52 protein-coding genes (1 of these 52 running past the window's edge) are annotated in these 57,671 nt (G+C 72.3%); 34 read left to right on the top strand and 18 right to left on the bottom strand.

What is annotated here, in order from left to right:
- Positions 1 to 555, bottom strand: partial view of a PadR family transcriptional regulator gene (locus tag AC507J_RS26515; protein WP_496292170.1) — the 5' portion only. Its footprint begins 24 nt before the window's first position; 555 of the gene's 579 nt are visible here — the first part of the coding sequence; the start codon lies at positions 553 to 555; the stop codon falls past the left edge of the window.
- A gap of 182 nt (positions 556 to 737) precedes the next feature.
- On the opposite strand from AC507J_RS26515, the gene AC507J_RS26510 reads away from it, so the two are divergent.
- Together AC507J_RS26510 and AC507J_RS26505 are read left to right on the top strand one after the other, a co-directional pair.
- Complete coding sequence (locus AC507J_RS26510) at positions 738 to 1,577, top strand: GNAT family N-acetyltransferase (RefSeq protein WP_496292168.1); 840 nt, start codon at positions 738 to 740, stop codon at positions 1,575 to 1,577.
- 128 nt (positions 1,578 to 1,705) lie between these two features.
- Positions 1,706 to 5,368, top strand: a complete 3,663-nt coding sequence (locus tag AC507J_RS26505) for an ATP-binding cassette domain-containing protein (RefSeq protein ID WP_496292166.1) — start codon at positions 1,706 to 1,708, stop codon at positions 5,366 to 5,368.
- A 154-nt stretch (positions 5,369 to 5,522) separates the two neighbouring features.
- Here the strand turns inward: AC507J_RS26505 and AC507J_RS26500 are convergent, their stop codons facing one another.
- The 3 genes from AC507J_RS26500 to AC507J_RS26490 all read right to left on the bottom strand — a co-directional run bounded on the left by AC507J_RS26500 (position 5,523) and on the right by AC507J_RS26490 (position 8,363).
- Positions 5,523 to 6,590, bottom strand: a complete 1,068-nt coding sequence (locus AC507J_RS26500; RefSeq protein ID WP_496292164.1) for an NADH:flavin oxidoreductase/NADH oxidase — start codon at positions 6,588 to 6,590, stop codon at positions 5,523 to 5,525.
- A 74-nt stretch (positions 6,591 to 6,664) separates the two neighbouring features.
- Positions 6,665 to 7,405: a DUF998 domain-containing protein gene (locus AC507J_RS26495; protein ID WP_496292162.1), complete on the bottom strand. Its 741-nt coding sequence runs from the start codon at positions 7,403 to 7,405 to the stop codon at positions 6,665 to 6,667.
- Positions 7,398 to 8,363, bottom strand: a complete 966-nt coding sequence (locus AC507J_RS26490; RefSeq protein ID WP_496292160.1) for a glutathione S-transferase family protein — start codon at positions 8,361 to 8,363, stop codon at positions 7,398 to 7,400. The genes AC507J_RS26495 and AC507J_RS26490 overlap by 8 nt, the downstream gene beginning before the upstream one ends.
- Positions 8,364 to 8,472: 109 nt before the next feature.
- On the opposite strand from AC507J_RS26490, the gene pcaF reads away from it, so the two are divergent.
- The 4 genes from pcaF (at position 8,473) to AC507J_RS26470 (ending at position 13,328) form a co-directional block, all read left to right on the top strand.
- Entirely contained in the window at positions 8,473 to 9,675 is a 1,203-nt protein-coding gene (gene pcaF / locus AC507J_RS26485; protein WP_496292158.1) for a 3-oxoadipyl-CoA thiolase, read from the top strand.
- Between the two features lie 115 nt (positions 9,676 to 9,790).
- A complete protein-coding gene (locus AC507J_RS26480) occupies positions 9,791 to 10,609 on the top strand; it encodes an SAM-dependent methyltransferase (RefSeq protein WP_496292156.1) in 819 nt (272 codons plus the stop codon).
- A 3-nt stretch (positions 10,610 to 10,612) separates the two neighbouring features.
- A complete protein-coding gene (locus tag AC507J_RS26475) occupies positions 10,613 to 12,748 on the top strand; it encodes a putative bifunctional diguanylate cyclase/phosphodiesterase (RefSeq protein WP_496292154.1) in 2,136 nt (711 codons plus the stop codon).
- A gap of 79 nt (positions 12,749 to 12,827) precedes the next feature.
- Positions 12,828 to 13,328: a DUF456 domain-containing protein gene (locus AC507J_RS26470; RefSeq protein WP_496292152.1), complete on the top strand. Its 501-nt coding sequence runs from the start codon at positions 12,828 to 12,830 to the stop codon at positions 13,326 to 13,328.
- Between the two features lie 319 nt (positions 13,329 to 13,647).
- Here the strand turns inward: AC507J_RS26470 and AC507J_RS26465 are convergent, their stop codons facing one another.
- Positions 13,648 to 14,601, bottom strand: a complete 954-nt coding sequence (locus AC507J_RS26465; RefSeq protein ID WP_496292150.1) for an oxidoreductase — start codon at positions 14,599 to 14,601, stop codon at positions 13,648 to 13,650.
- On the opposite strand from AC507J_RS26465, the gene AC507J_RS26460 reads away from it, so the two are divergent.
- Positions 14,581 to 14,706, top strand: a complete 126-nt coding sequence (locus AC507J_RS26460) for a hypothetical protein (protein WP_496292148.1) — start codon at positions 14,581 to 14,583, stop codon at positions 14,704 to 14,706. The genes AC507J_RS26465 and AC507J_RS26460 overlap by 21 nt on opposite strands.
- Before the next feature lie 22 nt (positions 14,707 to 14,728).
- Here the strand turns inward: AC507J_RS26460 and rox are convergent, their stop codons facing one another.
- The 4 genes from rox to AC507J_RS26440 all read right to left on the bottom strand — a co-directional run bounded on the left by rox (position 14,729) and on the right by AC507J_RS26440 (position 18,060).
- Complete coding sequence (rox, locus tag AC507J_RS26455; RefSeq protein WP_496292146.1) at positions 14,729 to 16,153, bottom strand: rifampin monooxygenase; 1,425 nt, start codon at positions 16,151 to 16,153, stop codon at positions 14,729 to 14,731.
- 237 nt (positions 16,154 to 16,390) lie between these two features.
- Entirely contained in the window at positions 16,391 to 16,990 is a 600-nt protein-coding gene (locus tag AC507J_RS26450) for a YdeI/OmpD-associated family protein (RefSeq protein WP_496292144.1), read from the bottom strand.
- Positions 16,991 to 17,101: 111 nt separating this feature from the next.
- Positions 17,102 to 17,296: a DUF397 domain-containing protein gene (locus tag AC507J_RS26445; protein WP_496292143.1), complete on the bottom strand. Its 195-nt coding sequence runs from the start codon at positions 17,294 to 17,296 to the stop codon at positions 17,102 to 17,104.
- Positions 17,293 to 18,060 (bottom strand): DUF5753 domain-containing protein, encoded by a 768-nt coding sequence (locus AC507J_RS26440; RefSeq protein WP_496292141.1) that lies wholly within the window; start codon positions 18,058 to 18,060, stop codon positions 17,293 to 17,295. The genes AC507J_RS26445 and AC507J_RS26440 overlap by 4 nt, the downstream gene beginning before the upstream one ends.
- Before the next feature lie 273 nt (positions 18,061 to 18,333).
- Here AC507J_RS26440 and AC507J_RS26435 point away from each other — a divergent pair, with 273 nt between their 5' ends.
- The 6 genes from AC507J_RS26435 to AC507J_RS26410 all read left to right on the top strand — a co-directional run bounded on the left by AC507J_RS26435 (position 18,334) and on the right by AC507J_RS26410 (position 27,801).
- The gene (locus AC507J_RS26435; RefSeq protein WP_496292139.1) at positions 18,334 to 18,588 is read left to right on the top strand and encodes a flavin reductase; all 255 of its coding nucleotides are present in this window, start codon (positions 18,334 to 18,336) and stop codon (positions 18,586 to 18,588) included.
- 83 nt (positions 18,589 to 18,671) lie between these two features.
- Positions 18,672 to 20,024 (top strand): TolB family protein, encoded by a 1,353-nt coding sequence (locus AC507J_RS26430; protein ID WP_496292137.1) that lies wholly within the window; start codon positions 18,672 to 18,674, stop codon positions 20,022 to 20,024.
- Between the two features lie 202 nt (positions 20,025 to 20,226).
- Positions 20,227 to 21,591: a glutamine synthetase family protein gene (locus tag AC507J_RS26425; protein WP_496292135.1), complete on the top strand. Its 1,365-nt coding sequence runs from the start codon at positions 20,227 to 20,229 to the stop codon at positions 21,589 to 21,591.
- 168 nt (positions 21,592 to 21,759) lie between these two features.
- Positions 21,760 to 23,190 (top strand): aldehyde dehydrogenase family protein, encoded by a 1,431-nt coding sequence (locus AC507J_RS26420; RefSeq protein ID WP_496292133.1) that lies wholly within the window; start codon positions 21,760 to 21,762, stop codon positions 23,188 to 23,190.
- Between the two features lie 2 nt (positions 23,191 to 23,192).
- On the top strand, positions 23,193 to 23,960 hold the full coding sequence (locus AC507J_RS26415) for a 3-oxoacyl-ACP reductase (protein WP_496292130.1): 768 nt from the start codon (positions 23,193 to 23,195) through the stop codon (positions 23,958 to 23,960).
- Between the two features lie 166 nt (positions 23,961 to 24,126).
- Positions 24,127 to 27,801, top strand: coding sequence for a SpoIIE family protein phosphatase (locus AC507J_RS26410; RefSeq protein ID WP_496292128.1), 3,675 nt, complete (start codon positions 24,127 to 24,129; stop codon positions 27,799 to 27,801).
- A gap of 13 nt (positions 27,802 to 27,814) precedes the next feature.
- On the opposite strand, the gene AC507J_RS26405 is transcribed toward AC507J_RS26410, so the two are convergent.
- Complete coding sequence (locus tag AC507J_RS26405; RefSeq protein ID WP_496292126.1) at positions 27,815 to 28,129, bottom strand: STAS domain-containing protein; 315 nt, start codon at positions 28,127 to 28,129, stop codon at positions 27,815 to 27,817.
- Positions 28,130 to 28,223: 94 nt separating this feature from the next.
- Between AC507J_RS26405 and map the strand changes: the two genes are divergently transcribed.
- Both map and AC507J_RS26395 read left to right on the top strand, forming a co-directional pair.
- Complete coding sequence (gene map / locus AC507J_RS26400; protein ID WP_496292124.1) at positions 28,224 to 29,081, top strand: type I methionyl aminopeptidase; 858 nt, start codon at positions 28,224 to 28,226, stop codon at positions 29,079 to 29,081.
- Positions 29,078 to 29,791, top strand: coding sequence for a VIT1/CCC1 transporter family protein (locus AC507J_RS26395; protein WP_496292122.1), 714 nt, complete (start codon positions 29,078 to 29,080; stop codon positions 29,789 to 29,791). Before map ends, AC507J_RS26395 begins: the two co-directional genes overlap by 4 nt.
- Here AC507J_RS26395 and AC507J_RS26390 read toward each other — a convergent pair.
- From AC507J_RS26390 to AC507J_RS26360, 7 genes are all read right to left on the bottom strand, one after another.
- Positions 29,788 to 30,510, bottom strand: coding sequence for a nucleotidyltransferase domain-containing protein (locus tag AC507J_RS26390; RefSeq protein WP_496292120.1), 723 nt, complete (start codon positions 30,508 to 30,510; stop codon positions 29,788 to 29,790). The two genes, AC507J_RS26395 and AC507J_RS26390, sit on opposite strands and share 4 nt — an antisense overlap.
- Before the next feature lie 136 nt (positions 30,511 to 30,646).
- On the bottom strand, positions 30,647 to 31,138 hold the full coding sequence (locus AC507J_RS26385; RefSeq protein WP_496292118.1) for a nitroreductase/quinone reductase family protein: 492 nt from the start codon (positions 31,136 to 31,138) through the stop codon (positions 30,647 to 30,649).
- A 43-nt stretch (positions 31,139 to 31,181) separates the two neighbouring features.
- Positions 31,182 to 33,896 (bottom strand): FtsX-like permease family protein, encoded by a 2,715-nt coding sequence (locus tag AC507J_RS26380; RefSeq protein WP_496292116.1) that lies wholly within the window; start codon positions 33,894 to 33,896, stop codon positions 31,182 to 31,184.
- Positions 33,893 to 34,648, bottom strand: coding sequence for an ABC transporter ATP-binding protein (locus AC507J_RS26375; protein ID WP_496292198.1), 756 nt, complete (start codon positions 34,646 to 34,648; stop codon positions 33,893 to 33,895). Before AC507J_RS26375 ends, AC507J_RS26380 begins: the two co-directional genes overlap by 4 nt.
- Before the next feature lie 44 nt (positions 34,649 to 34,692).
- Positions 34,693 to 35,274, bottom strand: a complete 582-nt coding sequence (locus AC507J_RS26370; protein ID WP_496292114.1) for a PadR family transcriptional regulator — start codon at positions 35,272 to 35,274, stop codon at positions 34,693 to 34,695.
- 57 nt (positions 35,275 to 35,331) lie between these two features.
- Entirely contained in the window at positions 35,332 to 35,775 is a 444-nt protein-coding gene (locus tag AC507J_RS26365; protein ID WP_496292112.1) for a ferritin-like domain-containing protein, read from the bottom strand.
- Positions 35,772 to 36,215: a hypothetical protein gene (locus tag AC507J_RS26360; protein WP_496292196.1), complete on the bottom strand. Its 444-nt coding sequence runs from the start codon at positions 36,213 to 36,215 to the stop codon at positions 35,772 to 35,774. The genes AC507J_RS26365 and AC507J_RS26360 overlap by 4 nt, the downstream gene beginning before the upstream one ends.
- 222 nt (positions 36,216 to 36,437) lie before the next feature.
- Between AC507J_RS26360 and rimP the strand changes: the two genes are divergently transcribed.
- From rimP to dapB, 16 genes are all read left to right on the top strand, one after another.
- On the top strand, positions 36,438 to 37,112 hold the full coding sequence (gene rimP, locus AC507J_RS26355) for a ribosome maturation factor RimP (protein WP_496292110.1): 675 nt from the start codon (positions 36,438 to 36,440) through the stop codon (positions 37,110 to 37,112).
- The gene (nusA, locus tag AC507J_RS26350; protein ID WP_496292109.1) at positions 37,109 to 38,152 is read left to right on the top strand and encodes a transcription termination factor NusA; all 1,044 of its coding nucleotides are present in this window, start codon (positions 37,109 to 37,111) and stop codon (positions 38,150 to 38,152) included. The genes rimP and nusA overlap by 4 nt, the downstream gene beginning before the upstream one ends.
- Entirely contained in the window at positions 38,073 to 38,486 is a 414-nt protein-coding gene (locus AC507J_RS26345) for a YlxR family protein (RefSeq protein ID WP_496292107.1), read from the top strand. Before nusA ends, AC507J_RS26345 begins: the two co-directional genes overlap by 80 nt.
- A 107-nt stretch (positions 38,487 to 38,593) precedes the next feature.
- Positions 38,594 to 41,575 (top strand): translation initiation factor IF-2, encoded by a 2,982-nt coding sequence (gene infB / locus AC507J_RS26340; protein ID WP_496292105.1) that lies wholly within the window; start codon positions 38,594 to 38,596, stop codon positions 41,573 to 41,575.
- A 90-nt stretch (positions 41,576 to 41,665) separates the two neighbouring features.
- Positions 41,666 to 41,959 (top strand): DUF503 domain-containing protein, encoded by a 294-nt coding sequence (locus AC507J_RS26335; RefSeq protein WP_496292104.1) that lies wholly within the window; start codon positions 41,666 to 41,668, stop codon positions 41,957 to 41,959.
- A 179-nt stretch (positions 41,960 to 42,138) separates the two neighbouring features.
- Complete coding sequence (rbfA, locus tag AC507J_RS26330; RefSeq protein ID WP_496292102.1) at positions 42,139 to 42,657, top strand: 30S ribosome-binding factor RbfA; 519 nt, start codon at positions 42,139 to 42,141, stop codon at positions 42,655 to 42,657.
- Positions 42,658 to 42,704: 47 nt separating this feature from the next.
- Positions 42,705 to 43,784 (top strand): DHH family phosphoesterase, encoded by a 1,080-nt coding sequence (locus AC507J_RS26325; RefSeq protein ID WP_496292194.1) that lies wholly within the window; start codon positions 42,705 to 42,707, stop codon positions 43,782 to 43,784.
- A gap of 64 nt (positions 43,785 to 43,848) precedes the next feature.
- Positions 43,849 to 44,256, top strand: coding sequence for a hypothetical protein (locus AC507J_RS26320; protein ID WP_496292100.1), 408 nt, complete (start codon positions 43,849 to 43,851; stop codon positions 44,254 to 44,256).
- Entirely contained in the window at positions 44,256 to 44,465 is a 210-nt protein-coding gene (locus AC507J_RS26315) for a DUF6186 family protein (RefSeq protein ID WP_181445169.1), read from the top strand. The genes AC507J_RS26320 and AC507J_RS26315 overlap by 1 nt, the downstream gene beginning before the upstream one ends.
- A 667-nt stretch (positions 44,466 to 45,132) precedes the next feature.
- Positions 45,133 to 46,485, top strand: a complete 1,353-nt coding sequence (locus AC507J_RS26310) for an MATE family efflux transporter (protein WP_496292098.1) — start codon at positions 45,133 to 45,135, stop codon at positions 46,483 to 46,485.
- 143 nt (positions 46,486 to 46,628) lie between these two features.
- A complete protein-coding gene (gene truB / locus AC507J_RS26305) occupies positions 46,629 to 47,531 on the top strand; it encodes a tRNA pseudouridine(55) synthase TruB (RefSeq protein WP_496292192.1) in 903 nt (300 codons plus the stop codon).
- Positions 47,532 to 47,576: 45 nt separating this feature from the next.
- The gene (locus AC507J_RS26300) at positions 47,577 to 48,506 is read left to right on the top strand and encodes a bifunctional riboflavin kinase/FAD synthetase (RefSeq protein ID WP_496292096.1); all 930 of its coding nucleotides are present in this window, start codon (positions 47,577 to 47,579) and stop codon (positions 48,504 to 48,506) included.
- Between the two features lie 172 nt (positions 48,507 to 48,678).
- Positions 48,679 to 48,948 (top strand): 30S ribosomal protein S15, encoded by a 270-nt coding sequence (gene rpsO / locus AC507J_RS26295; protein WP_111243763.1) that lies wholly within the window; start codon positions 48,679 to 48,681, stop codon positions 48,946 to 48,948.
- Between the two features lie 221 nt (positions 48,949 to 49,169).
- The gene (locus AC507J_RS26290; protein WP_496292094.1) at positions 49,170 to 51,536 is read left to right on the top strand and encodes a polyribonucleotide nucleotidyltransferase; all 2,367 of its coding nucleotides are present in this window, start codon (positions 49,170 to 49,172) and stop codon (positions 51,534 to 51,536) included.
- 144 nt (positions 51,537 to 51,680) lie between these two features.
- The gene (locus AC507J_RS26285; protein ID WP_496292190.1) at positions 51,681 to 53,042 is read left to right on the top strand and encodes a M16 family metallopeptidase; all 1,362 of its coding nucleotides are present in this window, start codon (positions 51,681 to 51,683) and stop codon (positions 53,040 to 53,042) included.
- Positions 53,043 to 53,061: 19 nt separating this feature from the next.
- A complete protein-coding gene (gene dapB / locus AC507J_RS26280) occupies positions 53,062 to 53,826 on the top strand; it encodes a 4-hydroxy-tetrahydrodipicolinate reductase (RefSeq protein WP_496292092.1) in 765 nt (254 codons plus the stop codon).
- Between the two features lie 25 nt (positions 53,827 to 53,851).
- On the opposite strand, the gene AC507J_RS26275 is transcribed toward dapB, so the two are convergent.
- Positions 53,852 to 54,433, bottom strand: a complete 582-nt coding sequence (locus tag AC507J_RS26275; RefSeq protein WP_496292090.1) for a GNAT family N-acetyltransferase — start codon at positions 54,431 to 54,433, stop codon at positions 53,852 to 53,854.
- A gap of 35 nt (positions 54,434 to 54,468) precedes the next feature.
- On the opposite strand from AC507J_RS26275, the gene AC507J_RS26270 reads away from it, so the two are divergent.
- The 3 genes from AC507J_RS26270 to AC507J_RS26260 form a co-directional block, all read left to right on the top strand.
- Positions 54,469 to 55,773 (top strand): glycosyltransferase family 87 protein, encoded by a 1,305-nt coding sequence (locus AC507J_RS26270; protein WP_496292088.1) that lies wholly within the window; start codon positions 54,469 to 54,471, stop codon positions 55,771 to 55,773.
- Positions 55,774 to 55,783: 10 nt separating this feature from the next.
- Positions 55,784 to 57,013 (top strand): winged helix-turn-helix domain-containing protein, encoded by a 1,230-nt coding sequence (locus AC507J_RS26265; RefSeq protein ID WP_496292086.1) that lies wholly within the window; start codon positions 55,784 to 55,786, stop codon positions 57,011 to 57,013.
- A partial coding sequence (locus AC507J_RS26260) for a DUF2752 domain-containing protein (RefSeq protein WP_496292084.1) occupies positions 57,010 to 57,671 on the top strand: 662 nt, incomplete at its 3' end. The genes AC507J_RS26265 and AC507J_RS26260, both read left to right, overlap by 4 nt.

Raw genomic sequence — 57,671 nt, 5'->3', positions numbered from 1 at the left:
GTACAGCTTGCGGCGGGTCTCGTCGAGCACCTGGGCGGCCCGCTCCCGCTGGTCGTCGGTGCCGGTCATCATCACCTGCCGCAGGGCGTTCATGGCCTGCGCGCCGGCGTGCCGGATGTCGTGCCAGCTGTTGATCGTGTCCTCGGCGACCTCTGCCCAGGGCGGCGTCTGCGCCGCCTGGTCGGCCTCGGCCCGGCCCTGCTCGGTGAGGGTGAACCGCTTCCGGCCGCCGCCGGACTCCTCGGTGGCCGCGATGACGCCCTCGTCCTCGAGCAGTTGCAGGGTGGGGTAGATCGAGCCGGGGCTGGGTCGCCAGGAGCCCCCGGTGCGGGAGTCGATCTCCTGGATCATCTCGTAACCGTGCATCGGCCGCTCGGTGAGCAGGGCCAGCACGGCGTTGCGCACGTTCGGGCGGCGTCCCCGGCCGCGCCCGCGCCGGCCGTGACCATGGCCGTGCCCGCCGGGCGGGAAGGGGGGACCGGGCGGGAACGGCGGGAACCCGAAGCCCCGCATCCGGCTCTCGTGGGGGAGGTGCCCCCGTCGGTGGAACTTCATCTCGACTCCTCCTTGGGACTATCGCTGATGCATCAACGATATATCGGCAATACAACGGCGACAAGTCGCCGGACCAGCGGCTGGGGCCTTGGGTGCTGCTTGTCCCGTCCGGTACGGCCGGGGCGTCCGAGCGCGGTCACCGTCCGCCACCACGTTCGGGGCGGATCTGGCAGGCTGTAACCGTGTTGACGGCGCCGGTGCGGCAACTGGGGGAATCGGAACGGCGCGCGGTCGAGCGGTTGCTCGACCTCGACCCGTACGCGAGTGCGCAGGTCGCGGAGCGGATCGCCGCGCGCGGTCTGGCCTGGTGGCGCGCCGAGGGGCGGGTGCTCGGGTACGGCTCCCGCCGCCAGCTCGAAGCGGTTTGCTGGCTCGGCGGCAACCTGACCCCGGTGCTGGCCGGTCCGCAGGCGGTCGCCGCCTTCGCCGACCTGCTCGCCGGTGAGGAACGGCTCTGCTCCTCGATCGTCGGGCGGGCCGACGCGGTGCTGGAGCTCTGGGACCGCCTCGCCGACACCTGGGGACCGGCCCGCGACGTACGCCCGAACCAACCGCTCCTGGTCACCGACACGCTGCCCGAGGTCGCCGTCGACCCGCAGGTGCGCCGGGTCCGCACCGGCGAACTCGACAGGCTCTTTCCGGCCGCGGTGGCGATGTACACCGAGGAGGTGGGCGTCTCGCCGCTGGCCGAGGACGGCGGGCGCGGGTACCGGCGCCGGGTCACGGACATGATCCGCTCCGGTCGCGCGTACGCCCGGTTCGTCGACGGCCGGGTGGTCTTCAAGGCCGAGCTGGCGGTTGTCACCCGGCGTACCGCCCAGGTGCAGGGGGTCTGGGTGGCGCCCGAGTGGCGGGGCCGGGGCATCGCCACCGGGGCCATGGCGGCGGTGGTCCGGGACGCGCTGACCCGGATCGCCCCGACCGTCAGCCTCTACGTCAACGACTTCAACCGGCCCGCCCGGCGGGTCTACGAGCGCTGCGGCTTCCGCCCGGTGGGCACCCTGGCGACCGTGCTCTTCTGACACCGCACCGCCCAGGCGGCCGCGAGCGACCCCGCCGGGCCGGTCTGCCGGTCGCGAAAATCCGTTGAGCCGCCGGGGCAGGCCACGCCAGGCTGGAACCTCCGCCAGGAAACCGGAGGAACCGACCCATGCGCCTGCTTCGTGATCTGTGGGTCACCTCCCCACGGCGGATGACGCTGGTGGCCGTCCTGGTCGCTGTCGGTGGCATCGGTCAGGCGGCCACCGCCGCGCTGGCCGGCCCGGTGCTGGTGCACCGTTCCGTCGGGTTCTTCGTGCTGCTCTCGGTGGCCCTGGTCGCCGCCGTCGTCAGCGACTTGGTGATCAGCCTGGTGATGGCGGGGGTGACCGCGGACTGGTCGGCCGACCTGCGTCGCCGGCTGTGCCGGGTGGCCATGGGGCAGCCGGTACCCGCCCTGGAGACCACGCCGGTCGGTGAGATGCTCGACCGGATCGACGGGGATGTCTACGACGTGGCCTCGGGGCTGCGGGGTCCCGGCGTACGGCTCGCCCAGGCGCTTGCCGTCGGCGTGGTGTCCACGCTTGTCGCGATCACCGTCTGGTGGCCCGCCGGGGTCGGTCTGCTGCTGCTCACCATCCTGCTCGTGATCACCCTGCGGCGGCCCGCCGGGCGGATCGCGCCGGCCCGGATGCACGAGGAGGCGGCCTGGTCGGACCTGGCGGCGGTGATGGAGGAGGCCATCCACGGCCAGGACGACGTACGCACCAGCCTGGCCCGCCCGTACGTGCTCCGCCTGTACGCCGCGCGGGCCGCCGAGGTGCTCCGCCGTGGCCTGGTCGTCTGGCGGATGTCGGCGCAGGTGAACACCATCGCGGCCGGCGTGACCCGGGCCGGCGTGGCGCTCGTGGTGCTCGGCGGGGTGTGGGCGCTGACCACCGGCCGGGTGGACGCTGCCCGGTTGACCGCGATCTGGCTGCTCGCGCTCTCCCTGGGCATGACCGTCGAACACATCAGCCGGATGGTGCCGGAGGTGCAGTACGCACTCGGCGCGTGGGGCCGGGTGCAGCTGCTCGCCGGGTCCCCGCAGGAGCCCACCGGCGGCGACCCGCCGACCGACGGCGATCTGGTCATCCGCGACCTGACCTACCACTATCCGGCGACCGGCCTGGACGCCGAGCGGGGTCCCGCGCTGCGCGAGGTCGACCTCTCCTTCGTCCGGGGCCGCTCGTACGCCCTGGTCGGGCGGACCGGCTCCGGCAAGTCGACCCTGGCCAAGGTGCTCACCCGGGCCGTCGACGTGCCGCCCGGCACGGTGCTGCTCGGCGGGCGTGACGTGCTCGACCTGGACGTGGAGCAGCTGCGCCGGTGGATCGCCGTGGTACCGCAGCGGACCGAGATCCTCGCCGGCACGCTCGCCGAGAACGTGGCGCTCTTCGATCCCGACCTGCTCGACGCCGCCGCACGGGCCCTGCACGAGCTGGAGCTGGCCGACTGGATCGCCGAACTTCCCGCCGGCCTGGACACCCGCCTCGGCGAGGGCGGGCACGTGCTCTCGGCCGGGCAGGAGCAGCTCGTCGCCTTCGCCCGCATCCTGGTCCGGGACCCGCACGTGGTGATCCTCGACGAGGCGACCGCCCGACTCGACCCGGTGACCGAGGTACGGGTGCAGCAGGCCACCGAGCGGCTGCTGCGCGGCCGGATCGGCATCGTCATCGCGCACCGGCTCTCGTCGGTGAGCCGCTGCGACGAGGTGGTGGTGCTGGCCGACGGCGCCGTGGTCGAGGCCGCCCCGCTGGCCGAGTCGCGGCGCTTCGCCGAACTCCTCGCCGCCGGTCAGGCCGGCGCACACGGCGGCGACGCCGGGATCGGGCTGGCCGAGCCCGGCCGGGCACACGCCGAGCCTGCCCTGGTCGGCGCCAACCCGGCGGCGAGCGTCGCGGCCGACGCCGGCATGTCAGGCGTCGCGACCGGCGCGCATACCATGTCAGGCGTCGCGACCGGCGCGCTCGCCGTTGTCGGTGATCCCGCGCCGGTGGTCGGGCCCGAGCCGGTCGAACCGGCGGAGGGGCGTGAGGTCAGCGGCCGGGAGCGGAGTGGCCCGACCGCCGCGGGTGCCCCGCCCGGCGCTGCGTCGGAGAACGACCGGCAGCCGGCGTCGCGGGCGCGGACCCTGCGGGAGATCGGCCGGCTCTGCCTCAACAACCCCCGCTACGGCCTGGCCTCGGTGGTGATGTTCGCCGTGCTGGTCATCCTCGGCCTGGACGGGCCGCTGCTGGCCTGGCTCTGGGCGGACGTGGTGGACGGCACGGGCGACCTGTGGCTGCCCGCCCTGGGTATCGCCACCGGGCTGGTCCTCGCCATCCCGGCGTACTACTGGACCCACCTGTGGTACCCGGGCTGGTGGGTACGGCAGATGCTGCGGATCAGCCTGCGCCTGGTACACGGCCAGACCGGTCCCCGTCGGGTCAGCCGGCACACCCCGGCGGAGGTGGTGGCCCAGGGCGGCGACACCGAACGGGTGGTGAATCTCGCCGACAACGTGGTGGACCAGGGGATCGGCCTGATCATGCTGGTCAGCATGACCCTGGTCACCGGCAGCATGGTGCCGGGGCTGTTCTTCCTCGGCACGATGGTGCTCTCCGGGCTGGCGGCGACGGCGTTCGGGCCCCGGCTGGAGAAGGCCGCGCGGGACACCGTGGCGGCGCGGGCGGCGTTCGCCACCGCCCTGGTTTCCAGCCTGTCGGCGGCCCGGACGGTGAAGCTCGCCGGAGCCACCCGGCCGGTGCTGGCTCATCTCGCCGCGCTTGACGTGGTGCGCAGCGAGCGGCAGCGCCGGGAGATCGCGGTGCAGGTGTGGGCCCGCTCGACCCCGTCGCTTACCAGCGGCCTGTTGCCGATCGCGGTGTGGGGCCTCTTCCTGAGCGGTGGGCTTTCCGCCGGGGCGGCACTGGTCGCGGTCTCCACCCTGGGCGCGGCACGCTGGTTCGCCTGGACCACCGCATCCCTGATCTCGCAGGTCCCGTCGGCGCGGGTGTGGACCCGGCGGACGGCGGAGATGACCGGGATCGAGGCGTACTCGGCGGCGGTACCGGGAGTGGACCTGGTGGGCGGCACGGCACCCGCACCGCCGGCGCCGCCGCGTACCCCGCTGCACCGGTTGGAGCTGGCCGGGTTCGGTGTCCGGCACACCGACGGCACCGTCGCCGTACGCGACGTCGACCTGACCGTGGAGCGTGGACAGTTGGTGCTGGTCGTCGGGCCGGTCGGCGCGGGCAAGTCCTCACTGCTGCGGGCGCTGGCCGGGATCGCCCCGCACACCGGCCGGCTGACCTGGAACGGTGCGCCGGTCACCGAACCGGAGCTGTTCCTGCGCCCGAACCAGGTCGGCTACGTGGGTCAGCTGCCCCGGGTGCTCTCCGGGACGGTGGCCGACAACATCACCCTCGGCCACCCGGTGGACGCCGGGCACGCGGTCACCACCGCCCAACTGGAGCACGACCTGGCCGCCACCGGCAGCGGGCTGGGTCTGCTCATCGGGCACAAGGGCACCCGGCTCTCCGGCGGGCAGCTACAGCGGCTGGCGCTGGCTCGGGCGCTGGCACCGCGTACCGAGTTGCTGGTCGCCGACGACGTCTCCTCCGCGCTGGACGTCACCACCGAACTGGCGCTCTGGCAGGCGTTGCGCGAGCGCGGCGTGACGGTGGTCGGCTCGACCTCCAAGCGGGCCGCGCTGGTGCGGGCCGACCACGTCGTGGTGCTCATCGGCGGCACGGCGGCGGCCCAGGGACCGTGGCGCGAGTTGGAGCAGCGCTGGGGACACCTCGCGGGCTGAGCCGGCCAAGCCACAGCCGGCGGCCGGATGGGCCGCCGGCTGCCGGGCTCACCGGGCCGTTGGGCTGCCGGGCTCACCGGGCCGTTGGGCTGCCGGGCTCACCGGGCCGTTGGGCTGCCGGACCGCCGCGTTGGCGGGTCGGCAGCCGGTGGCCTCAGACCGCCCGCAGGTACTGGTCGGGCCAGCGGGCGTCGGCACCGAGCTTCGCCGCGGCCTGCTGCGGCCAGTACGGGTTGCGCAGCAGTTCCCGGCCGAGCAGCACCAGGTCGGCCTCGCCCTCGGCGATGATCGCCTCGGCCTGCTCCGGCTCGACGATCAGGCCGACCGCGCCGGTGGCGACCCGCGCCTCGCGGCGTACCTGGGCGGCCAGCGGCACCTGGTAGCCACGACCCACCGGGACGCTGGCGTTCGGCGTCGCCCCACCCGAGGAGCAGTCGACCAGGTCCACCCCGGCGGCGGCGAGTTCGGTGGCGAGCGCGACGCTGTCCTCGACCGTCCAGCCGCCCGGCACCCAGTCGGTGGCGGAGATCCGGGCCAGCACCGGCACGTCGGCGCCGACGGCGGCGCGTACCGTGCGGGCGACCTCCAGGGTGAGCCGCATCCGGCCGGCCCGGTCCCCGCCCCAGCCGTCCTTACGGTGGTTGGTCAGCGGCGACAGGAACTCGTGCAGCAGGTAACCGTGCGCGGCGTGCACCTCCACGGCGGCGAACCCGGCGTCCACCGCCCGGCCGGCCGCCGCCCCGAACGCCTCGACGACTGCGGCGATCCCCGCCTCGTCCAGGGCGGTCGGCACCCGGTACTCCGGCACGAACGGATCGTCGGTGGGGCCGACCGGCACCCAGCCACCCTCGGCATCGGGCACGCCGCCCCGGCGCGGGTCCCACGGCCGGTACGTCGAGGCCTTGAATCCGGCGTGCGCGAGCTGCACGGTCGGCACCGCGCCGTGCGCGGCCAGGAACCGGGTCACCGGACGCCAGGCGTCGACGTGCCGGCCGGACCAGAGCCCGGTGTCCTGCGGGCTGATCCGACCCTCCGGCAGTACCGCGGTCGCCTCGGTCATCACCAGCCCGGCGCCGCCGATGGCGCGGGCGCCGAGGTGCACCAGGTGCCAGTCGGTGGGCAGGCCGTCGGGACCGGCACTGTACTGGCACATCGGTGCCAGGGCGATCCGGTTGGGCAGGGTGACCGTGCGCAGCGCCAGCGGCGTGAACAACGAACTCATTGCCACATCCTCTCCCGACCGGTACGCCACAGACGATGCCCGTAACGAGTGATATCGATGACAGTCCTTACGGGTCAGTCGGGTCGACGGCTGCGGGCCAGGGTGGCGGCGGTGACCAGACCCCAGCCGACCGCCACCGCGAGCAGCAGCCGCTCCAGCACGCCGACCAGCGAACCTCGGCCGATGAAGAGCATGGCGAGGCCGACCGTGCCGGCCAGCGGCAGGGCCACAAGCGTCGCGATCGCGGCGATCCGGCGCAGGGCGCGCCCGGCCGCCGGGGCCAGGACGATCGCGATCATGGCGAAGACTACGGCGGCCGTCGCCGCGATGCTCGCCGCACCGTGCACCAGGTCTGCCACGGTGGCCCGCTCGAACGGCGGCAGCGGGCAGCCGGCACTGCACGTCACCGCGCCGGACAGGCCGGTGGCCAGGCCACCCGCGACGAGCAACGCCGCCGCGACCCGCAACCCCGTGTCGCCGCGCCACCCGCCCCTGCCGCGCCAGACCGCCGGGCCGCGCCGGGCCGGAGTGCCGCGCCGCACCGCCGGGCCGCGCCGCACCGCAGGGCCGCGCCGGCCGCTGCTGGGGTGCAGCGCGGCGGCGAGCAGCAGCAACGCCGCAGCCAGGGCGAAGACCCCGATCCGGTACGTCCAGGCGTACCCGCTGTCGGCGACACCGGCCTCGCTGACGTACCCGGTAAGGCCCGGTCCCGGACCAGCGACCACGGCGAGCGTCACCAGAGTCGCGCCGACGAGCACACCGAGCGTCGCGCCGGCGGCGGTGACCCGCGACGCGATGGCGCTGTCGTCAGCCACGCCCGTGGGGTGTCGTCCAGCCGTGCAGGTCCGGGCCGAGCGGCACGATCCCGGTCGGGTTGATCTCGCCATGGGTGGCGTAGTAGTGCCGCTTGATGTGGTCGAAGTCGACCGTCTCGCCGAAGCCGGCGGTCTGGAACAGGTCCCGCGCGTACGCCCAGAGCACCGGCATCTCGGTCAGCTTGCTCCGGTTGCACTTGAAGTGACCGTGGTACGCCACGTCGAAGCGGACCAGGGTGGTGAAGAACCGCACGTCCGCCTCGGTGATGGTGTCGCCCATCAGGTAACGCCGGTCGGTCAGCCGCTGCGACAGGGTGTCCAACCGGGCGAAGAGCGCCGTGTACGCCTCGTCGTACGCCCGCTGCGAGGTGGCGAACCCGCACCGGTAGACGCCGTTGTTGACGTCGCGGTGGATCTCGGCCATCAGCGCGTCCAACTCCGGACGCAGCTCGACCGGGTAGAGGTCCGGGGCACCCGGGGCGTGCAGCCGCCGCCACTCGGTGGACAGGTCCAGGGTGAGCTGCGGATAGTCGTTTGTCACCACCCGCCCGGTGAGCGTGTCCACAAGCGCGGGCACGGTGACCCGGCCGGCGTAGTCGGGATCGGTGGCCAGGTACGCCTCGGAGAGGAAGCCGATGCCCAGCACCGGGTCGAAGCCGTCCGGGTCGAGGGTGAACCGCCAGCCGCGCTCGTCGCGGATCGGGTCGACGGTGCCCAACGAGATGGCGTCCTGGAGCCCGAGCAGGTTGCGGACGATAAGTGCCCGGTGCGCCCACGGGCAGGCCCGACACCAGATCAGCCGGTAGCGCCCCGGCTCCAGCGGCCAGCGGTCCTGCTCGTCCGGCCCACCGCCGGGCGGTGAGGTGGAGTGCGGGGTGACCCGCCCGGTGAACCGGTTGGGTTGCCGGACGAAGGCTCCGGCGTCGCTGGTCTCCGCGCTGAACTGGGCTCCTGCCATGCCGATAACCTATCTCCGATCTTCCGGCGATATCCTGGCCGCCGGACGTCCCCGGCTACCCGGTGGACGCGCCGTCGCCCCTGCCCTTCCCACCCCCGAAGGACTCGCGATGACCGTGGCATACCTGGTGGCCGGTGTCCGCACCCCGATCGGCCGGTACGCGGGCGCGCTCGCCGGCGTACGCCCCGACGACCTGGCCGCGCACGTCATCCGCGAGCTGGCCGCCCGCCATCCGTCCGTGGACTGGTCGCGTACCGACGACGTGATTCTCGGCTGCGCCAACCAGGCTGGCGAGGACAACCGCAACGTGGCCCGGATGGCGGCGCTGCTCGGCGGGCTGCCCGAGGAGGTCTCCGGCAGCACGGTCAACCGGCTCTGCGGCTCCGGCCTCGACGCGCTGGCCACCGCCGCCCGGGCGATCGTCGCCGGCGAGGCGGACCTGATCGTGGCCGGCGGCGTGGAGAGCATGAGCCGGGCGCCGTTCGTCCTGCCGAAGGCGACCAGCGCGTTCTCCCGGGCCGCCGAGATGTACGACACCACGATCGGCTGGCGGCTGGTCAACCCGCTGATGGAGCGCGGCTGGGGCATCGACTCGATGCCGGAGACGGCGGAGAACGTCGCAACGGAGTACGGCGTCGACCGGCTCACCCAGGACGAGTTCGCGTACCGTTCGCAGCTGCGGGCCGCCAAGGCGCAGGCCGACGGCCGGCTGGCCGAGGAGATCGTGCCGGTGACCGTGCCGGCGGGCCGGCGCGAGACGCGGCTGGTCGAGGTCGACGAACACCCCCGCCAGACCTCCCTGGAGAAGCTCGCCGCGCTGCCCACGCCGTTCCGCGACGGTGGCACGGTGACCGCCGGGAACTCCTCCGGCGTCAACGACGGCGCGGTGGCGCTGCTGGTCGCCTCGGAGGCGGCGGTCGCGGCGTACGGGCTCAGCCCACTGGCCCGGGTCAGCGGCGCGGCGACCGCCGGCGTACCGCCCCGGATCATGGGCATCGGTCCGGTGCCGGCGACCCGGCGGCTGCTCGACCGGCAGGGGCTCACGCTGGCCGACCTCGACGTGATCGAGCTGAACGAGGCGTTCGCCGCCCAGTCCGTCGCGGTGCTGCGGGAGCTGGGCCTGCCCGCCGACGCCGAGCACGTCAACCCGAACGGTGGCGCCATCGCCCTGGGGCATCCGCTCGGGGCCAGCGGTGCCCGGCTCGCGCTCACCGCCGCCCTGGAGCTGCGTCGCCGGGGTGGCCGGCGGGCGCTGGCGACCATGTGCGTCGGAGTCGGGCAGGGCATCTCGCTGCTGCTGGAGGCCGCCTGACCGGCTGGGCCGCCCGGACGAGCGGTAGAGCAGCACCTGGATCTCCCGTCGCGTGACGCACCGGCCTAGAGTGGTCAGCGTCACACGATCCGCGGCGACGACTTGGGGTGTACCAGTGCAGATGCCGGACGGGCTGCCCACCAGGATCGACCTCTCCCGGCCCAGCGCGGCCCGGGTGTACGACTACTTCCTCGGCGGTGCCCACAACTTCGAGATCGACCGGCAGTTGGCCGAGCAGATCGCGGCCATGACGCCGAACCTGCCGGCCACCATGCGGGCCGGGCGGGAGTTCCTGCGCCGGGCGGTACGGGCGCTGCTCGATGCCGGCGTCGACCAGTACCTGGACATCGGCTCGGGCATCCCCACGGTCGGCAACGTGCACGAGGTCGCCCAGGCCGCGAACCCGAAGGCCCGGGTGGTCTACGTCGACATCGACCCGGTGGCGGTGGCGCACAGCCGGGAACTGCTGGCCGGCAACGAGCTGACCGGCGTCGTCCACGCCGACCTGCGTGACCCGGAGCGGATCCTGGCCGAGGCGCGCCGGCTGGAGCTGATCGACTTCGACCGGCCGCTGGGCATCCTGCTGGCCGGTGTGGTCCACTTCGTCCCGGACGCCGATCGGCCCGGCGAGATCCTGGCGACGCTGCGGGCCGCCGCCGCGCCCGGCAGTCATCTGGTCATCTCCCACTCCACCTTCGAGGACCAGCCGCAGGAGATGCTTGACGCGCAGCGGTTGTCGGCGCGTACCGCCACCGAGATCAGCCTCCGCTCCCGCGCCGAGATCACCGGTTTCTTCGGCGACTGGACGATCCTCGAACCGGGAGTGGTGCACATGGAGCTGTGGCGTCCGGACTCGCCGTCCGAGGTCGCCGCCGACGCGCAGCGGTTCGGCGCCTTCGGCGGCGTGGCCCGCAACGACCGGCCTGCGGACTGACCGATGGCCGGGGTCGACGCCGTCGGCGGAAACGCCGTCGACCGCACCGGCGCCGAGCGTTACGCGGCCGAGTGGACCAGGGCCGTACGCCGGATCGGTTTCGTGCCGCTGAGCGCGGCCGAGACCGAGCGGTTGCTGCTGGCGCACACCCTGCGGCTGGCCGAGGCCCTGCTCACCGGCGAGGCGGTGCCGGCGGTGGCGGCAGAGGTCGGTCGGGCCCTGGTCGAGGCGAACCTGACCGAGCCGGGCGTGATCGAGTGGTCGGTACGCGCCCTCGCCGACCGCCTCCCGGCCCAGGTCCTCGGCGCCCTGTCCGGGCTCGGGGAGCGGATCGCCACCGCGCAGGGTGGTCTGGCCGCCGGCTTCGCCCGGGCCCTGCGTGACCGCACGCTCGCCCAGCAGGAGCGGATCGCCCGCTCCGCCTGGCAGGCCCGGGACGCCGTCGAACAGGCGTTGCGGGACAGCGAGGCCCGGTTCCGGGCGGTCTTCCGGGGAGCGGCGATCGGCATCGGCATCGCCGACGTCGACGGCACCATCATCGACGTCAACCAGCCCTTCGCCGACATGCTCGGCTATTCGGTCGAGGAGTTGCGGCAGCTCAACGTCGCGGCGCTGCTCCACCCCGACGACGCCCCCGGAATGGCAGAGCTGTACCGGGGGCTGATCGAGGGCAAGCACGACAGCGTACGGGTCGAGAAGCGCTACTACCGCAAGGACGGCAGCGCCGTCTGGACGGACCTGGCGGCCTCCCTGATCCGGCACGACGACGGTCGACCCCGGTTCACCGTCGCCATGGTGGAGGACATCACCGAGCGGTACGAACTCCAGCGCCGACTGCGTTTCCAGGCGCTGCACGACCCGCTCACCGACCTGCCCAACCGGACGCTCTTCTTCGAGAAGCTGAGCGGCCTGCTGGACTCGGCGGGCCGGGTCGGGCTCTGCTTCCTCGATCTCGACGGGTTCAAGGCGATCAACGACAGCCTCGGTCACGACCTCGGCGACCGGCTGCTCGTGACGATCGCCCGGCGGCTCGCCGGCTGCGTGGCGGAGCAGGGCTACCTGGTCGCCCGGATGGGCGGCGACGAGTTCGTCATCCTGGTCGACGGTGCCGCCGTTGTCGACGGCGTGATCGCGGTGGCCGAGGCGGCGCTGGCCGTGGTCTCCGCTCCGGTGTTCGTCGGCGAACAGCAGCTCATGGTCTCGGCCAGCATCGGCATCGTCGACTCCGCGGACGTCGGCACCAGCGTCGCCGAGCTGATGAAGGCCGCGGACACCACGCTGTACTGGGCCAAGGCCGAGGGTCGGGGCCGGTGGGCGGTCTACGACCCGGAGCGTACCGCCCGGGACATCGCCCGGTCGGCTCTGGTCGCCGGGCTGCCAATGGCGCTGGAGCGGGGCGAGTTCGTGCTGCACTACCAGCCGATCGTGTCGCTGTTGGACGGACGGATGCTTGCGGTCGAGGCACTGGTCCGCTGGCAACATCCGGAGCTGGGACTGCTCGGCCCGGACCGGTTCATCGGGCTGGCCGAGGAGACCGGCCTGATCGTCCGGCTGGGTGCCTGGGTGCTGCGGCAGGCCTGCCGGGACGCCCAGCGCTGGCACGCCGAGTTTCCCGACGCCCGGCTGGTGGTCAGCGTGAACCTGGCCGCCCGTCAGGCCGACGCCCCGGCGATCGTGGACACCGTGGCCGACGCCCTGGCCAGTAGCGGACTGCCGGCTGAGCTGCTGCAACTGGAGTTGACCGAGAGCGCGGTGATGGGCTCTGCCGGTGAGCCGCTGCGGACGCTTTACCGGCTCGCGTCCCTCGGCGTACGGCTGGCGATCGACGACTTCGGCACCGGCTACTCGAACCTCGCGTACCTGCGCCGGCTGCCGATCACCTGCCTGAAGCTGGCCGCGCCCTTCGTCGAGGGCATCCGGGGCGACCTGCCGGACACCGCCGACCACCGGGACGAGCGGATCGTGGACGCGCTGGTGCGGCTGGCGCACGCGTTGGAACTCTGGGTCACCGCCGAGGGGGTGGAGACCGAGGCACAGGCCGAGCGGCTGCGGGCGCTACGCTGCGACACCGCACAGGGCCGCCTATTCGGCCCGCCGGCACCCGCCAACACCATCTTCACCCGCCTGGACGGCGGGTAAGGAAGGGCCCCCTGTTAACGCCTGCGGTAGAGGAAGGGCCCCCTTTTAACAGTTCACAGCGATCGGATGGGGAGCCGACGTGAGCCTGACAGAGACCGGCGCGCTGGTGTCGGTGATCACCGCCTTGGCCATCCTCGCTGGGTTGGCCGGGGTGGTGGTGCCCGGCCTACCGGCATTGCCGTTGTGCTGGGGCGGCGTACTCGTCTGGGCGTTGTTCGGCGAGGCCGGCACCGGGCGCTGGCTGGTGCTCGCGGCGGCCACCGTGGTCGCCCTGGGTGGCACCGTGGTGAAGTACGCCTGGCCGGGCCGCAACCTGAAGCGGGCTGGGGTGCCCACCTCCACCTTGCTCGTCGGTGCGCTGCTCGGCCTGGTCGGCTTCTTCGTCATCCCGGTGGTCGGGCTGGTCATCGGGTTCGTCGGCGGCATCTTCCTGATGGAGTGGTCGCGGTTGCGCGACACCCGGCTGGCCTGGCCGGCGACCAGACGGGCGGTCGGCGCGGCCGGGCTGTCCATGCTTATCGAGTTCCTCTCCGGGGTGATGATCGGCGTGCTCTGGGTGGCCGGCTTGGTGCTGACCTGACGTAACACCGGGCGGCTGCTGACCTGAGGTCATATCCGAACGGCTGCTGACCTGAGGTCATATCCGAACGGCTGCTGAGCTGACGGGACACCGGGCGGCGCGGGGTGAAGCCAGGGTAGGGCGCAGCGCCGTACCCGAGAGAGAGGTGACGTTCCCCGCGCCGCCGCGGCTGCCGGGCCGTTCCGAGGGCCCGGGTCGGCCCGTCGCGATCGGGCCTGGTCACAAGCCCAAGGATGGGGTACGCCGAAGCGTCCGGCAACGCAATTGCCTGGCCGCCGCTCGGCGCCCGGCAACGCAATTGCCTGGCCGCCGCTCGGCGTCACCGGCTCCGGGCGGGTGTGACCGGCAGCGGGAATGTCACGCCGGTGAGTTTCTCGGAGACCGTCCACAGGCGTCGGGCGGTGTCGTCATCCTGGGCGGCCCTGGACCGGCCGACGAGCTTCGGTGCGCCGCGTCCCTGTAGGAAGCCGCCGGGACCGGCGTAGCTGCCGCCCGGGATGTCGGCCACTGCCGCGTAGAGCGTGGGAAGCGCGCCGTCCTCCTCGCTCTGCGCGAACCAGTTGACGGCGGTCGTGTGGACCAAGCGCTTCGGGAGTGGTTCGTTGTCGAGGTGTCCGAGCAGGTTGGTGGTCGCCAGGCCGGGGTGCGCGGCGGTCGCGAGCACCGGTGCGGCGGCCTCGGTGAGCCGGCGCTGTAGTTCGGCGGTGAAGAGCAGGTTCGCCAGCTTCGACTGCGCGTACGCGCGGAACGGCCGGTAGGGCCTGCGCTCCCAGTTGAGGTCGTCGAAGTCGATCGTGCCGGTCCGGTGCCCGTTCGAGGAGACCGTGACCACTCGGCCCCGGATCCGGGGCAGTAGCAGGTTGGTGAGCGCGAAGTGCCCGAGGTGGTTGGTGCCGAACTGAAGCTCGAAGCCGTCTGCGGTGCGGCCGAGCGGCGGGATCATCAGGCCGGCGTTGTTGATCAGCACGTCGATCGGCTCGGTGAACTCCTCGGCGAAGGTACGCACCGAGGCGAGTTCGGCGAGGTCGAGGCGCCGTACGACAATCTCGCCGGTCATGGTCGCGGCGGCGGCCCGTCCCTTGGCGAGGTCGCGGACGGCGAGGACGACGCGGGCACCCTTGGCGGCGAGCGCGCGGGCGGTGGTGCGGCCGATGCCGCCGCCGCTGCGGCTTTCGGGCTGCTGAACGATCTGATCGTGCAGGGACAGGAGCAGGGCGTACTTGCCACCGGCGACCCGCAGCAGGTGGGGATCGTGCTGTTCGCGACCATCCATGGCATCGCCACGCTGATCAACGGCAACCTGGTCCCACCGGAACTGCTCGACGGCCTCGGGCAGCGGGCCGTCGAGCAGTTCATCCGGGGATCTCAACGCGACTAGGTGTACTGCCCAGGTAGTACAGCTAGGCGGCGGTGCCGAACCAGCGGGGCAGGTGCGTGACCAGATCGCGCTGGTCGTCGCCGACCCAGGCCACGTGGCCGTCCGGCCGCAACAGCACGGCGGGCACGTCCAGTTCCTCGCTGACGTCGACCACGTGGTCGACCCGGTCCGCCCAGCCGGTGACCGAGAGCCGGCCGGTCTGGTCGAGCAACAGGCCGCGGCCGGCGTGCGTCAGCTCGTAGAGGCGGCCCTGCTTGAGGCGTATGTCCCGCATCCGCCGGCCGAGCAGGTCGTGCCCCGCGCCGAAGTCGTAGCGGATCCCGATCGCAATGATCTTCTCGGTCAGGTACCGGTTAACCTCATCGAAGTCCATCAGCTCCGAGATCAGCCGACGCATCGCCAGCGCACCCGGCTCGGTGGAGAGCAGTTCCATCTGCGCGCGGGTGTTGTTCAGCACGTCGTAGGCGACCGGGTGCCGTTCGGTGTGGTAGCTGTCCAGCAGCCCCTCCGGCGCCCAGCCGGCCACCTCGGCGGCCAGCTTCCAGCCGAGGTTGAACGCGTCCTGGATGCCGAGGTTGAGGCCCTGCCCGCCGGTCGGCGGGTGGATGTGCGCCGCGTCGCCGGCCAGCAGCACCCGGCCGAGGCGGTAACGCTCGGCCAGCCGGGTGGCGTCGCCGAAGCGGGACAGCCAGCGCGGTGAGTGCACGCCGAAGTCGGTGCCCGCGTACGCCCGTAGTTGTTCTTTGAATTCCGCCAGGGTCGGCGGGACCGCGCGGTCGGCGACCACCCCCTCGGCGGGCACCACGACCCGGTACACCCCGTCGCCGATCGGCCCGAGCCCGAACCGCTTCTGGGTCTTGCGGACCTCGGTGACCACGCTGACCACCGTCTCCGGCGGTACGCCCACCTCCATCTCGCCCAGTAGCGTCTCGACCCGGCTCGGCTCGCCGGGGAAACCGACCCCGAGCAGTTTGCGCACGGTGCTCCGCCCACCGTCGCAGCCGACCAGGTAGCGGCCGGTCAGCCGGCTGCCGTCGGCCAACTCGACGGTCACCCCGTCCTCGTCCTGGCTGAGCCCGACCACTTCACCGCCGCGCCGGATCTCCGTGCCCACCTCGGCGGCCCGCTCGGCCAGCAGCCGATCGGTCACCGGCTGCGGAATGCCCAGGACGTAGGGATGCGCGGTGTCCAGCCGGTCGGGCGCGGGCTTGTCGATGGCGGCGAAGAAACCGCCTACCGGAAAACGCCGGCCGAGCGCGAGGAACCGATCCAACAGGCCGCGCTGGTCAAGCACCTCGATGCTGCGTACGTGCAGGCCGAGCGCGCGGACGAACGAGGTCGGCTCGGTCTCCTTCTCCAACACAAGCGTGCGTACGCCGTGCAGCCGCAACTCGCCGGCCAGCATCAGACCGGTCGGCCCGCCCCCGGCAATGATCACGTCGAACATTCGTGCCCCCCATTGATTTCGGCCAGCTCTCGCACGCGGTCCGGCGCGTGCTCTGCGGATCTGTATCTCCGCAGGCCCTGGCCTCGGCCGCAGATTCTGCGGCATCACCCGGGTCTTGCGGCAAGCCCCCGGGTGCGATATACGTTAGGAGTGGCAGGGAGATTCTTCTTCCTGCCTTTCGCATTGATATCCGAATCAGTGGCGCAAAGTGCGCCTGTTTACCGCAGTCGTTGAAACCTAAGCGGGAGGCATGGCCCGCTGCGGGTGGATCGTCTCGTGGCGGGCCAGCATGGCAACGAACTCGCCGATCTTTCGTTCGCGGGTCTGCGCCCGTTTGACCGCGTTGAGACGGTGGATGAGAGCGAAACGGTTCGTTTTGGTGAGTACGTCGAACATGGCCTGCGCGGCGGGTTCGGCGGCGATGGCGGCGAGGAGATCGGCCGGCATCTCGGCCTCCGACGGCGGGGCGTAGGCGGCAGCCCATCGTCCGTCCGCCTGCGCGGCCTCCACCGCGGCGCGGCCGGAGGGCTGCATCCGCCCCGCTGCCTCCAGCCGGGCCACATGACTGACGTTCCGTTGCGACCAGGCGCTGCGGGGCCTGCGGGGGGTGAAGCGGATCCAGGAACTTTCCTGGTCCCGTTTACGGGCCTGCCCGTCGATCCAGCCGAAGCAGAGCGCCTCGTCGACCGCCTGTTGCCAGGTCAGCGTGGTGACCGTGCCGCCCTTCCTGGTCAGCGCGAGCCAGACGCCGGGAGACGTGGCATGGTGCTCCGACAACCATGCGCGCAGCGCCTCGGCGTCCTCGACGATCAACTCATCCAGCTCGGCGTTCGCCATGTCGGCAGGCTATTCGTCGCGTCTGACGATTTTTTCGGCGTGCCGAGCGTCCAGCGCCTACCAACCGCCGCAGCGGCGCCGACCCGTTCCGTCGGGCACGACGGTCAGCGGTCAGCCCACGGGGCCGATCTGCTTGGCGAGGTCGACGAAGGACTGCCACGACGCCGGGGTGAGGTGGAGGGTGCCGCCGTCCCGGTCCTTGGTGTCGCGGACCAGCACGACGCCGGGCAGGTTGTCGGCAACCTCGACACAGGACCCACCGTTGTTGCCGCTCTTCGTGCTCTTGCGCCACTGCGCAACGGTCATGTCCATGATTCTGCCGCTTTCCTGATCAAGTCCAGGGATTGGGCTCGGGAGAGGCACTCACCCCTGATGCGTTCCCACCTTCGGCTGAGCGTAGCAACTTCCTCAGCCCTCGTAATGATCTCAGCCCGCGCTTGACTGTCCGCGTGGGCGACGTACTCGCCGCCGGGCAGTTCGGCGATGATGAAGCCGCCGCCGAGGCCCGGGTACATTCCGACATCCTTTGGTACGACAAGCACCTGCAACGCAGGTAGCGCCGCGCACGTCGCCAGGTGTGTGACCTGCTCGCGCATCAGCTCGCGATTTCCGTAGGCCGACTGGTAGAGCACCCCCTCGAAGATCGCGGCGATGAACATCGGTGGCCGGTCGCGGCGCAGGATGGCTTGCCGGTCCAATCGTGACGCGACGAGTTCGTCGACATCGCTTGACGCCAGCACCTCGCCGGCGAGTGTGGCCCGCGCGTACGCCTCGGTTTGCAGGAGTCCGGGAATCCAAGTGTGTTCGAACCAGCGAAGGGCGACTGCTTCGCGTTCCCAGTCGACCCACTCGCGGAGCCATTGCGGCTCGCGCCGCTTGAGGACATCGGGCCATAGATCGCCAACGTCCCGGCCAAGGAGTGCGGCCACCTTTGCGCGTCGTCGAGGCTGAGGGATACGTCCTGGCGAGATCCAACGCGCTGCTGTCTTGGGATCCACCCCGGTCTGAGCTGCCAAACTCTCGGCTGTTTCGCCGGCCTCGGCCATGGCTGCTTGAAGTGCAAGGTTCATCCTGCCTCCGCAATGGATGTCCTGGACGTCCCTGAGAATAGATGAACGTCGTGTACTGATCCCATCACTGTCGGCAAGTGTGGCTTATGCGGGCTTGCTCTGTCGGGATCGGCGGTGGGGTGGGCTTCTGCGCGGGGTCGCCCTGCTTCGGCCGTGTGGGGCGACCCCCTCCACAGTCGAGGAGGTCGACATGTCTCTCCGTTCGCGTTCGCTCTTCGTACCCCTGTTCAAAACCCTGGACGGCGCGGCGTGCCGGGTGCGGCGGGTGCGCTGATGGGACGGCGGGTGATCCCACATGTCGCGATGCGTCCGCTCTGGCGGTGCCGCAACTGTGGTGCGGAGTGGCCCTGTCAGCCGGCCCGGTTGGGCCTGCTGGCCGAGTACCGGCAGGATCGGATCGCCCTGCTGCTCTATCTGAGTGGGCTGATGGTGGAGGCCCGCGATCAACTCGCCCAGCTCAACCCGGAGCACGTACCGGAGCTGTACGACCGCTTTCTCGGTTGGGTGCGACGTCGTGATCGGCGGTGACTCAGGCGGAACTTGCCGCAGGTCGACAGTGTCGGGTACCGGACCGCGCGAACAATTGCCCGCCAGCGCGAGACCCACCAGGTATGACGACACAACTCGCGACACCCGCCACCACGCATCGCAGGACCGTACGGTCTCGCCGTCGGATCGGCATCGCCGCTGCCGGCGTCGCCGTGCTCGGCGGCCTCGCCGTCGTGCCTGCCGCCTCCGCCGCCGTACCGCCAGCTACCACCCGGATCAGTGTGGACAGCACGGGCGGCCAGGCCGCCGAGTACCGCAGCGAACCCTTCGGGGCGAGTGCGGACGGCCGGTACGTCGCCTTCACCTCTGCCTCGCCGAACCTGATGCCGGACGACACCAACGACACCTGGGACGTGCTGATCCGCGACCGCCGAACCGGCACCACGAGTCGCGTCAGCCAGTCGACTGCGGGAGTTGCGGGCGAGAGTTCCAGCTACGGCCACTCCCTGAGCCCAGATGGCCGATACGTCTCGTTCACCTCCGACGCCGCCAATCTGGTGCCCGGCGACACCAACGGGGCCTCCGACGGCTTCATCCACGACCGCCGCACGGGCCGCACCAGCCGGGTCACGCTTACCGAGGGCAACGCCCAGGCCGATGCCCGAAGCTACGCGCCGGCGATCAGCGCCGACGGCCGGTTCGTGGCGTTCGTCTCCGAAGCTACAAATGTGGTGTCGGGTGACACCAACGGCGTAGCCGACATCTTCCTGCGGGACCGGCAGGCCGGTACCACCGTCCGGGTCAGCGGCACGAACGCCGACGCAGCCTCCGACGCACCGGCGATCAGCGCCGACGGCCGGTTCGTGGCGTTCACCTCCGACGCCACCAATCTGGTGTCCGGCGACACCAACGGCGTAGCCGACGTGTTCGTCCGCGACCTGCGTACCGGTAGCCTCCGGCGGGCCAACGTGTCCACCACCGGCGGGCAGGCGAACGCCCTCACCGTCTCCCCGACGATGAGCGCGGACGGCCGGTTCGTGGCGTTCACCTCCGACGCCACCAATCTGGTGTCGGGTGACACCAACGGCGTGGCCGACGTGTTCGTACGGGACCTGCGCGCCGGCACGACCAGCCGGGTCAGCTTGACGGCCGCCGGTGGGCAGGCCGGCGGTGGCAGCAGTTACGGCCCGATGATGAGCGCTGACGGCCGGCACGTCGCCTTCAGCTCCGACGCCACCAACCTGGTGTCGGGCGACACCAACGGCGTGGCCGACGTGTTCGTACGGGACCTGCGCGCCGGCACGACCGTCCGGGCCAGCCTGGCTGTCGACGGTGGAGAGGGCAACGACTCCAGCTACAACGCGGTGGTCACCCGGGACGGCCGGCACGTCGCCTTCGCCTCGGCGGCCACGAACCTGGTACCAGGCGACACCAACGGCGTGATCGACGTGTTCCTGCGCCGCATGCCCCGCTGATCCCGGTTCCAGCTGCCCGTCGTGATCGGTGAGGAGGCGGGTCGGGTCCGGCACGATGACGGTGCCGGGCTCGACCCGATGGCGCCCGCGTACCCGGATCTCGACCCTGCGGTTTGCGAGGGGAGCTGAAGGGGGTACGAGCGGAGCGTCTTGTTGACGGTGATCGGCTCGGCCGGTAGACCTTGGTGATGGAGGCTGGCGGATGAGGAAACCACCGCTCACGCTCGAACAGTTGCGGGTCGCCGTCGCCGAGGGCGAGATCGACACGGTGGCGTTGGCCCTGGTCGACATGCAGGGCCGGTTGCAGGGCAAGCGGTTCCACGCGCCGTACTTCCTCGACCAGGTGGTCGCGCACGGCAGCGAGGGGTGCAACTACCTGCTCGCCGTCGACGTGGACATGAACACCGTCGACGGGTTCGCGATGTCGAGCTGGGAACGCGGCTACGGCGATTTCGCGATGCGGCCGGACTTCGACACGCTGCGCCGGGTGCCCTGGCAGCCCGGCACCGCGCTGCTCCTGGCCGACCTGGAGTGGCTGGACGGCAGTGGCGCGGTGACCGCCTCGCCCCGGCAGATCCTGCGCCGACAGCTCGACCGGTTGGCCGGGCACGGGCTGACCGCGTACGCCGGGACCGAGTTGGAGTTCGTGCTCTTCCGTGACTCGTACGAGCAGGCGTTCTCTCGGGGTTACCGCGGCCTGACCCCGGCCAACCAGTACAACGTGGATTATTCGCTGCTCGGCACGGCCCGGGTGGAGCCGCTGCTGCGCCGCATCCGCACCGAGATGGCCGGCGCCGGGTTGACGCCGGAGAGCGCCAAGGGCGAGTGCAACCTCGGCCAGCACGAGATCGCCTTCCGGTACGACGAGGCGGTGGCCTGCGCCGACCACCACGTGATCTACAAGAACGGGGCGAAGGAGATCGCCGCCCAGGAGGGCATGTCGATCACCTTCATGGCCAAGCCGAACGACCGGGAGGGCAACTCCTGCCACATCCATTTCTCGCTGCGGGACGCCGCCGGCCGCTCGGCCATGCTCGGCGACGGCCCGGCCCAGCTCAGCGTCACCGGTCAGCGGGTGCTCGCCGGGCTGCTCGCCACCATGCGGGAGCTGAGCCTTCTGTTCGCCCCGAACATCAACTCCTACAAGCGTTACCAGCCGGACTCGTTCGCCCCGACCGCGCTGCGCTGGGGCACCGACAACCGCACCTGCGCGCTGCGACTGGTGGGGCACGGGCAGGGGATGCGGGTGGAGAACCGGGTGCCGGGCGCGGACGTGAACCCGTACCTGGCGATCGCGGCGCTGGTGGCGGGCGCCGTGCACGGGATCGAGCACGAGCTTGAGTTGGGCGAGGAGTGCACCGGCAACGCGTACGACGACCCGACGGCCGAGCGGGTCCCCGGCACGTTGCGTGACGCTCTCACCCTCTGGCAGTCCTCCGAGGTGGCCCGCGCCGCCTTCGGCGAAGAGGTGGTGGCGCACTACGCGAACATGGCCCGCGTCGAGTTGGCTGCCTTCGACGCCGCCGTCACTGACTGGGAACTGACCCGTGGCTTCGAACGCCTCTGAGCCCCACTTCCCCCACTTCCCCCACTCTCCCGCGATCTTGCACTTTCGGTCTTTGGTTTGTGGTGGTGAGTGGCTTTTGTCCCGACCGGAAGTGCAAGATCGACGGGGCGATGGCGGGGGCGGGGGCGGGGGCGCGAGGGAGGGCGCGAGGGAGAGGGAGGGGTGTGCGTGGGAGTGGTGAGGGATCCGGCTACCGGGCTCGTGGTGGGGGAGGTTGCGGAGAGTTCGCTTGAGGAGGTTGATGCGGGGATTGCGCGGGCGGGGATTGCCTATGAGCGGTGGCGGGGGGTTGCGGCGGGGGAGCGGGGGCGGTTGTTGCGGCGGTTCGCGGGGGTGGTTGACGCGCACCTGGAGGAGCTGGCGCGGCTGGAGGTCCGCAACGCGGGGCACACCATCGGCAACGCGCGGTGGGAGGCGGGCAACGTCCGGGACGTGCTGGACTACTACGCGGGGGCGCCGGAGCGGCTGACCGGGCGGCAGATCCCGGTGCCGGGCGGGCTGGACGTCACCTTCCACGAGCCGCTCGGCGTGGTCGGGGTGATCGTGCCGTGGAACTTCCCGATGCCGATCGCCGCCTGGGGATTCGCGCCCGCCCTGGCCGCCGGCAACACGGTGGTGCTCAAGCCGGCCGAGCTGACCCCGCTGACCGCGCTCCGCCTGGCCGAACTGGCGCTGGAGGCGGGACTGCTCGAGGGCGTGTTCACGGTGCTGCCCGGCCGGGGCGACGTGGTGGGCGAGCGGTTCGTCACCCACCCGGCCGTACGCAAGATCGTTTTTACCGGCTCCACCGAGGTCGGTACGGGGATCATGGCCGGTTGTGCGGCCCAGGTGAAACGGCTCACCCTGGAACTGGGCGGCAAGTCGGCGAACCTGGTCTTCGCCGACGCCGACCTGGAGCGGGCGGCGGCCAGCGCGCCGTACGGCGTCTTCGACAACGCCGGCCAGGACTGCTGCGCCCGGTCCCGGCTCCTGGTCCAGCGCCCGGTCTACGACCGCTTCCTCGAACTGCTCGAACCGGCGGTGCGCGCCTTCCGGGTGGGTGACCCGGCCGACGAGCGCACCGAGATGGGTCCACTGATCTCGGCGGGGCACCGGGACCGCGTGGCCGGCTACGTCGACGGTGCGTCCGTCGCCTTCACCGGCTCCCGCCCCGACGGCCCCGGCTACTGGTACGCCCCGACGGTGCTGCTCGCCGACTCGCCGACCGACCGGCACTGGCGGGAGGAGATCTTCGGCCCGGTCGTCTCGGTGCTCCCGTTCGACGACGAGGCCGACGCGATCCGGCTGGCCAACGACACCGAGTACGGCCTCTCCGGCTCGATCTGGACCCGGGACGTGGGCCGGGCGCTGCGGGTGGCCCGGGCGGTGGAGGCGGGCAACCTGAGTGTGAACTCGCACTCCTCGGTGCGCTACTGGACCCCGTTCGGCGGGATGAAGCGCTCCGGGCTGGGCCGGGAGTTGGGCCCGGACGCCCTGCACGCGTTCACCGACGTCAAGAACGTGTTCATCAGCACGGATGGCTCCGGCACGGATGGCTCCGGCACGGAGGAATCCAGCACGGATGAAGTCGGCACGGGGGAATCCAGCACGGAGGAGTGAGCATGCCGGGACGGTTGCAGGATCGGGTCGCCGTGGTGACCGGGGCGGGCAGCGGGATCGGGCTGGCCACGGTGCGCCGGTTCGCCGCCGAGGGGGCCCGGGTGGTCTGCGTGGACATCGACGTCGAGGCCGGTCAGCGGGCTGCCGAGGAGGTGGCGGGCAGCTTCGTTGCGGCCGACGTGGCCGACGAGGCGGCGGTGCGGAACCTCTTCGACGGGGTGGTCGAGCGGTACGGGCGGGTGGACGTGACGTTCAACAACGCCGGCATCTCGCCGCCGGACGACGACTCCATCCTGGAAACCGGGCTGGACGCCTGGGAGCGGGTGCTGCGGGTCAACACCACAAGCGTCTACCTCTGCTGCAAGTACGTCATCCCGCACATGCGCCGGCAGGGCCGTGGGTCGATCATCAACACCGCCTCCTTCGTCGCGCTGATGGGCGCGGCGACCTCGCAGATCGCGTACACCGCAAGCAAGGGCGGGGTGCTGGCGTTGACCCGGGAGCTGGGGGTGCAGTTCGCCCGGGACGGGATCCGGGTCAACGCGCTCTGTCCCGGGCCGGTGGCCACGCCGCTGCTGCGCGAGTTGTTCGCGGCCGACCCGGAACGGGCCGCGCGGCGACTGGTGCACGTGCCGATGGGGCGCTTCGGCGAACCGGCCGAGATCGCCGCAGCGGTCGCGTTCCTGGCCAGCGACGACGCCTCCTTCATGACCGCCGCGCAGTTCGTGGTCGACGGCGGGATCACCGGGGCGTACGTCACTCCGCTGTGATCTCGCCGACATCCACGGTGACCGGCCGATTTGTCGATCCACTGGCAGGTGGTGGTAATCAGCGTCCGGCGGTCCCGATGCGTTACGTTGCTGGTCCGCCGGGGTAGAAGGCGGAACACGGCAATTGATGATCGGACGCGTCGTGGACATGGCCGGGGGAGGCTGCATGAACTCGGCCCAGGCGAGTACGGACGGACGCCATCCGTCCGGACTGCGTGACGGGATTCCTCCGCTGCTCGCGGCGGCATTCGCCAGCGGCGGCGAGATGGGCGCACTGCTGCGCGACCACAACTGGTCGGCCAGCCCGCTCGGCACCCCGGACCGCTGGCCGCCCGCCCTGGTCAACGCGATCAGCACGATGCTCGCCTCGAAGGCGCAGATCGCGATGTTCTGGGGAGAGGACTTCCTCGCCTTCTACAACGACGCGTACCGGCCGACGATCGGCGACAAGCACCCCGCCGTCCTCGGGCAGCCGGCGCGCGAGCACTGGGCGGAGACCTGGGAGGTGCTCGGGCCGCTGCTGACCCAGGTGCTGCGCGACGGCGAGTCGTACCAGGCGCGGGACCACCACTTCCTGCTCAACCGGCACGGCTTCGTCGAGGATGTCTTCTTCGACGTCTCGTACGACCCGATCCGGGCGGCGGACGGCTCGATCAGCGGTGTGCTCTGCATCTGTAGCGAGACCACCGACCGGGTGCTGGGCCAGCGCCGGCTACAGGCGCTGGCCGAACTCGGTGCCGAACTGGCCGAGCCGGGCAGCATCGAGGAACTCGGCCGGGTGGCCGCAGCCGTGCTCGACCGGAACCGGCCGGACCTGCCGTTCAGCCTGCTCTACCTGCACGACGCCGACGGGTACCTGCGCCCGGCCGGGGCCAGCGGGGGCGCGGGGGTCAGCGCCCCCGAAGCGCCCTCCCGCCTGGTCGAACTCGCGGCCGCCGGCACCGTCGACACGGTGCGCACGGTCGACCTGCTCGGGCACGTACCGGCCGACGTCGCCGAGGAGGCGATGGTGCTGCCGATCAGCGCGACAAACGAGCCGGCCGGAGTGCTGGTGCTGGGGTTGGCCAGCCGGCTGCCGTTCACCCGCGACTATCGCACCTTCGTCGAGTTGGTCGCCGCGCAGATCTGCCGCGCCGTCGGCAAGCAGCGGGCGTACGACCAGGAGCAGGCCCGGGCCGCCGCCCTGGCCGCCCTGGACCTGGCCAAGACCAACTTCTTCGCCAACGTCAGCCACGAGTTCCGGACCCCTCTGACCCTGGTGCTGGGCCCGCTGGAGGACATGCTCGCCGACCCCGCGCTGCCGGAGCCGTACACGGAGCGGTTGACAAGCATGCACCGCAACGCGATGCGGCTGCTGAAGCTGGTAAACACCGTGCTCGACTTCTCCCGGCTGGAGTCGAAGCGGCTGGCCGCGTACTACGAGCCGGTGGATCTGGCCGGTTACACCACCCGGCTGGCCAGCACGTTCCGCTCCGCCACCGAGCGCGCCGGGCTGCGGCTGGTGGTCGACTGCCCGGCGCTGCCCGAACCGGTCTACGTCGACCAGGACATGTGGGAGAAGATCGTCCTCAACCTCCTCTCCAACGCCGTGAAGTTCACCTTCGAGGGTGAGATCACGGTGCGGCTGCGAGCGGTCGACGGGGCCGCCCGTCTGGAGATCGCCGACACCGGCGTGGGCATCGCGCCGGAAGAACTGCCCCATGTCTTCGAGCGTTTCCACCGGGCACCGGGGGTGCGGTCGCGTAGCCACGAGGGCACCGGGATCGGGTTGGCGCTGGTCCGCGAACTGGTCGAGATGCATGGCGGTCAGGCGGGCGTGACCAGCCAGGTCGACCGGGGCAGTAGCTTCGTCGTCACCATCCCGTTCGGCACCGCCCACCTGCCGGCCGACCGGGTGGCCGCCGCCAGTGGCCCCGAGCGGGAGCCGTTGCAGGCCGCGCTCTTCGTCGCCGAGACCGTGCGGTGGACCGGCGGCCCCGCACCGGCCCGGGGCAGGCTCACCGCCGAACGTCCGGCGGTGGGTCCGGCGGTCACCGCTCCGGCGGGCCGGATCCTGGTCGTGGACGACAACCCCGACCTGCGCGAACACGTCGCCCGGCTGCTCGAACCGACCTGGCACGTGGTGACGGCCGGCGACGGGGTCGACGCCCTGCGCCTGGCCAGCGAGAGCACCTTTGACCTGGTGCTGACCGACGTGATGATGCCCAGGCTGGACGGCTTCGGTCTGGTCGCCGCGCTGCGCGCGGACCCACGCACCCGGTCCGTGCCGATCGTGCTGCTCACCGCCCGGGCCGGTGTCGGCGAGGAGGTGGCCGGCCTGTCGGTCGGCGCCGACGACTACCTGACCAAGCCCTTCTCCGGGCAGGAGTTGATCGCCCGGGTCCGGGCCAACGTGGAACTGAGCCAGCTGCGCGGTCAGATCGTCCGACGGCTGTACGCCCTGGCGGATGTGGCGGTCGCGGTGAACACGGCCCGCTCCACCGCCGACGTGCTCCAGGTCGCGGCCCGGCACGCGCTCAGTCTCGCCGAGGCCGTCCGGGTGGAGGTCACCGCCGGTGACGCCCGTTACGTGGCCGGCGACGGATCGAGCAGCGACGAGCCGACCTATCTCCTGCCGTTGACCGGCGTGGCCGGCCAACGCCTCGGCGAGCTGCGGGTCTGGCGTGCGGGGACCGAGGGCGCCGACACAAACGAGGCCGCGCTCACCCAACTGGCCCGGCTGGTCGGGGTACGCCTGGAGAACGCCCAGCTCTACGAGGTCGAGCACCGCATCGCCACCACGCTGCAACACAGCCTGCTGCCGCAGAACCTGCCCCAACTGCCCGGTGCCCTGGTGGCCAGCCGATACCTGCCGGGCAGCGCCGACGTCGAGATCGGCGGCGACTGGTACGACGTCATCGCCCGCGACGACGACGAACTCGTACTTGTCATCGGGGACGTGGTCGGCAAGGGCGTACCGGCCGCCGCGACCATGGGACAGTTGCGCAACGCGCTGCGCGCGTACGTGCTTGAGGGCTTCGGTCCGGGCGAGTCGCTGACCCGGCTCAACCGGCTGGTGGACTCGACCGAGTCACGCTCGTTCGCGACCGTCTTCTCCGTCTGGTACAGCCCGCGTACCAGCCAACTGCGGTACGCCAGCGCCGGGCACCCGTCCCCGCTGCTGATCCGCGGCGACGACGCGGCGTTCCTGTACGACCGGGCCCTCGGACCGCCGGTCGGGGCCATCCCCGGCACGGAGTACGAGACGGTCACCGGTGAACTGCGGGCCGGCGACCGTCTCCTGCTCTACACCGACGGCCTGATCGAGGACCGGCAGATCGGCATCGACGTCTCCCTGGCCCAGCTGCGCGCCGACGCGACCCGACCCGCGGCGGACGTGACCGACCTGATCGACACGGTAGTCGAGCGGGCCGTCGACCGGCCCCGCCGCGACGACGTGGCGGTGCTCGCGCTTGAGGCCGCCGAACTCGATTGCTTCACCCTGCGGCTGCCGGCCGATCCCACCCGGCTGAGCGTGCTGCGCAAGCGGCTGGAGGAGTTCCTCGTCGCGCACGAGGTGTGCGAGACCGACCTGTTCGACCTCACCGTGGCGGTCTCCGAGGCGGCGGCGAACGCCATCGAGCACCCGGTCGACCCGGTGGAACCGACGATCGACATCGAGGTGAGTGTGGAGGACCGTACGGTGGTGGCGACCGTACGGGACACCGGCCGTTGGCGGGAGTCGACGGGGTCGGGGTTCCGGGGGCGGGGCCTGTCCCTGATCCGGGCACTCGGGGAGCTGTCGGTCAGCCGTACGCCGGAGGGGACCCAGGTCACCCTGCGTCGGCGGCTCGATCCCTGAGAAGTAGTGGAGATCACTCTCCGCTCAGCCAGCGCTGCTCGCCCAGACCGGCGATCTCCAGCACCCGGCTGACCTGCCGCGACGGCAGTACCGTAAGCGAATCCGGATAGCGGCCGGCGAGCCGGACCAGCGCGTGGATGGCCGCCGAGTCGAAGAAGGTCACCGCGCGCAGGTCGAGCGTGACCCGGGCGGCCGGCTCGCGCAGCGCGGTCTGGAACATGATGTCGGCGGTCGCCATGTCGACCTCACCGACGACCACCACCCGGAGGTGGTCGCCGTCGATCTCCGCGCTGGCGGAGAAGACGTGAGGTGCACCCCCTTGATCCACGCAGACACCTTGACACAGCGCAAGGGGTGGGGCAACAACCTCCCGCCACGGACGGTGGTGGGAGTCACCCGGCGCTCGGCGATAGGCTTGCGCCATGACCGTCCGTGCGCCGCTGACCCCCGGCACGCTCTCTCCCTGGCGGCCGGTACCGGCCCACATTCCGCGACCGGAGTACGTGGGCAAGAAGGCGCCCCGCCCCTGGCAGGGGTCGCACGTGCAGACTCCGGAGATCATCGAGCGGATGCGCGTGGCGAGCCGGATCGCCGCCCAGGCGGTGCAGCTCGCCGGGGAGCACTGCAAGCCCGGCGTGACCACGGACGAGATCGACCGGGTGGTCCACGAGTTCCTCGTCGACCACGACGCCTACCCGTCGACGCTTGGTTACAAGGGCTTCCCGAAGTCCTGCTGCACCAGCCTCAACGAGGTGATCTGCCACGGCATCCCCGACTCCACCGTGCTGGCCGACGGCGACATCATCAACGTCGACGTCACCGCCTTCATCGGCGGTGTGCACGGCGACACCGACGCCACCTTCTGCGTCGGTGAGGTGAGCGAGGAGGCCCGGCTGCTGGTCGAGCGGACCCACGAGGCCATGATGCGGGGCATCCGGGCGGTCGCCCCGGGCCGGCAGATCAACGTCATCGGCCGGGTCATCGAGTCGTACGCGAAACGCTTCGGTTACGGCGTGGTCCGCGACTTCACCGGCCACGGCATCGGTGAGTCCTTCCACAGCGGGCTCTATGTCCCGCACTACGACAGCCCTCGGCCCACCGACGTGATGGAGCCGGGCATGACCTTCACCATCGAGCCCATGATCACCCTTGGCACCCACCAGTACGACCTGTGGGAGGACGGCTGGACGGTGGTCACCAAGGACCGGAAGTGGACGGCCCAGTTCGAGCACACCGTCCTGGTGACCGAGGACGGCCACGAGATCCTGACCCTGCCGTGACCGAGACCCCTGCCGCGCTCCGGGAGTCGCACCACGCGGACGTCAGTGGCGGCTGGCTGCGGCCCGCCGTCTTCGGCGCGATGGACGGCCTGGTCACCAACATCGCCCTCATCGCGGGGGTCGGCGGTGGCGGCGTCTCACCGCGCAACATTGTGCTGACCGGCAGCGCCGGCCTGGTCGCCGGCGCCATCTCGATGGCGCTCGGCGAGTACACAAGCGTCCGCTCGGCCAACGAGCAGATCGCCGCCGAGGTGGCCAAGGAACGGCGCGAGCTGGAGCGGCACCCGGAGGCCGAGGCCCGGGAGCTGGCCGAGATCTGGATCGCCCGGGGCCTGCCGCCGGATCTGGCCACCCAGGTCGCCGAGGCGATCCGCGAGAATCCGGAGCAGGCGCTGCGGGTGCACGTCCAGGAGGAACTGGGCGTCAACCCGGACGAGCAGCCCAATCCGTGGACGGCGGCGATCTCCTCGTTCCTCTGCTTCTCCGTCGGCGCGCTGGTGCCGCTGCTGCCGTACCTGTTCGGCGCGACCAGCCTGGTCCTGGCCCTGCTGGTGGGCGGGCTCGGGCTCTTCATCGCCGGCGCGGTCGTCGCCCGGTTCACCAACCGCCCCTGGTGGCGCGCCGGCCTGCGTCAGCTGCTCATGGGCGCTGCCGCCGCAGCGGCCACCTACGTGATCGGCGCACTGATCGGCGTCCAGGGCGCCCTCTAAGGGGGAGTCAGCAGGTCCTGGATGGTGCCGTCCACGGGGTGGCCCCGGGCGGCCAGCTCGGTCGACTGGCGGGTCAGGACCTCGCCCACCTCGGTCATGTCGGCGCCGGCCAGGCCGGTACGGCGCACGGCGTCACCCGGGTCGCGGAAGTAGGTGCGGGTGAGCAGGCCGTTGACGGTCGCGGCGGCCAGCCGGGCCTTGCCGAGCATCAACAGCGCCTGATCCGTCTCGTACCACTCGGCGAGCCGGGCGGCCCGCGCGTGCGCGGCGCTGCCCCGGTACCACGCGGTCCGGGCGGCCGCGGTGAACTCCGCCGGGCGGGCCTGGGCCAACCGGCCGAGGTGCTCGTCACGTAGGGTCCGCAGCCAGCCGGTCGGGTCGTGCAGCGCCCGGGTGGTCAGGTAACGGTCGGCGGTCAGCGGCCACCGCGAGGTCAGCTGCCGGGCCTGGCGCAGCCGCTCCTCGGCCGCGACCACGGTCAGGCTGACCAGTACGCGGTCCACCCGGCGGGTCGTCGAGGCCGGTCCCGTGTCGGGCCGGTAGGTGACCACCAGCAGCCCGACCTCGCCGTCGCCACCCCCGTCGTCGTCGCCGTGGGCCAGCGGACCGTGCACGGCCAGCGCGAGCACGTCGGCCGGGAAGCGCCGCCGGGCCGCCCCGGCGATCCGCTCGGCCACCACCCAGCGCGGATCGTCCCGGTGTTCCTGGACATCGTCCACGCCGACCACCCCGCGATCGCGTCACCGTCGCCCGCCGTCGCCATCGGCGACGGCCCGGTCACCGCAACCCTAGTGCCGCCGCCCCGAAGGACCGGGCTGCCGGTGCGGCCGGGCGTGCCGGGCACGCCCGGTGCCGCTAGCCAGGGGAAACCGGCGTGCCGGGCGCCTCCGGCACCAGACGGAAGATCCGGATCTCGCGACCGCCGGCCCGTTCGACGTACGCCTCGTAGGCCGGCCACTCGGCCACCAGCAACCGCCACAGCCGCTCGCGTTCGGCGCCGGTCGCCACCTCGGCGCGTACCGGCAACCGGCGCCCCGCCACGTCGACCTGCGCGCTCGGCCGCGCCAGCAGGTTGAGCGACCAGGCCGGCTGGTGCTGCTGACCCCAGTTCGAATCGACCACCACGTACGCCTCGCCGTCCGGCACGTACAACAACGGGTTGCTGCGGGGCTGACCGGACCGCCGGCCGGTCGTGGTGATCACCAGGGACGGGACGAGCCCGAGCGCCACCACCCGACCTCGGGTCAGCCGCCCGACGACCCGGTCGACCGGGACCAGCAGGCGCATGGCGGCGCCGAACCAGCGATAGCGACCGAGGCGGCGGGTGAGGGTTCCCAGTACGGACATCCGGACATTCTGTCTCCCGGTTCGGCGGCGCGGCACCGGCCGATCAGTCCAGGCGGCGTTCCACCGGAAGCCGGGAACGGGTGAACAGCGCCGCCCCCAGCATCGCCACCAACGGCACCACGACCAGTACGCCGAGCACGGGCCAGGGCATCACCAGCGGGTACGACGGTTCGATCGGCCAGCGCTCGGCGTACCGCTGGTTGGTGAAGCTCAGGATGATCACCGCTGCGGTGAGGCCCGCGACGATCCCCAGCGCCGAGCCGAGCACGGCGATCACGCCGGCCTGACAGAGCGAGAGCAGCCGGCGTACGCCCGGACTGGCGCCGACGGCGGCGAGGGTGGCGAGGTCGGTCCGCCCCTCCGCTGCGGCGAGGCCGGTGGCGATGCCCGCGGCACCCACGGTGACCACCGCGGACACCCCGGCGAGCAGGAGCAGCAGCGGGACGGTGTCGCTGAGCCCCCGATCGTCGCGCAGTTCCAGGGTCAGCGTGCCGAGCGGGCGGGTCACGGCGGCGAACTCCTCCGTCCGCTCCACGCCCGGCAACTGGTCGACGTCGAGCGCCCAACCGGTGTGCCTGGCGACGAGGCCGAGCTGCTCGGCCGTGGCCGGGGAGAGCAGCAGCCACCTGATCCCCGGCTCGGTGTCCAGGACGTGGCCGGGTACGAGCACGGTCGCCGTGGGCGGCTCCTCGACATCGCGCTGAACGTCGATCCTGACCTGCCCGTCCACCAGGTAGCGGGGGTCCGTCAGCACCGCCCCGCCGGCGCGCAGGATGGCGGTGGCGGCGGCGACGTCCTCGGGCGCCGCGCCGGTGAGGATCGGGAGAGCCGACCCGTCGTCCACCACCGTCCGGGGGTAGTCGTATTGGTCGAGCGTCGTCCCCTGACAGCGGGCGTCGGCGCGGGCACGGCGTTGCTCCGCCTCGCTGAGCGGCTCGTGCGCTTGCCACGGGCAGGCCCGTTCGGTGGGCAGCACCGGGTTGACCAGGCAGGCATCGGAACCCGGCCGGCAACCGGGGGTCAGCATCGGGGCGATCGACCTGGCGCCGAGGTACTGCCGGGCCGGGCCGGCGATTTCGGTGCGGGTGGGCACCTCCGCGTCGGGTGGCCCGCTGACCGTGATCAGCACGCTGTGGTCCGGTAGCCCAGGCCGGTAGAGCTCGTCGCTGCGGGCCTGCTCGCTGGCGAGCATGAGCCCGAGGGCGACGCTGGCGGCCACCGCGGCCATCACTGCGGAGATGGCCGGCGCCGCCGAGGAGCGGTTGCGACTGGCGTCGCGTACGGCGATGCGGGGCGCCAGCGGGAGGACCCGGCCGAGCCGGGCCAGCAGCCCCACAAGCGTCGGGGTGGCGCAGACCAGTCCGAGTTCGCCCATGACCAGCCCGGCGAGGATGACCGACTGCGAGGTCACCACCGCGCCGAGGGCGGCCACGCCGGCTCCGCAGGCGGCCAGCAGCACGCCGGTGACCAGCCACCGTCGGGAGTGCCGGGGTGGGGTGCGCCGGCCGGCGAGCCCGGCCACCACGTCCTGCCGGGCGGCCGTCCACGCCGGTGCGAGGGCGGCCAGCACCCCGGCGAGCACCGCGACCAGCGCGATCACGATCAGGGCCGCCAGCCAGACGCGGTACCCGCCGAAGCGATGCTGGAAGACGTACTCCTCGACCAGTGGGCGACCGGCGAAAGCCGCCGCCACCCCGAGCGCGATACCGGTAAGCGCGCCGACGCAGCCCAGCACCACGCCGTCGGCGAGCACCACCCGGCGCAGCTGTGCGGCGTCACCGCCGGCCACCGCGACCAGCGCGAGTTCCCGCCGCCGCCGCCGTACGCCGACCGCGAAGGCCGGCCCGACCAGCAGCACCACCTCCAGCAGGCCGAGCCCGGCGATCAGCACCCCGGTGCCGATCCCCTCCACGTCCAACCCGCCCGGACCGGTGTTGTTGATCATCGAGTTGGTCGGGCCGGGCACCCGGGCGGTGACCACGATGCCGTTGCGGTTGAGGTGCCCGAAAAGCTCGTCGGTGATCGGGCCGGGCAGGTCGACCAGATAAACAACCTCGGCATAGTCCTCGGGTGGGGGAGCCGAGGCGGGGTGCAGGATCACCGCCGGGGCCAGGTACTCGGGTAGTTCGACCACTCCGACGACGGTCCGGCCGGGGACGCCGTCCGCCGCGGTGATCCGCTCGCCGATCTCGACGTCCAGCCCGCGCCGGGCGGCCGGGTTCACCGCGATCTCGTCGGCCGCGACCGGCACCCGACCGGCGTGGATTCGGGCGAGATCGCGCCCGAGCGGGTCGGTGAGGTCGACCACGGTGGCCGAGATGTCGTTGCGGAACCGGTTGCCGTCCCGGGCGGTGAACGACACCCAGCGCCGCACCGGCAGGATCCGGCTGCCCGCAGGCAGCAGCGCACTGACCTCGGCCACGTTCACCTGTTCCGGGGCGAGTTTGCTGTCGTCGCTGTTCCAGCCGCCACCGTCGGCGGCCTGCCACACGGGGCCCTGGGACACCACCCGAAGCTCCGCGTCGGCGCTGCCGAGACGGCGGTCCAGCTCCTCGTCCGGCGTCAGCTGGGACATCTCCAAGCTGACCGCGACGAAGGTGAGCGCCAGCACCGGCAGGATGATCATCGCCAGCACCAGGGCGGTACGCCCCCGGGCCCGCCGCGCTTCCCGGCGGGCGATGCGCAGCGCCGCCCGCCACGATCCGACGGCCTCGGCCAGCCGTGCCCGCTGCGGTCCCCGGTGTGCCGTGCCGGTCACCGGCCGCTGCCGGCGAGCAGGGCCTCGACGCCGGCCAACGGGGCGGTCGAGTCGACGGCCACGCCGTCGCGCAGGAACACCACCCGGTCCGCCCAGCCGGCGTGGCGGGCCTCGTGGGTGACCAGCACCCCGGCAGCCCCCGCGTCCACCCGGCGGCGCAGCAGGCGCAGCACCGCCTCGCCGGTCTGCGAGTCCAACGCACCGGTCGGCTCGTCGGCCAGCACCAGGCGACGCTCGCCGACAAGCGCCCGGGCGATCGCGACGCGCTGCTGCTGGCCGCCGGAGAGCTGGTCCGGGAACCGGTCACCCAGCTCCGCCAGGCCCACCTCGGTAAGCGCGTCCTGCGCGAGCCGGCGGGCCCGACGCACCCCAGCGCCGTCGAGTTCGAGGGGAAGCGCGACGTTCTCCATGGCGGTGAGCCCGCCGATGAGGTTGAGCTGCTGGAAGATGTAGCCGATCCGGCGGCGGCGCAGCCGGGCCAGCTCGTTGCGGTTCAGCGAGTGCAGCGGCTGCCCCTCGACGTACACCTCGCCGCTGGTCGGGCTGTCCAGCCCGCCAGCCAGGGTGAGCAGGGTCGACTTGCCGGAGCCGGAGGGGCCCATCACCGCGACCAGCTCGCCGGGACGGACGACCAGGCTGACCCCGCGCAGGGCGTGTACGGCGGCCGGACCGCTGCCGTGGGTGCGATGCACGTCACGCAGGTCGAGCACGGCGTCAGCCGGCGGACCGGCGGGGTTGCCGACGTCGGTCACAGCGGCCGGATCGGGCGCGGCCGGTGCCGTTCCATTGACCGCACTCACCGTCGGGCCTCCTCACCACTGTGGCCCACCGCCTCAGAGCTGGACGACGGGCCGGGGGCCGGGGGGCGATGTCGCACCAGGCTGGTCTCGCAGTGGTCGAGCCAGCGCACCTCCGCCTCCGCCTGGAACATCATCGCGTCCAGTACCAACCGCCAGGGCAGGTCCTCGGGGCGGTCGCTGGCGTACTTCAACCGGGTCAACTCCTGCAACGCGCGCATGGTCGCGGTGCGTTGATTCTGCACCACCGTGCGGACGTCGACCCCGGGTGTGGTCAGCGCCAACGCCAGCTTGATCGCCAACTCGTCGCGGGGACGGTCGGTCCGGCTGATCGGAGTGGCGAACCAGAGCGCCAGGTCCGCCCGCCCGGCGTCGGTGATCTCGTACGGCCGCTGCCCGGCCTCGCTCTCCGGCAGCGAGCGCACCAGCCCGTCCCGTTCCAACCGGGACAGCGTGGTGTAGACCTGCCCGATGTTCAGCGGCCAGGTCGAGCCGGTCGACTCCTCGAACGCGGCCCGCAACTGGTAGCCGTACATCTGCCCGCGTTCGAGCAGGGCGAGCAGGCCGTGGCGGATGGACATGGAACCGGAGTATGCATACCTGGTATGGCATCCGCAACCGGGGCGGTGGGCCGGGGGTTATCCCGGGCGGCCGGGAAAGGCCACGGTGAGCGGGGTGATACCGGCGCTGCGCCGCCAACGGGTCGCCCGCACCGCGTACTCGACCAGGGCGGCCAGGGCCCGGTCGCGCTCGGCGCCGGTGCTGGTCGGCAGCACCGCCCGCCAGAACGCCGCCGCGCGCTCCTCCACCTGAACGGCCAGCCGCAGCGCGCTGTCCCGGTCGGTCACCGGGAAGGGCAGCGCGTAACCGGCCCGGTCCGGCGGGACGGCGCCACCACCGGTGCTCAACTGCACCACCAGGGCGTCCCGTCGGCTCCGGTGCGCCGCCTCCGCCGTGACGGCGGCCTTGCGGTCGGCGCCGGAGAGGCGTACCCCGATCGGGCCGTAGGCCCAGATGGCTGCGTATTCGGCGGTCAACGCCCCGGCGAGCGCCTCGCCGGGTTCGGTCGGTGCGGTAGTCACTTCAGCGCCTCCAGGTGGCTGGCGCGCGCCGCGGTGATCGAGCCGAGCAGCGCGACCCGGTCGGCGGGCGCCTCGACGCAGGCCTTCGACGCCGCGTCCCGGCCGGCCCGCTCGGCCTGCCGCAGCGCGGTCAGCGTGGCGGTCGGGTCGGTCGACGGTGATCCGGCGGGGGTGGCCGGCTCGGACGGCATCGCGGTGCCGGTCACCCGGGCGAGTTCCGCGGCGTGCGCCTCGTGCGTCTCGGCCAGCGGGGCGAGTCGGCCGGCCAGGTCGGGGTGGGCCTCGGCCGCCGCCCGCAGTCCGGCCGCGAGCCGCAGCGCCTCGTCGATCATCGGAGCGAGCGGGTCGGGTCTCGGGGGTTCGTCGCGGTCCAGGAGACCGCAGCCGGTCAGCGGCGCGGTGGCACCCCCGAGCGCCAGCAGCGCACCGGCCCCCAGCACCACGCGTCGGGAAAGCTCCGTCGTCCCGTTCCGGCGAGTCGTTCTGCCCATCACCACCGGACAAGTCAACACCATCGCCACGGCCCGTGTCCGGCGGTGGCGTCGGTGCGCCGCCGGGGCCGTCCCCGGGCGGGCGCGTTACGCTCTGCGCAGCCACCGGCGCGCCCGCACCGGTGGCGTGCCGGCATGGCGGCCGGCGACCAGCGGAAGGGTCTGACGGAGATGACGCAGCGTGGCCGTGCCACCAGAACGACGGGGCGATCCCGCGGCGGCCCGGCTCCGCGAGGTCAGGTTTCCCGTGGCCAGGCGCCGCGTGGTGAGCTGAGCGCCCGCCGCGAGCGGCTGCGCGCGGTGATCGCCCCGGTGGTGGAGGGCGCCGGTTACGACCTGGAGGACCTCTCCGTGTCCCGGGCCGGTCGCCGGCACGTGGTACGCGTGATCGTCGATGCCGACGGCGGGATCAACCTGGACGCGGTGGCCGATGTCTCGCGGGCGGTGTCGGCGGCGCTGGACGCCGCCGAGGCAGGCGGCGGCGACATCGTGGCGGGGGAGTACCAGCTGGAGGTCAGCTCCCCGGGAGTGGACCGGCCGCTGACCCTGCCCCGACACTGGCGACGCAACGTCGGCCGGCTGGTCCGGGTGACGGTCCGGGGTGCGGGAGCACCGGCCGGGCCGCAGGATGCGCGACCGGTGGGCGACCGGCAGGTCACCGGGCGGGTGGTCGCCGCCGATGACGAGCACGTGGTGCTGGAGACCGAGACCGGGCGTACGGAGTCGACCTACGCGGATCTCGGTCCGGGCCGGGTGCAGGTCGAATTCAGCCGGCTCGACGAGCTGCCCGATTCAGAAGACGTCGACGACGATGACGATGACGATGTGGAGGACGAGGAGAGGTGAACATCGACCTCGCGGCGCTGCGCGCACTGGAGCGCGAGCGGGAGATCCCGTTCGACACGATCCTCGCGGCGATCGAGACCGCGCTGCTGACCGCGTACCGGCACACCGAGGGTGCCCAACCGCACGCCCGGGTGGAGATTGACCGCAAGAGTGGCGGAGCCCTGGTCTACGCCCAGGAGGTGGATGAGGAGGGCACCGTCGTGCGGGAGTGGGACGACACTCCGCACGACTTCGGCCGGATCGCGGCCATGACCGCCAAGCAGGTGATTCTCCAGCGGCTGCGGGAGGCCACCGACGAGGTGCACTTCGGCGAGTACGTCGGCCGCGACGGTGACCTGGTGACCGGGGTGGTCCAGGCGCACGAGGCGCGGGCGGAGAAGGGCATCGTCACCGTCGATCTCGGCAAGCTGGAGGGTGTGCTGCCGCAGTCCGAGCAGGTGCCCGGCGAGCGGTACACCCACGGTGAGCGGATCCGTTGCGTTGTGGTGCACGTGGCCAAGGGAATGCGTGGTCCGCAGATCACGTTGTCCCGTACGCATCCCAACCTGGTGAAGAAGCTCTTCGCCCTGGAGGTGCCGGAGATCGCCGACGGCACGGTCGAGATCAGTGCGATCGCGCGTGAGGCAGGTCACCGTACGAAGATCGCGGTGCGTTCCGCCGCGCCCGGCGTCAACGCCAAGGGTGCCTGCATCGGTCCGATGGGACAGCGGGTCCGGGCGGTGATGAGCGAGTTGCACGGGGAGAAAATCGACATCATCGACTGGTCGGACGATCCGGCGACCTTCGTCGGAAACGCCCTCTCCCCGGCCAAGGCGCTCCGGGTGGAGGTGGTCGATCTGGCCGCCCGGGCGGCTCGGGTGACGGTTCCGGACTTCCAGTTGTCGCTGGCAATCGGGCGGGAAGGGCAGAATGCCCGGCTTGCCGCCCGGCTGACCGGTTGGCGGATCGACATCCGGTCGGATGCGGAACAGTCGGCTTCCGCCGCCCAGCCGGGACCTGATCAGGTCCGGGAACCGGGCGGCGCGGTCTCGGGCAGCTAGGGGTAGACTTCCAGCAGTGGCACGACGCGCGCGGCCGGAGCGCACCTGTGTGGGTTGCCGACGGCGTGTGCCGGCCAGTGAACTACTGCGGATCGTCGCGGTCGAGGACGAGGCTGGCTTCAGCCTCCGACCCGATCCGGCCCGCAGACTGCCGGGTCGGGGAGCGAACATGCACCCGGATCCGGCCTGCTTCGCGCAGGCGGTGCGGCGTCGTGCCTTCGGGCGTGCGTTGCGCCTCGCCGGGGCTCCGGATGACGGGGTCCTCGCGGAATACCTGACGCGCCAACCAACCACGTCCGGTCATCCGACCGGGTGTGGGTCGCTAGCAAGGTAGGACGACCGACATGAGCACACGATGAAGTCCCAGAAATGACCAGGCTTCAAGTGCACGAGTGAGGTCGCTGCGGGTGCTGCCCGCACGACCTCGGAGTGAGGAGTGCAGTGGCAGGCAAGGCCCGCGTACACGAGCTTGCGAAAGAGCTCGGGGTCGAAAGCAAGACCGTTCTCGCCAAGCTGAAGGAAATGGGCGAGTTCGTGAAGTCCGCATCGAGCACCGTCGAGGCGCCGGTCGCCCGGCGGCTGCGCAGCGCGTTCGTCGCCTCCGGCGGCGGCTCGGGTGCACCGGCGGCTGCGCCGTCGGCCGCGCCGGCACCGTCGGCAGTACCGACCCCACCGCCGACCCCGGGCGAGCCCCGGATCACCGCCAAGCCGACGCCGCCCCGGCGTCCGGCGGTGCCCGGGCCGAAACCGAAGGCCCCGGTGCCCGGTCCGCCGCCCCCGGCGGCCCCGGTCGCCAAGCCGGCGAGTGCCCACGACATCGAGGTGGCCGCCGCTGAGGCGCGTGCCGCCGCGCTGAAGGCTGAGCAGGAGGCTGCGGTCAAGGCCGCCCAGGCCGCCCGCCAGCAGCAGCGCGAGAACGTCCGCCGGGAGCCCCCGGCCGAGGGCGGCGCCCGTCCGGGTCCCCGTCCGGGTCCCGGCACCATGCCGCCCCGCCCGGGTTCCCCGGCCGCGGGCCGGTCCGGCGGACCCAACCCCGGTCCGGGTGGCCGGCAGGGCCGTCCGCCGGCGCGGGGCGCCGGTAACAACCCGTTCGGCATCCAGGGCAGCCAGCAGCAGCGGCCGCCGGCCGCCGGTGCCGGCGGTCCCCGGCCGAGCCCGGCCTCGATGCCGCCGCGGCCCAGTCCCGCGTCGATGCCGCCGCGGCCGAGCCCGGCCTCGATGCCGAGCCAGCGGCCCGGCCGCCCCGGTGGTCCGGGTGCTGGTCGTCCCGGTGGCGGCGCCGGTCGTCCCGGTGGCGGCGGTGGCGGTGGCGGTGGCTACCGTGGCGGCCCCGGTGGTGGCGGTGGCGGTGGCTACCGTGGCGGCCCCGGCGGCGGCGGTGGCGGCGGTGGCGGTTACCGTGGCGGCCCCGGTGGCGGCGGCGGTGGCTTCCGTCCGGGTGCGCCGGCCGGTGGCGGCGGGCGTCCGGGTGGCGGCGGTCGCGGCCGTGGCGGCGGTGCCGCCGGTGCCTTCGGGCGTCCGGGTGGCAAGCCGACCCGTGGTCGCAAGTCCAAGAAGCAGCGCAGACAGGAGTTCGACAACCTGTCGGCCCCGACCATGAGCTCGGGTGCTCCCCGGGGTCAGGGGCAGACGGTCCGGCTCTCCCGCGGCGCCTCGCTGTCGGACTTCGCCGACAAGATCAACGCCAACCCGGGTTCGCTGGTCCAGGAGATGTTCAACCTGGGCGAGATGGTCACCGCGACCCAGTCCTGCTCTGACGACACCCTGCTGCTGCTGGGTGAGCACCTTGGCTTCAACGTGCAGATCGTCAGCCCGGAGGACGAGGACCGCGAGCTGCTCGCGCAGTTCAACATCGACCTCGACGCCGAGGTGGCGGAGGACCGCCTGGTCAGCCGGGCACCGGTGGTGACCGTCATGGGTCACGTCGACCACGGTAAGACCAAGCTGCTCGACGCGATCCGCAAGGCGAACGTCGTGGCCGGCGAGGCCGGTGGCATCACCCAGCACATCGGTGCCTACCAGGTCCACGTCCCGCACGAGGGCGAAGACCGGGCGGTGACCTTCATCGACACCCCGGGTCACGAGGCGTTCACCGCCATGCGTGCCCGTGGTGCGCAGGTCACCGACATCGTGATCCTGGTGGTGGCGGCCGACGACGGCGTGATGCCGCAGACCATCGAGGCGCTCAACCACGCCAAGGCGGCGGAAGTGCCGATCGTGGTCGCGGTCAACAAGGTCGACAAGCCGGAGGCCAACCCGGACAAGGTCCGCCAGCAGCTGACCGAGTACGGCCTGGTCGCCGAGGAGTACGGCGGCGAGACCATGTTCGTCAACGTGGCCGCGAAGCCCGGCATCGGCATCGAGGATCTCCTCGAAGCGGTGCTGCTCACCGCCGACGCGTCGCTGGAGCTGACCGCTCCGATCGACGGGCCGGCGCAGGGTGTGGCCATCGAGGCGCACCTGGACAAGGGCCGCGGTGCGGTGGCGACCGTGCTGGTGCAGAAGGGCACCCTGCGGGCGGGCGACTCGATCGTCGCCGGTGGGGCGCACGGCCGGGTCCGGGCGATGCTCGACGAGAACGGCAACCAGGTCACCGAGGCCGGACCGGCGCGTCCGGTAATGGTTCTCGGTCTGACCGCGGTGCCGGGCGCGGGCGACACCTTCCTCGCCGCGGCGGACGACCGCACGGTGCGGCAGATCGCCGAGCAGCGCCAGGCACGGCGGCGGGCGGCGGCGTTCGCCAACTCCCGTGGCCGGGCCACCCTCGAGACGCTCATGGAGCAGCTCAAGGAGGGCGAGAAGACGTCGCTCAACCTCATCCTCAAGGGCGATGTCTCCGGTTCGGTGGAGGCCCTGGAGGACGCGCTGTTCAACCTCGACATTCCCGAGGAGGTCCAGCTCAAGGTCCTCGACCGGGGCGTCGGTGCGATCACCGAGAGCAACGTCATGCTCGCCAGCGCCTCGTCCGAGCCGGTCACGATCATCGGCTTCAACGTGCGGGCCTCGAACAAGGTCCGCGAGATGGCCGACCGCGAGGGCGTGGAGATCCGGTACTACACCGTCATCTACCAGGCCATCGAGGAGATCGAGGCGGCGCTCAAGGGCCTGCTCAAGCCGGAGTACGAGGAGGTCGAGCTGGGCAGCGCGGAGGTCCGCGAGGTCTTCCGTTCGTCCAAGATCGGCAACATCTCCGGTTGCATCGTCCGGTCGGGCATCATCCGGCGCAACGCGAAGGCGCGCCTGCTGCGCGACGGCACGGTCGTGGCGGACAACCTCACGATCAGCTCGCTCAAGCGGTTCAAGGACGACGCGACGGAGGTCCGCGAGGGCTTCGAGTGTGGTCTGACCCTGGGTGGTTACAACAACGTCCAGGTCGGCGACGTCATCGAGACCTTCGAGATGCGGGAGAAGGTTCGCGCCTGATCCCGTGCTGAGGCACCGATCAAGGGGTTTACGCCGACCGGCGTAAACCCCTTGATCGCCTGGGGCGGGTTGCGGGTAGTGTCCGCAGCGATGTACACCGCAACCGCAGTATTCGACCTGCTGCTGCCGGGCGACTCCCGGTCGCTGAAGGCCAAGAGATCATATGTCCGGCCGATCGTGGCGGCGCTGCGCCGCTTCGAGGTCTCGGTCGCCGAGGTGGGCGCGCTCGACCTGCACGGGCGGGCGGAGCTGGGCGTGGCCGTCGTGGCCGCTGAGGCGGCGCACGCCCGTGAGGTCCTCGACTCCTGCGAGCGTCTGGTGGCCGGGCGGCCGGAGATCGAACTGCTCTCGGTGCGCCGCCGGCTCTACGGCGAGGACGACTGACTGCGACGAGGTCGGCACCGCCCGGTCGGGGCCCGCGACGGACCGGCAGGTACCCCGGCCGGCCGCGCACGGCGAGGTCCGGCGCGGGTAGGGTTCGGGGTGTTGAGGCCCGGCCGGCTCCGGTGACGTCGCCGTCGCCGGTCCCGGCGGGTAGCGGGACGCCCGTGGAGGTGACGGAGATGACGGATCCGGCCAAGGTACGCCGGCACGCGGAGCGGGTGCGGGAGCTGGTCGCCTCGGTGGTGCGGAGCCAGATCAAAGATCCTCGGCTCGGCATGATCACCATCACCGATGCCCGGATCACCGCCGACCTGCGCGACGCCACGGTGTTCTACACCGTGCTCGGCGACGCGGCGGCCCAGGCGGGCACCGCCGCCGCGCTGGACAGCGCCAAGGGCATGCTGCGCAGCACGGTCGGCAAGGCCCTCGGCCTGCGCCACTCGCCGACCCTGACCTTCGTCCTGGACGACGTGCAGGATCAGGTCAAGCACATCGACGACCTGCTCGCCGCGGCCCGCACCGCCGACGCCGAGGTGCAGCGACTCGCCGCCAAGGCCGAGTACGCCGGGGAGGCCCAGCCGTACCGGCTGGAGGAGGCCGACGAGGCACTGGACGCCGACGCCGACGATGCCGGGGCTGACGCCGACGCCGACGCCCGGGGCGACGCCGCCGATGCCCGGGGCGGGGAGCGGCGGTGACCGCCTCCACCGGCGGCGCCCTGACCGAGGCGGATCCGACCGTGACGCTGCCCGGGCCGGCCCGGGGCGGTGCCCCCGAACCGGCTGGCCCGGTGGCGGGCGGGCCCACCGAGGACGACTGGGCCGCGGCGGTGGCGGCCGTGCGCCGGCTGCCCTCCGACGGCCGGGTACTGCTGATCTGTCACGTCAACCCCGACGGGGACGCGCTCGGCAGCATGCTGGGCTTCGGGCTCGGGCTGCGCCGGCTCGGCGTACGCCAGCTCCAGGCGACCTTCCCCGGCCCGCCGGAGGTACCCGAGCCGTTCCGTGGCCTGCCCGGCCTGGAGTTGCTGGTGCCGGCGGCCGAGGCCGATCCGGAGCCGGATCTGGTCATCTGCTTCGACGCGGCGAGTGACTCGCGGCTCGGTGAGTTGGCCGACCGGCTGGCCGGCCCGGGAGTCGCGCTGGTGCTTGACCATCACGCCTCCAACACCGGCTTCGGCAACGTCAACCTGGTCGACCCGGCCGCGGCGGCGACCTCCGTGGTGGCCGAGGAGCTGCTGGTCCGGCTCGGAGTGGCGCTGGATGCCAGCATCGCCGAGTGTCTGTACGTGGCGCTGAGCACGGACACCGGCTCGTTCCGGTTCGACGCCACCACCCCGGCGGTGCACGAGATGGCGGCCCGCCTGCTGGCCACCGGGATCCGCCCGGGCGAGATCTCCCGGCGGGTCTTCGACAGCCGCCCGTTCGGGGCGGTACGCCTCTTCGGCGAGGTGCTGAGCCGGGCCCGCCTGGAGCCCGAGGCCGCCGCCGGGCAGGGCCTGGTGTGGACGTACGCGACCCTGGACGACCTGGCCCGGCACGAGCAGCGGCCGTACGTGCTGGAGGCCCTTATCGACCCGGTGCGGTGCACCGCGGAGGCCGATGTGAGCTGTGTCGTCAAGCAGACCGGGCCGCAGGAGTGGGCGGTTTCGCTGCGCAGCAAGGGTGCGACGGACGTCAGCCGGGTGGCCGTCGCGTTGGGTGGGGGCGGGCATCGGCTCGCCGCCGGGTTCACCGGCCGGGGCAGCGTCGATGAGGTGATCGAGCGGATCCGGGCCGAGTTGGCGGTGCCCGCGTCGAAAGGTGGCGCCGATCGACCGGCCTGATCTCAGGGTCGGCTCCGGGCATGTTGGCATTTCCGTGCCGGGACAGGACAGGGACAATCGGATGATGGAGCAGCCCCACGACCTCGCCGTCGAGGCACCCCGCACCTGGGAGCGTCCGGTTGTCTGCGTACCGGTCCTCGTCGCCCTCTCACTGGTCGGCGGACGCTTCCCGTCCTTCTCCACCGAGGCGAATCTCTACGTCTTCGGCGCCGGTGGGGTGCTCATCTGGCTCGGCCTGAGCAACCGGGTGCCGCGTCGCCCGGCACCCCGTCGGTTGAGTTCGGGTGCGGTCTGGTGGACGGTTCCGGTGCTGGTCTTCGGGATCTTCGAGGGGGCGACCTTCGTGGCGGCGGCCGGTGACGACTTCCCCACCTTCTCCCGGCTGGCCGACCCGCTGCTGGAGGACCGGCTGGTCCGCTCCGCCGCCTGGCTGGTGTGGCTGTCGGCGTTCTGGGGGTTGGTGCGGCGGTGATGCGGGCACTGGCGATCGGCGGTTTCCTGGTCGGGCTGGCATTGTTCGGTCTGGTCGAGTGGTTGGCCCGGCGGGAGGGCTCGCGGATCCCGACCCTGGGCGAGGTCTGCGCCTACGTGATGCGCTACGAGGTGGGCCCGGTGCCGGTCGGGCGGATCGGCCTGTTCGGCTTCTGGTGGTGGGTGGGCTGGCACTTCCTGGCCCGCTGACTGCCCGGCGTGCCGCTCCGCTGACTGCCCGGTGACCGGTCCGCTGACTGTCGAGTGACCGGGTCTCCGCGCGCCTGTTTGTCGGTTTCCGCGCGCCTGTCTACCGGTATCCGACCGCCCGGTGACAGGTATCCGAGTTGTCCAGATGGCGGGAACAGCGCGCACCATGTGGACCTGAACGATAACTTGGGAATTGGCCGGCGTTGCTTTGACGCAGGTCAGGGGTGGCGGAGCCATACCCGGCGCCGCTTCTCTCCAGGGTCGACCGACCCGGGCCACCACGTCGCCCAGCCATCGCTCCGGTGACCCCGGAGCAGGTTCCGGGTGTCTGTCGAAACACCGCCCGTGACGCAGCACCGCGTGCCCTGGAAAGGGGTCCACCATGCCCGCCAAGCCCAAGCCGGAGACCACCGACGAAGCCCGGGAGCAGGCCCGTCGCGCCCTGCAGACCTCCATGGACACCCGTCAGTGACCGTACTCGACCGGCGGTGACGCCGAGCCGTCGGAGCGCGTACGGCGTCACCGCCCTCGTCGCGTCGGTCGTCCGACCCCGGTCCGCGCCGCCGGCCTGTCCTTCCGCCCGCCTGAGCGGGCGACGGAAGCCCACGTCAGGTAAGTAGCGCAGAAGCTTGCTCCCCTTACGGCTCACGTGCCACCATCTGCGGCGATGAGCCAGTCCACCCTTGCCGCCGACCGGGTCGCCACACCCCGTCGGATCGCCGCGCTCGCCCTGCCGGCCCTCGTGGTCCTCGCCGCCGAGCCGATCTACGTCCTGGTCGACACGGCGGTCGTCGGCCATCTGGGCCGAGTTCCGCTGGCCGCCGTGGCCGTCGGCGGCACGGTGATGACCCTGACCGCCTGGCTGGGCACCGTTGTGGCGTACGGCACGACCGGACGGGCCGCCCGCCGCTTCGGCGCGGGCGACCGCGCCGCCGCCGTGGCCGAGGGTGTCCAGTCGTCCTGGCTGGCGCTTGCCGCCGGCCTGCTGGTCGTGGTCGGCATGCAGTTCGGCGGCGGTGCCCTGGCCAATGCCCTGGCCGGGGGTGGCGAGGTCGGCCGCGCCGCCGGCGAGTGGCTGCGGGTCGCCTCGTTCGGCGCTCCCGGGCTGCTGCTCGCCGCCGCCGGGAACGGCTGGCTGCGCGGGGTGCAGGACACCCGCCGCCCGCTGCTCTTCGTGCTCGGCCCCAACCTGCTCTCCGCGGTGTTGTGCCCGGTGCTTGTCTATCCGGTGGGGATGGGGCTGATCGGCTCGGCGGTGGCGAACGTCATCGCGCAGACCCTCTGCGGAGCGCTCTTCGCGGCCGCGCTGGTGTCCGAACGGGTGGCGTTGCGTCCCCGTCCCCGGATCATCGGTCAGCAACTGGTGCTCGGCCGGGACCTGCTGATCCGGGGCCTGGCCTTCCAAGCCAGTTTCCTCTCCGCCACGGCGGTCGCCGCGCGGTTCGGCGCGGCGGTGGTCGGTGCCCACCAGATCGCCGTGCAGCTCTGGTTCTTCGCGGCGCTGGTGCTCGACGCGCTGGCGATCGCCGCGCAGGCACTTGTCGGTGCCGCGCTCGGTGCCGGGGACGCCGCGGTGGCCCGGGCCCTGGCCCGGCGGATCGCATGGTTCGGTGCGGTCTGCGGTACGGCGTTCGCCGGGCTGGCGCTGGCCGGTGCCGGTGTGGTGCCGACCTGGTTCACCTCGGAGCGGGCCGTGCACGAGCAGGCGCTGGTGGCGTGGCCCTGGTTCGTCGCGATGCTGCCGCTGGCCGGTGTGGTGTTCGCCCTCGACGGGGTGCTGATCGGTGCGGGCGACATCCGCTACCTGCGCAACCTCACCGTGGTCGGCGCGCTGGGCGGGTTCCTGCCGGCGATCTGGCTCGCCTACGCCTTCGACCTGGGGCTGGGCGGCATCTGGGCCGGGCTGATGCTCTTCGTCGTGATCCGCCTGGTCGGCCTGCTGCTGCGGTTGCGCAACGGCGCCTGGGCGGTGACCGGCGCGGTCCGCAGCGAACCCCGATCGGGCGCGGCACCCGCCTGATCAGGCCCGGCCGGAGCGGATCAGGCCCGGCCGTAGAGGGCGTGGACGGAGAGCACCAGGAGCAGGATCATCGTGGCGCAGGGTGCGACGGAGGGCATCCCGTTTCGGGTCGACCGTGGCGGTGCTCGGCCGTCCGGAAGGGTCTGGCAGGCTTGCACGTCGTGAGCGCAGACGGTCTGATCGTGGTGGACAAGCCCGGCGGTGTGACGTCGCACGACGTCGTGGCGCGGATCCGTCGGCTCGCGCGTACCCGCCGCGTCGGGCACGGCGGCACCCTCGATCCGATGGCCACCGGAGTGCTGGTGATCGGCGTGGGCCGGGCCACCCGCCTGCTGACGTACGTGATCGGCGCGGGCAAGAGCTACACCGCCACCATCCGGCTCGGTCAGGCCACCGTCACCGACGACGCCGAGGGGGACGTGATCGCCACCACGCCCGCCGGCCGGCTCACCGACGACGACGTCCGGTCGGCGCTGGCCGCGTTGACCGGTGAGATCGACCAGGTGCCGAGCGCGGTGAGCGCGATCAAGGTCAACGGCCAGCGGGCGTACAAGCGGGTCCGCGAGGGGGAGAACGTCGAACTGCCGGCCCGCCGGGTCACCGTCTCCCGGCTCGAGGTGCTGGCGATCCGGCGGGACCAGCCCGACGTGGTCGACGTCGACGTCGAGGTGAGCTGCTCCACCGGCACGTACATCCGGGCCATCGCCCGGGACGCGGGCCTGGCGCTGGGCGTGGGCGGGCACCTGACCGCGCTGCGGCGTACCGCGGTGGGCGGTTTCCACCTGGGCGAGGCCGCCACCCTCGACGACCTGGAGCGGCGGGTGCCCGACGTGGTCGACCTGCCCCTCGCCGTCGCGGCCGAACGGTTCTTCCCACGCCGGGACGCCAGCGCGGAGGAGGCGAAGGTGCTGTCCCACGGCGGGCCGCTGGAGGCGGTCGGTCGCAGCGGGCCGTACGCCGTCTTCGACCCCGCCGGTGGGCTGATCGCTATCGTCAGCGAGCGGGCCGGCCGGGCCCGCGCGGAGATCGTGCTGGCCCCGGCCTGACGGCGGATCCCGGTCCGGTCCGCGGGACGACAGGAGAGGAAGAGCATGCAGCGGTGGCGGGGGTACGACGCGGCGCCCGGTGGTTGGGGGCGGTCGGTCGTCACCATCGGCGTCTTCGACGGCGTACACAAGGGGCACCAGGCGACAATCGGGCACACCGTGGCCCGGGCCCGTGAACTGGGCGTGCAGTCGGTGGTGGTCACCTTCGACCCGCACCCGGCCGAGGTGGTCCGGCCCGGATCGCACCCGGCGGTGCTCACCGAACCGGCGCGCAAGGCGGAGCTGATCGAGGCACTCGGGGTGGACGTGCTCTGCGTGGTGCCGTTCACCGCGGAGTTCTCCCGGCTGCCAGCCGAGGCGTTCGTGCACGACGTCCTGGTCGAACACCTGCACGCCGCGCTTGTGGTGGTGGGCGACAACTTCCGGTTCGGGCACCGGGCGGCCGGCGACGTGGCGCTGCTGGAGCGGCTGGGCCGCACGTTCGGGTTCGCCGTCGAGGGCGCCCCGCTGGTGGCCGAGTCCGGCACCGTCTTCTCCTCCACGTACATCCGCTCCTGCGTCGACGCCGGTGACGTGACGGCGGCGGCCGCCGCGCTGGGCCGTCCGCACCGGCTGGAAGGGGTGGTGGTCCGGGGCGATCAGCGCGGCCGTGAGCTGGGCTTCCCGACCGCGAACCTGCTCTGTCACCGGTATGCGGCGGTCCCCGCCGACGGCATCTACGCCGCCCGGATGGTCCGCCGGGGGCAGCGACAGACCCTGGCCGCCGCCGTGTCGATCGGCACCAACCCGACCTTCTCCGGCCGGGAGCGCCGGGTCGAGGCGTACGCCCTGGACTTCGACGGCGACCTGTACGGCGAGCGGCTCGCCCTGGACTTCGTGGCGCACCTGCGCGGACAGATCCGGTTCGACTCGATCGAGCCCCTGGTGGCGCAGATCACCGAGGATGTCCAGCGGACCCGCCGGGCGCTGGCCTGACGGGCCTTGACCGGAAGATTCGCACGAGGTGGTGTACGGTGGGGAGGACGTCGGCTGACCGACGTAGGGCCTCGCATGCCTGCTCGACGCCGCGGGTGCGAGGACCGTTCGTCGCCGGTGCCCGAGCCCGGCCCGACGGACAGCATCGACAACCCACTGAAACAGGGAGAACATGGCGCTCGACCAGCAGTCCAAGGCCAAGATCCGCGAGGAGTACGCGACCGTCGAGGGCGACACCGGTTCGCCCGAGGTTCAGGTCGCGGTCCTCACCAAGCGGATCGCCGACCTCACCGAGCACCTGAAGGTGCACAAGCACGACCACCACAGCCGCCGTGGGCTGCTGCTGCTGGTCGGCCGTCGCCGTCGGTTGCTCAACTACGTCCAGAAGAAGGACATCAACCGCTACCGGTCGCTCATCGAGCGGCTCGGTCTGCGCCGGTGACTCGGACGGGGGAGTGGCCCGACCTGGCCGCTCCCCCGTCGGCGTCCCCACCCGAGACACGGGCCGCGACCCCCAAGAGGAGCCGTCGGCGTACCGGTCTCCGGTAGTGGCCTCCGGGCATCGCGGCATCCCGCCGGCGGTCCCGGGCGCTTCGATCGAAGACCGGCCGTCCGCACAGCTCCCGCGTCGTGGCCCCCGATGCGAAGGAGCACGTCAACACCATGACCGAGACCAGACTCGGCACCGAATCCCGCACCGCCGTGATCGACAACGGGTCGTTCGGCACCCGTGAGATCACCTTCTCCACCGGCCGGCTGGCCCGCCAGGCCGCCGGCTCCGTCATCGCCCAGCTGGCCGAGACGGTAGTCCTCTCCGCCACCACCGTCGGCAAGCAGCCGAAGGAGCAGTTCGACTTCTTCCCGCTGACCGTCGACGTCGAGGAGCGGATGTACGCCGCCGGGCGCATCCCCGGCTCGTTCTTCCGTCGCGAGGGGCGGCCCAGCGAGGACGCCATCCTCACCTGCCGCCTGATCGACCGGCCGCTGCGCCCGTCGTTCGTCAAGGGCCTGCGCAACGAGGTCCAGGTCGTCGAGACCATCCTCGCGCTCGACCCGCAGCACCCGTACGACGTGGTGGCGATCAACGCCGCCTCGATGTCGACCAAGCTCTCCGGCCTGCCGTTCTCCGGCCCGATCGGGGCCACCCGGATGGCCCACGTCGACGGCCAGTGGGTCGCCTTCCCGACCCACGAGGAGCTGGCGCGGGCCACCTTCGACATGGTCGTGGCCGGCCGCGCCCTGCCCGACGGCGACGTGGCGATCATGATGGTCGAGGCGGAGGCCACCGAGCACACCGTCAAGCTGGTCGCCGGCGGTGCCGCCGCGCCGACCGAGGAGGTCGTGGCCAGCGGCCTGGAGGCCGCCAAGCCGGCCATCCGCGAGCTGTGCCGGGCGCAGAGCGAGCTGGCCGAGGTGGCCGCCAAGCCGGTCGCCGAGTTCCCGGTCTTCCTGGACTACCAGGACGACGTGTACGACGCGGTCGCCGACCTGGCCCGCGCCGACGTCGCCGAGGCCCTCCAGATCGCCGGCAAGGCGGACCGCGAGGGTGCCCTGGACGCGATCAAGGCCCGCCTGCTGGAGGAACTGGGCCCGCGCTTCGAGGGCCGGGAAAAGGAGCTTTCCGCCGCCTTCCGCTCGCTCACCAAGTCCGAGGTACGCAGCCGGGTGCTGCGCGAGCAGGTCCGCATCGACGGCCGGGGCCCGCGCGAGATCCGTCCGCTGACCGCCGAGGTCGGCGTGCTGCCGCGGGTGCACGGCTCGGCGCTGTTCGAGCGCGGCGAGACCCAGATCCTGGGCGTCACCACGCTCAACATGCTGCGCATGGAGCAGGCGCTGGACACCCTCTCCCCGGAGAAGTCCAAGCGCTACATGCACAACTACAACTTCCCGCCGTACTCCACCGGTGAGACCGGCCGGGTCGGCTCGCCGAAGCGTCGCGAGATCGGGCACGGTGCCCTCGCGGAGCGGGCGCTGATCCCGGTGCTGCCCTCGCGCGAAGAGTTCCCGTACGCCATCCGGCAGGTCTCCGAGGCGCTCAGCTCCAACGGCTCCACCTCGATGGGCTCGGTCTGCGCCTCGACGCTGGGCCTGCTCTCCGCCGGTGTGCCGCTGAAGGCGCCGGTGGCCGGCATCGCCATGGGCCTGATCTCCGACGAGGTCGACGGCAAGACCCAGTACGTGACGCTCACCGACATCCTCGGTGCCGAGGACGCCTTCGGCGACATGGACTTCAAGGTCGCCGGCACCCGGGACTTCGTCACCGCGCTCCAGCTCGACACCAAGCTCGACGGCATCCCGTCCGACGTGCTGGCCGCCGCGCTCCAGCAGGCGCACGAGGCTCGGCAGACCATCCTCGACGTGATGCAGCGGGCGATCGAGGCCCCGGCCGAGATGTCCGACTACGCGCCGCGGGTCACCACCGTGAAGATCCCGGTCGACAAGATCGGCATGGTGATCGGCCCGAAGGGCCAGACCATCAACGCCATCCAGGACGAGACCGGCGCCGAGATCTCCATCGAGGACGACGGCACGATCTACGTCGGTGCCACCAACGGCCCGTCGGCGCAGGCCGCGGTCGAGCGGATCAACGCGATCGCCAACCCGACCCTGCCGAAGACCGGCGACCGCTTCCTCGGCACCGTGGTCAAGACCGCACCGTTCGGCGCGTTCATCTCGCTGCTGCCGGGCCGCGACGGCCTGCTGCACATCTCCAAGGTGGGCGACGGCAAGCGGGTCGAGAAGGTCGAGGACTTCCTCAACGTCGGCGACAAGGTCGAGGTCGAGATCGCCGACATCGACCAGCGCGGCAAGATCTACCTGGACAAGGTCCGCCCGGAGGGCGCCGAGGCGCCGGCTCCGGCCGAGGCCGGTGACGAGCGGCCGGCCAGCCGGGACCGGGGCGACCGGGCCCCGCGCGACCGGGGCGACCGCGAGCGCGGTGGCGACCGGGGTGGCCGTGGCCCGGAGCGGGGCGAGGGCGGCGAGGGCGGCGGCGACTCCCGCCCGCGGCGTCGCACCCGGCACAGCTGAGCTCCGAGCAGCCGTACTGATCCGCTGACCGGCCGGGCGACGATGTCGCCCGGCCGGTTCGTCACCCACCACTCTTCGTCGTACTGGAAGCAGGTTGCTGTGAGCCGCACCCGGCGTTCGTCCCGTCCCGTGGCCGCACCGGGGGTGACACCGCCCGGCGCCGGTCGACACGCCACCGCGACCGGCCGGGCCGCCGGTGCTCCGACCCGGGCGGTGACCAGGACGCTGAGCGACGACCCGCTGGGCGGTACGGTGCGCCGCACGGTGCTGCCCAGCGGGCTGCGCGTGCTCACCGAGGCGATCCCGGCGATGCGCAGCGTCTCCTTCGGCATTTGGGTGGCGGTCGGCTCACGGGACGAGACCGGCCCGCAGGCCGGCGCCGCGCACTTCCTGGAGCACCTGCTCTTCAAGGGCACCCACAAGCGGGGCGCGCTGGAGATCTCCTCGTCGATCGAGGCGGTCGGCGGGGAGACCAACGCCTTCACCACGAAGGAATACACCTGCTACTACGCCCGGGTGCTGGACGAGGACCTGCCGCTGGCCATCGACGTGATGTGCGACCTGGTCGCCGACTCGGTGCTGGAACCGGCCGACGTCGAGACCGAGCGCGGCGTGATCCTCGAAGAGATCGCCATGCACGACGACGAGCCCGGCGACGAGGTGCACGACCTGTTCGCCCGGGCCGTCTACGGTGATCACCCGCTGGGCCGGCTGATCTCCGGCACCGCGGAGACGGTCACCCCGATGACCCGCCGGCAGATCCAGGGCTTCTACCGTCGCCGGTACGTGGCGCCGCAGATCGTCATCGCCGCCGCCGGCAACCTCGACCACACGACCGTGGTCCGGCTGGTCCGCCAGGCGTTGCAGGGCAGCCCGCTGGACACCGACCCGGCTGCGCCGGCACCGTACCGGCCGACCAGCCCGGCGGTACGCACCCGGGCGGCCAGCACGGTGGTGGAGGCGAAGGAGACCGAGCAGGCGCATGTGGTGCTCGGCTGCCCCGGCATCGACCGGCTCGACGAGCGCCGCTTCGCCCTCGGGGTGCTGAACAACGTGCTCGGCGGTGGGATGTCGAGCCGACTGTTCCAGGAGATCCGCGAGCGCCGCGGACTGGCCTACTCGGTCTACTCCTACGCCAGCCAGTACGCCGACAGCGGGCTTTTCGGCGTCTACGCCGGCTGTGCGCCGACCCGGGTCAACGAGGTGCTCGAACTGACCCGGGCCGAGCTGGCCCGGGTCGCCGAACACGGCATCACCGAGGCCGAACTCGCCCGGGGCAAGGGGATGAGCAAGGGCTCGTTCGTGCTCGGTCTGGAGGACACCGGCTCACGGATGAGCAGGTTGGCCAAGGGCGAACTGCTCTACGGCGACCTGATGCCGGTCAACGAACTGCTCGACCGGGTCGACGCGGTCAGTCTCGACGAGGTCAACACCCTCGCCGCCGACCTGCTCGCCCGGCCGATGTCCCTGGCGGTGGTCGGTCCGTTCGGCGAGTCCGACTTCTGATTGGGATAGGTTGTGCCGCGTGACTGACGAGCAGGAGCAGGGCGCGATCCGGGTTGCTGTGCTGGGCGCGCGGGGCCGGATGGGTGCCGAGGTGTGCAAGGCGGTCGACGGGGCCGCCGACATGACGTTGGTGGCCGCGGTCGACCAGGGCGACGAACTGGCCGCCATCGCGGACGCCGGTGCGCAGGTGGTCGTCGACTTCACCACGCCGGACGTCGTCATGGAGAATCTGCGCTGGTGCGTCGAGCGGGGCATCCACGCGGTCGTCGGCACCACCGGCTTCACCGGGCAGCGCCTCGACCAGGTGCGCGACTGGTTGGCCGGCAAAGCCGGCGTGGGCGTGGTGATCGCCCCCAACTTCGGCATCGGCGCCGTACTGATGATGCAGTTCGCCGCCCGCGCCGCCCGGCACTTCGAGTCCGTCGAGATCATCGAGCAGCACCACCCGCGCAAGCTCGACGCGCCGAGCGGCACCGCCACCCACACCGCCCGCCTGATCGCCGCCGCCCGCGCCGAGGCCGGCCTCGACCCGGCACCGGACGCCACGAAGGACGAGGTCGCCGGCGCCCGGGGTGCCGACATCGACGGGGTACGCGTGCACGCGGTCCGGGCCACCGGCCTGGTCGCCCACCAGGAGGTGCTCTTCGGCACCACCGGCGAGACGCTCACCATCCGGCACGACTCGTACGACCGGGTCTCGTTCATGCCCGGGGTGCTGGTCGCGGTCCGCGCGGTCGGCGACCGCCCCGGCCTGACCGTCGGCCTGGACCCGCTGCTCGACTGAACGCATCCGGGACGGCCGGGCCCGGTCAGCTGGGCTCGGCCGCCTCGGTGGGGAGCACCACGTGCAGGCGGAGCTGGGGCACCAGCATGTCGTCCACGTCCAGCGCGCGGCCCGCGCCGTCGGGCTGCCAGCCGGCGGCGGTGAGGAACTTGCGGGACGCCTGATCGCCCTCGAAGACCCAGGCCACCGCCGTGTCGAAGCCGGACTCCCGCCACAGGTCGACGCTTGCGGCGAGCAGCCGGCTGCCGTGCCCTCGCCGGCCCCAGCGCGGCTCGACCAGGAGGTCGGTCACCGCGACCACGCCCGCGCCGAGCGCGTCGGCGGGCTCGTTCGGGGCGAGCGCCTCGGCGTCGACCGGGCCGGAAGCGGCGAAACCCACCAGATACGATTGCTCGGCCTGCTCGACGGCGACCAGCACCCGGTGGGTGTCACCGGGTGGCTGGCGCACCGCGGCGTCCCAGCGTTGCGCGAGCCACGCCTCGTCGAGGTTCTCCAGCACGTGCCGGGGCAGCAGCCGCCGGTAGGCGGCCCGCCAGGTGGCGAGCTGGATGCGGGCGATCTCGGCGACGTCCTCCGGACGCGCCGGGCGGACAAACCCGAGAGCCATGGGACAACAGCCTACGCAGGGCGAGGGAGACGACGTTGGCGCAGGGTGCCAGGCGGACGCTCGGGCAGATCGTCGCGGTGGTGCTGCTCGCCGTCGCGGTGGCCGCGTTCCTGTCCGTGGCGGCGGTCCGGCACGGCTTCTTCGACCTCCAGGTCTACCGGGGCGCGCTGGTCTGGTGGGTGCACGACGGCGGGGAGATCTACGACTATCTGCGGCCCGGAACCCAGTACGGCTTCACCTATCCACCCTTCGCCGCGCTGGTGATGCTGCCGATGGCGTACCTGTCCTGGCATCCGGCGATCGTGGTGAGCGTCGCGGCCGGCGTGGTCACCAGCGCGGTGGTGATCTGGTGGCTGCTGGATCCGGTGTCGCGGCGGGCCGGGTGGACCCGCTGGTTCGCCTTCGCTCTGGCGCTCTGCCTTGCCGCCGCCTTCGAGCCGATGCGCGAGACCATCAACTTCGGCCAGGTCAACACGTTGCTGCTGTTCCTGGTCGCGGTGGACCTGCTCCGGCTGCTGCCGCGCGGCAGCCGGTGGGCCGGCGTCGGCATCGGTCTGGCCACCGCGATCAAGCTCACCCCGGGCATCTTCATCGTCTACCTGCTGGTCACCGGGCGGGTACGGGCGGCGGTCACCGCCATCGGTGCCGCGACCGGCGCGACCCTGCTGGCGGCCGGGCTGTTTCCGGACGCCTCGCGGGAGTTCTGGACCACCGCGCTGTGGAACACCGGGCGGGTCGGTGAACTCGCCTTCGTCTCCAACCAGTCGCTGCGCGGTGTGGTGGCCCGGCTCGACCCGACCAGTCCCAGCACGCTGGCCTGGCTGGCGCTGGCCGCCGCGACGGTGGCGCTCTGGGTGTGGCGGTCCCGGGTCACCGCTGCCGCCGGTGACGAGGCAACCGGCCTGGCGCTGACCGGCACGGTGATGTGCCTGGTCAGCCCGGTCACCTGGGTACACCACCTGGTCTGGCTGCTGCCCGGGTTGATCCTGCTGGTCGACAACGGCATGGCCGCGCCGTCGCGCAGCCGCCGGCGCCGCGTCCTGCTGGTCGCCGCGGCCGTCGGGTACGCGTTCCTGATCAGCCGGATCGTCTGGGCCTGGGAGCAGGACTTCAGCGGAGTGGACGGCTTCCTGTTCAGCAACACCTACGTCTGGATCAGCCTGGCGATGCTGGCCTTCCTGCCGGTGCGACAGCCGACCCGACCCGCCCAGCCGCTCGGCGCGCCCGCCCAGCCGCTCGGCGCGCCCGCCCAGCCGGCTGCCGCGCCCGACGAGCCGGGCGGTGCGGCGCGAGCCGACCGGCCCGGGCGGCAGCCCGCCGATGTCGTACCGCTGACGTAGCCTGCCGGCGATGGTCGCACCGGAATCAATCTCGCTCAGCCAGGCCCGGCGGATCGCGCTTGCCGCACAGGGTTTCACGGACCCCGCGCCGACCGGGGTGCCCACCCGTCGGCACCTGCGCCGGGTGCTCGACCGGGTCGGCCTGATCCAGATGGACTCGGTGAACGTGCTGCAACGGGCGCACTACCTGCCGCTCTACAGCCGGCTCGGGCCCTATCCGACGACGCTGCTCGACTCGGCCGCCTACCGCCGCCCGCGCGAGCTGTTCGAATACTGGGGCCACGAGGCGTCGCTGGTGCCGGTGAGCCTGCATCCGATGCTGCGCTGGCGGATGGCCCGGGCGCGCGCCGACGCCTGGGGCGGCATGCGTCGCATCGCGCAGGAGCAGCCCAAGCTGGTGGCCTGGGTACGCGACGAGGTGGCCGCCCGGGGCCCGCTGACGGTGGTCGAGATCGAGCACGATGCACCCCGGCAGACCGGCAACTGGGGATGGAACTGGTCGGCGGTCAAACAGGCGCTGGAATATCTCTTCTGGGCCGGCGAGGTCTGTGCGGCGGAGCGCACCACCTCGTTCGCCCGCCGCTACGACCTGCCCGAGCGGGTGTTGCCGGCCACGGTGCTGGACGCGCCCACACCCACCGACGCCGAGGCGTACCGCATCCTGGTCGGCATCGCCGCCCGATCGCTCGGGGTGGCCGCGGAGCTGGAGCTGCGCGACTACTTCCGGCTGCCGGTGGCCGGGGCCCGGCAGGCCATCGCCGAGCTGGTCGAGGCGGGGGAGTTGCGACCGGTGACGGTGCCGGGCTGGCGGCAGCCGGCGTGGCTGCACGCGTCGGCCCGGTTGCCCCGCTGGGTCCGGGGCAACACCCTGGTCAGCCCCTTCGACCCGCTGGTCTGGGAACGGTCCCGCACCGAGCGGCTCTTCGGCTTCAGCTACCGGATCGAGATCTACGTTCCCGCGCCGAAGCGGGTCCACGGCTACTACGTGCTGCCCTTCCGGCAGGGCGAGCGGTTCACCGCCCGGGTCGACCTGAAGGCCGACCGTAAGGCCGGCGTACTGCTGGTGCCGGCCGCCTGGGTGGAGCCGGGCGCAGACCCGGGCGAGACCGCGGTGGCGCTCGCCGCCGAGCTGTACCGGCTCGCCGGCTGGCTCGGCCTGGACGCGGTGGCGCCACCGCTCGCCGGTGACCTCGCGGCCCCGTTGGCCGCCGCGCTGACCGGCGTCGCCGGTGTACGGTGAGCTTCGTGACGAGCGTTGACCGACCGCCCGCCCAGCCGCAGCCGCCCACTGGGGAGCCGGCCGGCGCGGCGGTCGCGCCCGAGGGGTGGCCGGCGGCACACGTCGACGGCCACCCCGGCGGCTACCCGGCGGATCACCCCGGTGGTCATCCGACGGGCCACCCCGGCGGCTACCCGGCGGATCACCACGGTGGTCATCCGACGGGCCAGCCGGGCGGCTATCCGGCGGGCTACCCGGTGGCCGAGCCGGACCGGTTGACCCGGCTCGTGACGCGGCTGCACGCCCGCACGCCGCGCTGGGTGGTTCCGTTGGCCGCGCTCGGCTGTGTCGCCGCCGGCATCGGCTACACGCTGCTCAGTGACCCCACCCGGTCGGCACCGGACGCCCTGCCGTCCTGCCTGCTCAAGCTCACCACCGGGCTGGACTGTCCGGGCTGCGGCGGCACCCGTGCCCTCTGGTACGTGCTGCACGCCGACCTGCCGGCCGCCGCCCGACACCACTTCCTCTTCGTCTTCGCGCTGCCCTTCCTGGCCTACTTCTTCCTCGCCTGGGCCGGTCGGCAGGCGTTCGGCTGGCGGCTGCCCGAGCTACGGGTCAGCCCCAAGGTGATCGGCGGCTTCCTGGCCGCCTGGCTGGCCTTCTCGGTGGTCCGTAACCT

Source organism: Micromonospora sp. PRAS1 (assembly GCF_059553435.1).
The sequence above is the reverse complement of the archived record's forward strand: the minus strand, read 5'-3'. Positions and strand labels throughout refer to the sequence as shown.

Bases quoted from the DNA above. Each gene is read 5' to 3' on its own strand.
- AC507J_RS26505 (WP_496292166.1), top strand. From the start codon at position 1,706: ATGCGCCTGCTTCGTGATCTGTGGGTCACCTCCCCACGGCGGATGACG.
- AC507J_RS26500 (WP_496292164.1), bottom strand. From the start codon at position 6,590: ATGAGTTCGTTGTTCACGCCGCTGGCGCTGCGCACGGTCACCCTGCCC.
- AC507J_RS26490 (WP_496292160.1), bottom strand. From the start codon at position 8,363: ATGGCAGGAGCCCAGTTCAGCGCGGAGACCAGCGACGCCGGAGCCTTC.
- pcaF (WP_496292158.1), top strand. From the start codon at position 8,473: ATGACCGTGGCATACCTGGTGGCCGGTGTCCGCACCCCGATCGGCCGG.
- AC507J_RS26475 (WP_496292154.1), top strand. From the start codon at position 10,613: ATGGCCGGGGTCGACGCCGTCGGCGGAAACGCCGTCGACCGCACCGGC.
- AC507J_RS26465 (WP_496292150.1), bottom strand. From the start codon at position 14,601: ATGGATGGTCGCGAACAGCACGATCCCCACCTGCTGCGGGTCGCCGGT.
- rox (WP_496292146.1), bottom strand. From the start codon at position 16,153: ATGTTCGACGTGATCATTGCCGGGGGCGGGCCGACCGGTCTGATGCTG.
- AC507J_RS26450 (WP_496292144.1), bottom strand. From the start codon at position 16,990: ATGGCGAACGCCGAGCTGGATGAGTTGATCGTCGAGGACGCCGAGGCG.
- AC507J_RS26445 (WP_496292143.1), bottom strand. From the start codon at position 17,296: ATGACCGTTGCGCAGTGGCGCAAGAGCACGAAGAGCGGCAACAACGGT.
- AC507J_RS26440 (WP_496292141.1), bottom strand. From the start codon at position 18,060: ATGAACCTTGCACTTCAAGCAGCCATGGCCGAGGCCGGCGAAACAGCC.
- AC507J_RS26435 (WP_496292139.1), top strand. From the start codon at position 18,334: ATGGGACGGCGGGTGATCCCACATGTCGCGATGCGTCCGCTCTGGCGG.
- AC507J_RS26430 (WP_496292137.1), top strand. From the start codon at position 18,672: ATGACGACACAACTCGCGACACCCGCCACCACGCATCGCAGGACCGTA.
- AC507J_RS26425 (WP_496292135.1), top strand. From the start codon at position 20,227: ATGAGGAAACCACCGCTCACGCTCGAACAGTTGCGGGTCGCCGTCGCC.
- AC507J_RS26415 (WP_496292130.1), top strand. From the start codon at position 23,193: ATGCCGGGACGGTTGCAGGATCGGGTCGCCGTGGTGACCGGGGCGGGC.
- AC507J_RS26410 (WP_496292128.1), top strand. From the start codon at position 24,127: ATGAACTCGGCCCAGGCGAGTACGGACGGACGCCATCCGTCCGGACTG.
- map (WP_496292124.1), top strand. From the start codon at position 28,224: ATGACCGTCCGTGCGCCGCTGACCCCCGGCACGCTCTCTCCCTGGCGG.
- AC507J_RS26385 (WP_496292118.1), bottom strand. From the start codon at position 31,138: ATGTCCGTACTGGGAACCCTCACCCGCCGCCTCGGTCGCTATCGCTGG.
- AC507J_RS26370 (WP_496292114.1), bottom strand. From the start codon at position 35,274: ATGTCCATCCGCCACGGCCTGCTCGCCCTGCTCGAACGCGGGCAGATG.
- rimP (WP_496292110.1), top strand. From the start codon at position 36,438: ATGACGCAGCGTGGCCGTGCCACCAGAACGACGGGGCGATCCCGCGGC.
- AC507J_RS26345 (WP_496292107.1), top strand. From the start codon at position 38,073: ATGCGGAACAGTCGGCTTCCGCCGCCCAGCCGGGACCTGATCAGGTCC.
- AC507J_RS26335 (WP_496292104.1), top strand. From the start codon at position 41,666: ATGTACACCGCAACCGCAGTATTCGACCTGCTGCTGCCGGGCGACTCC.
- rbfA (WP_496292102.1), top strand. From the start codon at position 42,139: ATGACGGATCCGGCCAAGGTACGCCGGCACGCGGAGCGGGTGCGGGAG.
- AC507J_RS26320 (WP_496292100.1), top strand. From the start codon at position 43,849: ATGGAGCAGCCCCACGACCTCGCCGTCGAGGCACCCCGCACCTGGGAG.
- AC507J_RS26315 (WP_181445169.1), top strand. From the start codon at position 44,256: ATGCGGGCACTGGCGATCGGCGGTTTCCTGGTCGGGCTGGCATTGTTC.
- AC507J_RS26310 (WP_496292098.1), top strand. From the start codon at position 45,133: ATGAGCCAGTCCACCCTTGCCGCCGACCGGGTCGCCACACCCCGTCGG.
- AC507J_RS26300 (WP_496292096.1), top strand. From the start codon at position 47,577: ATGCAGCGGTGGCGGGGGTACGACGCGGCGCCCGGTGGTTGGGGGCGG.
- rpsO (WP_111243763.1), top strand. From the start codon at position 48,679: ATGGCGCTCGACCAGCAGTCCAAGGCCAAGATCCGCGAGGAGTACGCG.
- AC507J_RS26290 (WP_496292094.1), top strand. From the start codon at position 49,170: ATGACCGAGACCAGACTCGGCACCGAATCCCGCACCGCCGTGATCGAC.
- AC507J_RS26275 (WP_496292090.1), bottom strand. From the start codon at position 54,433: ATGGCTCTCGGGTTTGTCCGCCCGGCGCGTCCGGAGGACGTCGCCGAG.
- AC507J_RS26265 (WP_496292086.1), top strand. From the start codon at position 55,784: ATGGTCGCACCGGAATCAATCTCGCTCAGCCAGGCCCGGCGGATCGCG.